Origin of the sequence: Corallococcus sp. Z5C101001 (assembly GCF_007352635.1) — a bacterium.
Lineage (GTDB): Bacteria > Myxococcota > Myxococcia > Myxococcales > Myxococcaceae > Corallococcus > Corallococcus silvisoli.
Window position 1 is genome coordinate 57,672 of the sequence record NZ_VKLU01000020.1, and the last position, 56,166, is coordinate 113,837.

The window sequence follows — 56,166 nt, forward strand, 5'->3', positions numbered from 1 at the left end:
TGGGCCACCACCGGCTTCGTCATCGCCACGGTGATGGTGATGCCGCTCACCGGCTTCCTGGGCCGCATGTTCGGCCAGAAGCGCGTGTACCTGGCGTGTCTGGTGCTCTTCGTCGCGGGGTCGTTCCTGTGCGGCCTCGCGTGGAACCTGCCCACGTTGGTGCTCTTCCGCTTCCTCCAGGGCCTGGGCGCGGGCGCGCTGCAACCCACCGAGCAGGCCATCCTCCGGCAGACGTTCCCGCCCAAGGAGCAGGGCACCGCGATGGCCATCTTCGGCATGGCCGTGATGGTGGGCCCGGCCATTGGCCCCACGCTGGGCGGCTACATCGTGGACAACTGGCACTGGTCCTGGATCTTCTTCATCAACGTGCCGGTGGGCATCCTGGGCTTCTTCATGGTGGCCCGCTTCGTCCAGGAGGACGAACAGCTTCGCGCCACCGCGCGCGTGGAGGCCGAGCGCCAGCGCAAGCACATGGACTGGGCCGGCATCACGCTGCTCTGCATGGGCCTCGCCGCGCTCCAGTACTTCCTGGAGGAGGGGCAGGCGGATGACTGGTTCCAGTCCCCCGTCATCGTCATCTGCGCGCTCTTCGCGGCCACGTGCCTCATCGCCTTCGTCATCCGCGAGCTGACGGCCGTGGCGCCCGCGGTGAACCTGCGCCTGTTCAAGGACCCGGTGTTCGCCTCCGGCACGATGCTGGGCGCGCTGGTGTTCGCGGTGCTCATGGCCAGCATGTTCCTCCTGCCGGTGTTCATGCAGGAGCTGCTGGGCTTCACCGCGACCCAGTCGGGGTTCGCGCTGATGCCCCGCACGCTGGTCATGATGCTGATGATGCCCATCGTCGGGCGGCTGTACGGCAAGGTGCCGGCGCGGGTCCTGGTGGGCATTGGCATCGTGTTCGCGGGCTTCGGCGCGTTCGAGATGAGCCACTTCTCGCTCGCCACCGGCTCCAGCAACATCATCAGCGCCATCGCGCTTCAGGGCGTGGGCTTCAGCCTGATGTTCGTGCCGCTCAGCGCGACGGCGCTCACCAACATCCCGCGCGAGCGGATGGCGGACGCCACGGGCCTCAACTCGCTGCTGCGCCAGATTGGCGGCTCCATGGGCCTGGCCATCTTCACCACGCTGCTGTCGCGCTACTCCGTGCAGGCCAAGGCCTCCATCGCGGCGCACCTGAACCCGGAGCGGTGGGAGGTGGCCAGCCGCATGGCCGCCACCCAGAAGGGGCTGATGCAGCACGGCCTGGATGCCGCCGGCGCCAACATGGCCAGCCTCCAGATGATGGTCGGCAACGTCACCCGGCAGGCCATGGTGCTCGCCTTCGACAAGCTGTTCGTGCTCGCGGCGCTGATGTTCGTGGTGGTGCTGCCGCTCGTCTACTTCCTCAAGGCCGCCCCTGGCGGCGGGGGCTCCCACGAGAAGCCCCACATCGACGTGGAGATCTGAACCATGGCAACGACAACGACCGCTCCCCAACTCGTCCCCGAAGCGGCGCCCGCGCCCGCCGCCGAGGCACAGGCGAAGCGCGGCAAGCGGGGCTTCCTCGTCCTGGGTGGCATCGTGGCCGGCATCCTGGTCGCCATCGGCGGCTTCAAGATCGTCACCGCCGGCCAGGAGACCACCGACGACGCGCAGGTGGAGGCGGACGTGGTGCCCCTGTCCGCGCGCGTCTCCGGCCCGGTGGTGAAGGTGGGCGTGCTGGACAACGCCACCGTGCACCAGGGCGACGTGCTCCTCCAGGTGGATCCGCGCCCCTATGAGGCGCGGGTGAAGCAGGCGGAGGCGGAGCTGGAGTCCGCGCGTGCCCAGGCTGCCGCGGCGGATGCGCAGGCCACGGTGGCGGCGGCCGGCGCCAAGGGCGGCTTGTCCAGCGCCAAGGCGCAGGTGTCCACCAGCACGTCGGCGGTGAGCGGCGCGCAGGCGCAGGTGGCGGCGGCCCGCGCGGCGCTGACCCGCGCGGAGTCCCAGGCCCGCAAGGCGACGCTGGACCTGGAGCGGGCGCAGAGCCTGCGCGCGCAGAACGTGGTGGCGCAGAGCGCGCTGGATGACGCGCAGACCGGCAACGAGACGGCGCAGGCCGCGCTGGAAGGCGCCCGCGCGCAGCTCGCCCTGGCGGAAGAGGGCCGGCGCACCGCGGAGAGCAAGGTGGCGGAGGCGAAGGGCCAGCTGGACGTGAGCGCCCCCATCGACGAGAAGATCGCCGCGGCCCAGGCCAACGCGTCGCTGGCGCACGCCCGGGTGAAGGGCGCGGAGGCCGCGCTCGACCAGGCGAAGCTCCAGCTGGAGGACACGCGCATCGTCGCCCCGGCGGACGGCCAGGTGTCCAAGCTGTCCGTGCACGCGGGCCAGCTGCTGTCCCCCGGTCAGGCCGTGGCGGAGCTGGTGCCGCTCACCACCTACGTGGTGGCCAACTTCAAGGAGACGCAGGTGGGCCACATGCGGCCCGGCCAGCGCGTGGAGGTGTCGCTGGACGCCTTCTCCGGTGAGAAGCTGGAGGGCGAGGTGGAGAGCCTCTCCGGAGGCACCGGCTCCCGCTTCTCCCTGCTGCCGCCCGACAACGCGTCCGGCAACTTCGTGAAGGTCGTGCAGCGCGTGCCCGTGCGCATCCGGTGGGTGCACCCGCCCGAGGGCCTGACCCTGCGCGCCGGCCTCTCCGCCGACGTCACGGTGCACACGAAGTAGTCCGCCGGAGGGCTCGACCCCCAGGCGCCGCGGCTCCCCAGGGGCCGCGGCGCTTTTTCATGCCCTCACAGCTCGAGGGCCATCTCCACGTCCGCGCGCGAATAGCCCGTCTCCCGGACCAGCTCCGGGCCGCTGCGCGTGGTGACGAAGCCGTGCTTGCGGTACAGGCCCAGGGCGGGCCCGAGCGCGCTGTTCGTCACCAGGTACAGCCGCTTCACGCCCCGCTGGCGGGCCCAGTCCAGCGCGGCCCGCATCAGCGCGTCCCCCAGGTTGCGGCCCCGCGCCTCGGGCGCCACCGCCATCTTGCACAGCTCGAAGGTGTCCGCGTCCTCGCGCCGCAGCGCGCACGTGCCCAGCACCGCTCCCTCCACGAGCGCGAAGAGGACCTCGCCGCCCGGGGCCACGAACACGCCGTGCGGATCCGCCAGCGAGGTCGCGTCCGAGCCCTCGATGTGGAAGTCCTGTTCAATCCACTGCCGGTTGAGCCGCTCGAAGTCCGCGCGGAGCTCCGGCCGGTAGGGGACGACTTGGACGGGGGAGGGGGCCATGGCGCTCACGCGGGGGAGGGGGCCGCCGCGGGCTTCTTGCGCAGGAAGAGCACGAAGATGAGCGCGACGATGGAGATGCCCATGACGGTGATGAGGCCGTCCGCCGCGATGGTGGCCCGCGTGCCGATGCCGCGGAACTCCGACGCGTGGCCGTCCAGCGCGGTGGTGTAGCTGATGGCGAAGTTGGAGGCCGCGACGAAGAGCGAGTACTTCGTCGTCACCGCCGCGCCCTCGCTCACCATCTCCAGCACCATGCCGGCGAAGGCCGCGAAGCCCGCGCCGTTCGCCAGGCTGTACGCGAGCGAGCCCCAGATGTACGTGGTGGTCGTCATCGGGCCCGCGGCCATCGCGAAGGCGCACAGCGCCGTGGCGCCGCCCATCAGCGCGTACGCGAGCTTGCGGTTCATCCGGTCCGACAGCCAGCCGCCCACCAGCGACCCCAGCGCTCCGGTGATGCCCATGCCCAGGCCGTTCACCAGCTCCACCGTGTGCTCCGGCACCTGGTACGCGCCCGCCATCGCGCTGAAGAGGTTGGTGAGCGCGCCGCAACTCACCGGCGCCAGGCACAGGATGAGCATGATGAGCCCGTCGCGGCTGAAGGCCGTCTTCGCCAGGTCCACCACGATGCTCTTCACCCGCTCCAGCGCCGCCCGGAACAGCGGCCCGGAGGGGATGGCGGACGGGTCGTTGCGCTCGGTGATCCAGAAGATGCCCGCGCCGCTCGCCAGCACCAGCGTGGCCAGCACGATGCCCGCGACCTGCCGGGAGAACTGGCTCGCCAGGAAGATGGCCAGCGCGCCCAGCAGGCTCGTGGAGCCCACGTTGCCCGCCATCTGCCAGCCGCCCGTGCGCCCCTTGTCGGACGGCTTGGACGTCGTGGCCATCAACCCGTTGAGCGCCGCGTGCGCCGTCGTCGCCGACGCCTGCAGCCCGGTGAGCATCAGCGTGAGGACGCCCAGGTGCTGCGCGGGCTCCGGCAACAGCGCGCACGCCAACAGGAGCAGCGCGGTGAGCAGCGTGCTCACGCCGTACCAGACCCGCCGCCACGGCCCCAGGTCGATGAGCGGCACCCACAGCAGCTTCCACGCGTGGGGCGAGAACGCGGTGCCCGACAGCACGCCAATCTCCGCCAGCGGCATGCCGTCCTTCGCCAGCCAGTACGGCACCGCCGTCTGCAGGTAGCCCACGGCGGCGCCGAACTGCACCTCCAGCAAGCCGAACAACGGGGGCCAGGACCAACGCTCTTCGGCGGCGGGGACCGGGGCCGGAAGGGCGGTCTCTTGTTCAATCAAGGTCGACACCTGCGGGGTGGGGGGATGGCGGAGGGGGATTCTAGACACCTCCCGCCTCCTGCACAGCGCGACGCGACGCGCCAAGAGGGCGGGCGCCCGCAGGGCCCGTGGCTCGAACGGGGAGTCCTGGTTCATAAGGGAAGCCAGGATTAGCTTGCCCGGGCTTCCTCCCCAACCCCGAGGTCCCGATGACGTTGAAGACCCGCCTGCTGGTCGCCTCCGCGGCCGGCCTGTTCGCCGCCACGCCCGCCATGGCCAAGCCGCTGGATGGCGCCAGCACCGATGTGATGATCCAGGGCTTCCACTGGAACTCCGCCAGCGCGGGCGGGTGGTGGAACACGGTGAAGAACAACGCGGCCACGCTGAAGGCCGCGGGCTTCACGATGGTGTGGCTGCCGCCGCCGTCCGACGCGGCGTCCATCCAGGGCTACCTGCCCCGGCAGCTCAACGTGCTCAACTCCAGCTATGGCACGGAGGCGGAGCTGACCGCCGCGCTGGCCGCGCTCAACGCGCAGGGCGTCAAGCCCATCGCGGACATCGTGGTGAACCACCGCGTGGGCACCGCCAACTGGGCGGACTTCACCAACCCCACCTGGCCGGGCTGCAACGCGGTGGTCCAGGGCGACGAGTGGACCAGCGCCTGCGGCAACGCCGACAGCGGCGAGGGCTACGCGGCGGCGCGCGACCTGGACCACTCGCAGGCGTTCGTGCGCGCGGACCTGAAGACGTGGATGAACAGCCGCCTGAAGGGCGTGGGCTTCGCGGGCTGGCGGTTCGACTTCGTGAAGGGCTTCGCGGGCGGGTACGTGAAGGAGTACGTGACGGACACCGCGCCGTGGTTCTGCGTCGGTGAGTACTGGCCCACCAACTCCTTCGACGCGAACAACCCCAACGACTGGAAGCAGCAGATCGTCAACTGGGTGGACGCCACCACCGGCACCTGCGCCGTGTTCGACTTCGCCACCAAGGGCCTGCTCAACGACGCGCTCACCAACAACAACTACGCGCGCCTGAAGGCCTCCGACGGCAAGCCCGCGGGCGTCATGGGCTGGTGGGCCAGCCGCTCCGTCACCTTCGTGGACAACCACGACACCGGCCCCAGCGAGTCCTGCGGCAACGGGCAGAACCACTGGCCGGTGCCGTGCGCCAAGGTGATGCAGGGCTACGCCTACATCCTGACCCACCCGGGCATCCCCACCGTCTACTGGCCGCACTACTTCAACTGGGGCCTGGGGGACGCCATCAAGACCCTCATCGGCATCCGCAAGAGCGCGGGCCTCACCTCCGAGTCCACCGTCAGCATCCAGCGCGCGGAGAGCGGCCTGTACGCGGCCATCATCGGCGGCAAGGTGGCGATGAAGATCGGCGCCACCGCCTGGAGCCCCGGCACCGGCTGGACCCTGGCCGCCTCCGGCACCGACTACGCCGTCTGGACCACCGGCACCACGCCGCCCCCCACCACCGCCAACGTGGAGTTCGTCTGCAACAACGGCACGACCGTGCTCGGCCAGAACGTCTACGTCACCGGCAGCATCGCGGAGCTCTCCAACTGGAGCCCCACCACCCCCAACATCCTCAGCCCCACCGCGTACCCCACCTGGCGCGGCACCTTCGCCCTGCCCGCGAACACCGCCGTCCAGTGGAAGTGCCTGAAGCGCGACGGCAGCGGCAACGTCGTCTGGCAGGGCGGCGCCAACAACACCGTCACCACGCCCGCCGCGGGCGGCAGCATCACCGCCACCGCCACCTTCTAAGACGGCGAGACAGGTGCCCCGGTTGCACGGCTTGCACGGGGCGCCTGTGTTTCACCTGTTACTTGAGTTTCAGTCTTCAAGCTGTCACAGGGGCCGTCTAACCCGGGGCGGCACCCCCGCCCTCCTGACCGAAGGCGGAAGCGATGAAGCGTGGAATGGCTGTGCGGAGCGCGGTGCTGTGGATGTCCGCGGTGGGCCTGCTGGGCGCGTGTGGCGAGGGCCTCGCGCCGGTGGGCGATGAGGCGATGGCGACGGCGAGGCAGTCGCTGGTGTCGCCCCCGCCCACGCCGCTGGGTGGCTTCACCAGCTACCTGCGCACCCTGACGGTGGGGGGCGCCGTGCAGTCGAACACGGGGACGCTGCCCGACTACGAGGGCTACAAGCTCACCGTCGCGGCGCACACGCAGGTTGCGCTGGAGGTGACGCACCTGGGCACCGGCATGGGCGTGGACACCGGCCTGTTCGTGTACGGGCCCAAGGACGCGAGCGGCAGCTACGGCACGCGCGTGCTCTTCCAGGACGACGACTCCGGCTACGGCGAGCTGAGCAAGATCGCGCTCGCCACGTTCGATGACGCGGGCGAGTACCTGGTGGTGGTGGGCTGGAGCAACGGGCTGGGCAAGCAGTACCGCCTCCAGGCGTCCTGCGCGGGCGGCGCGTGCGTGTCCAGCCCCCCGGCCGCCCCGGCGGGCGCCCCGGTGACGCTGGCGCAGTTCCCCACGGAGCCCAGCCTCCAGGCGCAGCTGGCCACGGCCAACGCGTACCGCGAGGACATGTGGTCCTACCTGGACCGGTACGACTTCGCGTGGTCGTACTCCACGCCCGCGACGCTGGACGCGGCCGCCGCGGCGGTGCTGGCCAAGAGCGAGTACAAGGGCTACCGCTCCGACGCCGCGCCCGTCACCGCCACCTACGCGGCCTTCCAGTCGCGGATGTACCTGCAGTACCAGTCGCTGCACCCGGCCATCCTGGCGGCCTACGGCGACAGCGGTGAGAACGTGCAGGTGAAGAGCTACTCGCGTCAGTTCAGCACCGGCCCCAACGGCGACAACTGGCGCACGCTCAACATCATCCTCTTCCCCAGCTCCTTCCACGTCATCGTGTACGAGCAGACCGCGCACGAAATCTGACGCGCGCCGCGGAGCCCGGAAACACCACCGCCCTCCTCTTCGCGGACCGGAAGGGGAGGGCGGTGTGTTTTTTCCAGGGGGCTCGCCTCAGCTCACGGTGAGTGGGCGGGGGCGGGCTCGTGGGGCGTGGGCGTCTCTTCGTCACCGCTGGCGCGCGTCGCGTTGCCGCGCACCTTCTGCATGAGGACGTAGAGGCCGGGGATGAAGATGAGGTTGACGACGGTGGACACCAGCATGCCGCCGAACACCGCGGTGCCCAGCGAGTTGCGCGCCGCCGCGCCGGCGCCGGACGCCGTCATCAGCGGCACGACGCCCAGGAGGAACGCGATGGACGTCATCAGGATGGGGCGCAGGCGCACTTCCGCCGCCGTCACCACCGCCTCCAGGGCGCTCTTGCCCTGCTCACGCAGCTGCTCCGCGAACTCCACGATGAGGATGGCGTTCTTGGAGGACAGGCCCACCAGCATCACCAGGCCCACCTGGCAGAACACGTCGTTGGCGTAGCCGCGCGCCACCTGCAAGCCGAGCGCGCCCATGATGGCCAGCGGCACGGACAGGATGATGACGAACGGGAGGCTGAAGCTCTCGTACTGCGCCGCCAGCACCAGGAACACGAAGAGGATGCCCAGGGCGAAGATGATCATCGTCTGCCCGCCGGACTCCTTCTGCTCCAGGCTGATGCCCGTCCATTCGGAGGCCATGCCCTGGGGCATCGCCTGCTGGGCCACCTGCTCCATGGCCTCCAGCGCCTGTCCGGACGACACGCCGGGGGCGCCCTGGCCGTTGATCTCCACGGAGCGGAACAGGTTGTAGTGCTTGATGACCTGCGCGGAGACGATGGGCGTCACCTTCACCAGCGACTCCAGCGGGATCATGTCCCCGGTGTCCGTGCGCGCGTAGAACGAGCCGATGTCCTGGGGGCTGTCGCGGAACTGCTGCTCGGCCTGGACGTACACGCGGTAGGTGCGGCTGGCGTAGTTGAAGTCGTTGACGTACTGGCTGCCCATGTAGAGCTGCATCACGCCGAAGATCTGCTCGATGGGCACGCCCAGCGCCTTGGCCTTCTGGCGGTCCACCTCCACGTCCAGGATGGGCGTGTTGGCGTTGAACGGGGTGAAGACGCCGCGCAGCCGCCCCTCCTCGTTGCCCTTCTGCACCATCTCCTGCGTGGCGTTGGCCAGGTCCTCCAGCGAGTGGGTGCCGGCGATGTCCTCCACGATGAACTGGAAGCCGCCCACGCTGCCCACGCCGCGGATGGCCGGGGGCTGGAAGGGGATGACGCGCGCGCTGCCAATCTTGCCCAGCGGGCCGCGAAGCCGCTCCACCAGCGCGGCCACGCTCTGGCCCTTGCCCTTGCGCTCCTCCCACGGCTTCAGCGCCGTGAAGACGGTGGCGTAGTTGGACCCGTTGCCGTTGGGAGAGAAGCCACCGATGGCGAACATCACGTTCACCTCCGGCTGGGCCTTGAGCACGGCCTCCGTCTCCTGGAGCACCTTCTCCGTCTGGGCCAGCGACATGCCCTCGGGCCCCTGCACGGAGATGATGACGTAGCCCTGGTCCTCGTCCGGGATGAAGCCCGTGGGCGCCGCGCGGAAGAGCATCACCGTGGCGCCGATGCAGGCGAGGAACGCCACCAGCACCACCACCGGGTGGTTGAGCAGCTTGCGCAGCCCCTTGCCGTAGACGTCGCGCGTCCAGTCCAGCGCCTGGTCCACCTTGCGGAAGAAGATCCACTTGGTGCCGTGGTGGTGCTTGAGCAGCCGGGCGGACAGGGCGGGCGTCAGCGTCAGCGCGCAGAAGGTGGACAGGGCCACCGACGCGGCGATGGTGAGCGCGAACTGCCGGTAGATGGAGCCCGTGGTGCCAGGGAAGAGCGCCACCGGGACGAACACCGCCACCAGCACCACGGAGATGGCCACCACCGCGCCGGCCACCTCCTTCATGCCTTCCCGCGCCGCCTGGAGCGGGGTGAGGCCCCGCTCCGCCATCAGGCGTTCGATGTTCTCGATGACCACGATGGCGTCGTCCACCACGAGGCCCGTGGCCAGGGTCAGGCCGAACAGGGTGAGCGTGTTGATGGAGAAGCCCATCAGGTAGACGAACGCGAACGTGCCCACCAGCGACACCGGCAGGGTGAGCGCGGTGATGAGGACGCTTCGCCACCCGTGCAGGAACAGGAAGATGACCAGGATGACGAGCGCGATGGCCTCGATGAGGGTGTGGATCACCTCGTTGACGGAGGCGCGCACCGCGAGCGTGGTGTCCGTGCCGGTGCGGTATTCCAGGCCCGGCGGGAACGCCAGCGACAGGCGGTCCAGCTCCTTGATGACGCCGTCGCGCACGTCCAGCGCGTTGGCGGTGGGCAGCTGGAAGATGGCCAGACCCACGCCGGTGCGGCCGTTGAAGCGCAGCAGGGTGCCGTAGTTCTCCGCGCCCAGCTCCACGCGGCCCACGTCCTTCACCGTGACGGCGCGGCCGTCGTTGTTGCGCATGAGGACGATGTCGCCGAACTCCTCCGGCTCCACCAGGCGGCCCCGGGCGCGCACGGCGATCTGATAGGGCTGCTCGTCGCTGGAGGGCGGCTGGCCCACCTGGCCCGCGGCCACCTGGAGGTTCTGCTCCTGGAGCGCGCGCACCACGTCCTGCGGCGTCATCCCGCGCCGGGCCAGCTGCGAGGGGTCCAACCACAGGCGCATGGAGAACTTGCGCTCACCGAAGATGCGCACCTCGCCCACGCCGCGCACGCGCTTGATGGCGTCCTTGAGGTTCACGTCCGCGTAGTTGGAGAGGAACTTCGCGTCGTAGCGGTTGTCCGAGCTGGAGAGGCCCACCGTCAGCAGCATCTGGCTGGAGGCCTTGTTGACCACGATGCCCGTCTGGTTCACCTGCGCGGGCAGGCGGGCGGCGGCGCGGCTGACGCGGTTCTGCACGTCCACCGCCGCCACCTCGATGTTGCGCGTGGGGGCGAAGGTGACGGTGATGGTGCTGGTGCCGTCGTTGCTGCTGGTGGAGGTGATGTAGCGCATGTCCTCCACGCCGTTGAGCTCCTGCTCCAACGGGATGGTGACGGCGGACTCCACCACCTCGGCGCTCGCGCCGACGTAGGTGCTGGTGACGGTCACCTGGGGCGGCGCCAGGTCCGGATACTGCGCGATGGGCAGCGTCGGAATGGCGATGACGCCCACCAGCGTCAGGATGATGGAGCAGACGATGGCGAAGACAGGCCTGCGGATGAAGAAGTCGACGAACACGGTGTGGCGCCTCTCTGGAATCGCCTGCTAGCGGCTGCCGCCGGTGACGCCGCCGGTCGCGCCCCGGGGCGCCTGGGCGCTGGGGGGCACGTCGTCGGCGCTGGCGGTACCCGGCGCCTGGGGGGCTTCGTTGTTCAGGGTGACCTGCTTGGGGATGACGGCCATGCCGTCGCGCAGCATGTGCAGCGACGACACCGCGACGAGGTCGCCCTGCTTCAGGCCGCCCTCCACCACGTAGGACATGTCGCCCAGCGCGCCCAGGGCCACCGGGCGGCGCTCCACCTGCGTCTTGCCCTCCTTCGTCTCCACCACCATCGCGAAGGGCTGCCCGCTCTGGCGCACCACCGCGAGCGCGGGAATCTGGAGCGCGTCGCGGGTGGAGTACACCAGCCGCGCCCGCAGCAGCTCGCTGGGGCGCAGGCCCACGGTGTTGCGGAAGGCGGCCTTCACCTCCACCAGCTGCGTGCGCGGATCCGTCTGCGGCGACACGTAGAAGACGGTGCTGGAGAGGATGACCCGGCCCTGTTGATCCAACAGCTCCAGCTGGGTGTCCGGCTTGAGCGACCGGGCCCGGAAGGCCGGCACCGACACGCTGACCTCCAGCGCGTCCGCCTGGGCCACCGACGTGAGCGTCGTGGTGGCGCCCACGAAGTCACCCACGCGCACCAGCACGTCGCCCATGGTGCCCGCGAACGGCGCGCGCACCACGTGGTACTGCAGCTGCACCTGCCGCTGGGCCACCGCCGCGCCCGCCGCGCGCGACGCCGCCTCCGCGGCCTTCACCGCCGCCTGGGCGCGCTCCAGCTCCTGCACGCTCGCCAGTCCCTCGCGGTTGAGGGACTCCGTGCGCGACAGCGTGCGCCGCGCCAGCTCCAGCTCCACCGTGGAGGAGCTCTGCTGGGCCTGGGCGCTGTCCAGCGCCGCCGTCTCCACGCGCGCGTCCACCTCCAGGAGCGGCGCGCCCGCCTCCACCTTCTGGCCCGGCTTCACCAGGATCTTCCGCACGTACCCGTTCACCTGCGGCAGCACCGACACGCTCTGCCGGGACAGGAGCGAGCCCAGGTACTCCCCGGTGTCCCGCACCTCGTGCGGCGCCAGCGCCACCACCTGCACCTCGCGCGGCGGCGGGGCGGCCTTCGCCTCCGGCTTCCCAGAGCACGCGGCCGCGCCGGCCACCAGGGCCGCGCCAAACAGCGTCTTCGTCATCAGCGCCTTCAGGGGGCGTACCCTCGTCACAAGTCGCACCGGGCCTCCGTCAGGAACGCGTCCAGGCGGGCCTGGACGAGCTCGAATTCCCTCAAAACCAACGCGAGCTGGGCCTGCCGGAGCGCGGCTCCGCTCTGCACCAGGTCCAAGCTGCCACCTCGTCCCACCTCGAACGCCCGCCGCGTCAACCGATCCGTCCGGTCCGCGAGCTCCAGGGACTCCGCCGCGGTCTTCAACAGCGCCTCGGCCACTTCCACTCCACGCCGGGCGCGGGAAATCTCCACGCTGACATTCCGGCGGGTGGCCTCCAGTGACTGGGCCGCCTGCTGCTCCACGCCCTCGCGCTCGCGCACGAGGCCGCCGCGGCTCCCACCCTCCCACAGGGGAACGGACAGCACCGCGGACACGTTCCAGGTGGCGAAGCGTCCGAAGCCGGGGTCGGTGGTGAACCCGAAGAGGGTGCTGCTCAGGCCCAGCGTGGGCAGGTAGCCCGCGGACGCCTGTCGCCGGCTCTCCCGGGCCGCGTCCACGTTGGCCCTCAAGGCGACCAGGTCCGAGCGCGCGCCCGGGTCCTGCAACGGGGTGCATTCCCGGTGGGTCTGGTCCACCAGGCCCCCCAGGTTGAACTCCGGGTTGACGCCCACGGCGTGGTCCTCGCCCAGCGACAGGCCCAGCGACTCGCGCGTGCGGCGCAGCTGCTCGTCCCCGGCCACCAGCGACTGCCGGGCCACCGCCACGTCCTGTCCCACCCGCACCACGTCCAGCTGCGTGCCGGCGCCCAGCTCGAACGAGCGCTGGGCCAGGGCGTAGCGCTCCAGGGCCTGGCGCAGGCCCACGCGGTTGATCTCCGCGGCGCGCTCGGCGGCCACCGTGGCCACCAGCACCTGCGCCAGCCCCTGGGTGAGGCGGCGCTGCACGTCCTGGAGGCCGGCCACCGACGCGGACTCCGACGCCTTCGCCGACGACAGGCCCCGCCAGGAGCTCACGTCCACCAGCGTCTGGGTGAGCGACGCGGACAGCGTGCCCAGGGGGGCGCTGGGCACCTTCGCGCCGGTGCCCGTGTTGGAGCCGCCCACGAAGCCGCCGCCCGCGGCGGAGGGCACGTCCGGGTGGAGCACATCCACGCCCAGGCCCGCGGTGGCCCGCGCGTTGGGCAGCAGCAGCCCCAGGGACTGCCGCCACCGTCCCTGGGCCCGCGTCACGCCGGCCTCCGCGGTCCGCAGGTCCGTGGACTGCTGGCGCACCCGGGTGAGCGCCTCATCCCACGTCTTCACCTGCTCCTGCGCGGGTGGGACGGGGGTGAGCATGGGGTCGTCCACCTTCGGCTGGAAGGGGACGGGGGGAAGAGGAGTGGCGGCCGCGGCGGACTCCGCTTGCTGCGGAGCCGCGGGCGTCGCGGGCTGGGACTGCGGCGCGGCGGCGAGGACAAGGACGAGGAGGGCGCTGGGGGAGGCCATACTCTGGAGCGGCAGGGCTTTCTGGCAGGAGCGTGTGGTAGACCCCACCCACCGGTCCCTGCTTGCGGTCAAGATGTAATTGACAACCGTTGTTGAATGCAATCATCTCTTACGCCCATGACCCTTGCTGAGCAAGTGGCATCAACGCGACGCGCAGTGGTCCGCCTCCTCACCCAGAAAGTTGGTGAGCAAACGGATCGTCCGCTCATGCAACTGCTCGTGCTGAAGTACATCGGCGTCCTGGGCATCCACAGCCAGGCGGTCATCGCGGAGCGGCTGCTCACCGACGCCCCCGCGGTGAGCCGGCTGGTGGATCGCCTGGAAGAGGATGGGCTGGTGGAGCGCCGCGCGGGGGAGAACCGCCGCTGCGTGCGGCTGGAGATCACCGAGGCGGGCCGCAAGGAGTACGAGGCCCTGCGGCACGCGGGCGAATGGGTGGACAGCGAGGCGCGCGAGCTGCTGGCGCCCTCCGAATTCGAGGAGCTGTCGCGCCTGCTGGAGAAGCTGCAGACGGGGCTCTTCCAGCGGCTCGCCGCGCCCGCGCGCAAGGACGAACCCGCGTGGCGCCCCGTCCCCCCCAACGACGACGGGTGACGACGGGAGGTGGAGGACGGGACCCTGTCCCGCCCACCACCACCCCGCCGCCACCCGTGGCCCGTGCCCGGGGGGATGGGACGAGGGCTAGCGCTGTCGGGGAATGGTGCGGGCCACGTGCAGGGCCCACGCCTCCGCCGAGTCCAGCTCCGCGCGGGCTTCCGCGAAGCGGTCCTTCGCGGCGTCGCTGCAGTCATTGGCAAAGATGGCGTCGTGCAGCTCCTTCTGCGCTCGCGTCAGCCGCAGGCTGGTCTGCAACCACAGCCGGGCCGCCATGCGCGGCGTGATCACCACCTGGGTGGGATCCCAGACCTCCAACGTGGCGTAGTCAGCGGAAGACAGCTCTTCGGCGTGGGGCGCCTGCTCGGTTCGTGCGTTCATGCCCGGATGTTCGCCATGGATTCCGGGCAGGGCATCCCGGCCCTCCGGGCAGGAAGACAGCCACTGGTGAGCAGTCGAGGACAGTTCCATCATCCCCTTGGGTACGTAGATTCCATGGTTTGCGGGAAGATTTAATACAGTGAGGATGGGGAAATGCTTCCCACACTGCAATCATGGAGGGATTTCGCGTCCTTCTCCTAGAATCCTCCGCTCCATTCGTGACGTGAGAGGGATTCCCTGGACCTGAACACCCTGAACAAGCTGCTGACCGTCGGCGTCCAGAACGGGGCTTCGGACATCCATTTCCGGCCGGGTGACCCGCCCATCTACCGGGTGAACGGGGTGCTGCGGCCGTTGAAGATGGAAAAGCTGCAGGCGGATCACACCAAGCAGGTGGCCCTGCACGTGATGAATGATCCGCTGATGAAGGCGCAGGTGGACAGCGTGCAGGAGTGCGACTCGTCCTACAGCCTGCCGGGCGTGGCGCGTTTCCGGGTGAACATCTACCGGCAGCGCGGCTCGCTGGCGTGCATCCTGCGCATCATCCCGGATGAGATTCCCAGCATCGATGGGCTGGGATTGCCGCAGGTGCTCAAGACCATCGCGGGCAACGAGCGGGGGTTGGTGTTGGTGACGGGCGCGACGGGCTCCGGCAAGAGCTCCACGCTGGCGTCGATGATCAACCACATCAACCACACGGAGAGCCTGCACATCCTCACCATCGAGGACCCCATCGAGTTCATCTACAAGAACGTGAAGTCCTCCATCTCCCAGCGGGAGATTGGCCCGGACACGCAGAACTTCGCCATCGCGCTGCGCGCGGCGCTGCGCCAGGACCCGGACGTCATCCTGGTGGGAGAGATGCGCGACACGGAGACCATCGACATCGCGCTGAAGGCGTCGGAGACGGGGCACCTGGTGCTGTCCACGGTGCACACCACGGACGCGTCGCGCACCATCAACCGCCTGGTGTCGGTGTTCCCCGCGGAGGAGCAGACCATGGTGCGCATGCGCCTGGCGGACTGCCTCAAGGCGACCGTGTCCCAGCGCCTGCTGCCGCGCGCGACGGGCAAGGGGCGCACCGTGGCGCTGGAGATCATGGTGCAGACGAAGACGGTGGAGCAGTACATCCGGGATGACCGCGCCGCGGAGCTGAAGGACGTCATCGAGAAGGGCCGCGACATGTTCGGCATGCAGTCCTTCGATCAGCACCTGACGCAGCTGTACCGCAACGGCGACATCACGCTGGAGACGGCGCAGAGCGCGGCCTCCAACCCGGCGGACTTCCAGCGCGCGCTCGAGTTCGACTGAGCGGCGCGCCGGAAGCGGGCCGGTGGGGCGCTACTTCTTCGCGGACGGCTTGTTGATGTTCGCGAAGAAGTCGTTGCCCTTGTCGTCCACGACGATGAAGGCGGGGAAGTCCACCACGTCGATCTTCCAGACGGCCTCCATGCCCAGCTCGGCGTACTCCAGGACCTCCACCTTCTTGATGCAGTCCTGGGCGAGCCGCGCCGCGGGGCCGCCGATGGAGCCCAGGTAGAAGCCGCCGTGCTTCTTGCACGCCTCCGTGACGGCGGGGGAGCGGTTGCCCTTGGCGAGCATCACGAAGCTGCCGCCCTCCGCCTGGAATTGATCCACGTACGCGTCCATGCGGCCCGCGGTGGTGGGGCCGAAGGAGCCGGACGCGTAGCCCTCCGGCGTCTTCGCCGGGCCCGCGTAGTAGACCATGTGGTCCTTGAGGTACTGGGGCATGCCCTCGCCCTTGTCCAGGCGCTCCTTGATCTTCGCGTGCGCGATGTCGCGCGCCACCACCAGCGACCCCGACAGCGACAGGCGCGTCTTGATGGGGTAGCGGGACAGCTCCGCGCGCAGGTCGCTCATGGGGCGGTTGAGGTCCAGCTTCACCACGTCGCCGGACAGGTCCGTGTCCGTCGTCTCCGGCAGGTACTTCGCGGGGTCCGTCTCCAGCGCCTCCAGGAAGACGCCGTCGCGGGTGATCTTCCCCAGCGCCTGGCGGTCCGCGGAGCAGGAGACGGCGATGGCCACCGGGCACGAGGCGCCGTGGCGCGGCAGGCGGATGACACGCACGTCGTGGCAGAAGTACTTGCCGCCGAACTGCGCGCCAATGCCGGTGCGCTGGGTGAGCTTGAGCACCTCCTGCTCCAACTCCACGTCGCGGAAGCCCCGGCCCAGCGCGTTGCCAGAGGTGGGCAGCGTGTCCAGGTAGCGCGCGGAGGCGTACTTCGCCGTCTTCAACGCGAACTCCGCGGACGTGCCGCCCACCACGATGGCCAGGTGGTACGGCGGGCACGCGGCGGTGCCCAGCGCGCGGATCTTCGTCTCCAGGAACGCCAGCAGGCTCTGCGGGTTGAGGACCGCCTTGGTCTCCTGGAAGAGGTAGCTCTTGTTCGCGGAGCCGCCGCCCTTGGCCATGAAGAGGAACTTGTAGGCGTCGCCGTCGGTCGCGTAGAGCTCGATCTGCGCGGGCAGGTTGTTGCCCGTGTTGACCTCCTTGTACATGTCCAGCGGCGCCATCTGCGAGTAGCGCAGGTTGGAGGTCAGGTACGTGTCGAACACGCCCCGGGAGATGGCCGCCTCGTCGCCGCCCTGCGTGAGGACGTACTGGCCCTTCTTGCCCATCACGATGGCGGTGCCGGTGTCCTGGCAGGAGGGCAGCACGCCGCCCGCGGCGATGTTGGCGTTCTTGAGCAGCTCCAGCGCCACGAACCGGTCGTTGGCGGACGCCTCCGGGTCCTGGAGGATGAGGGACAGCTGCTTCAGGTGCCCGGGCCGCAAGAGGTGGGAGATGTCCCGCATGGCCTCGCGGGTGAGCAGCGTGAGCGCCTCCGGTTCCACCTGGAGGAAGGACCGGCCGCCGGCCTCGAACGTGGAGACGTGCTCCTTCGTGAGCAGCCGGTAGGGCGTCTCGTCCTTGCCAAGCGGCAGCATGTCCTGGAACTGGAAGTCACTCATCGCGGGCGGATCTCTTGAAGAAGGGGGGGACGGCGGGGAACTCTAACCAGGAGGCGCGCGGGGCGGCACTTCGTAGAGGTAGACGGGCGTGCGGTACAGGTCCGTCAGCCGCACGCTGCGCGCGGGTGGCCACCCCCGGAGTCCGAAGGTGTGGCTCAGGATGCGTGCCCCGGGGGGCAGCTCGGCCGAAAAGCGGGGCGCCAGGCGGGCCATGATGCCCGGCGACAGGTAGCAGACGACGCAGCTTGCGTCCTGGAAGGACGCGCCGAAGAAGTCCCCGCGGCGCAGCGTCAGGTTGGCGCGAGGGAACAGGCGCTGGCGCAGCCGGCTGAAGAGCCAGGGCAGCCAGGACAGCTCGTAGGCGACGACGCGAGCCTGGGGGCAGTGGTCCGCCAGGGCGAAGGCCACGTCCCCCCAGCCCGAGCCCAGGTCCAGCACCGTGCCCTGGGTGTCGCCGGGCAGCATGGCGAGCAGCGCCCGCCGCACCCGGGGCGAGCTGGGCATGGGCGGCGCGCCGGTGCGCAGCGTGGAGACGACGATGGACAGCACCCCCGCGAGGAGCACCGCCCAGAGCAGCAGGAGGAGGAGGGGGCCTGTCGCGCTCGCCACGGCGCGCATCATCGCGCGGGGGCGCCCGGCGGGGGGACCTACTTTCGCGGGTGGTGCCCCGCGTCCATGCGCACCACCCGGGGCGGCGCGGGCTCAGCGGTCGTGGCGGCGCGGACGGGCTCGGGCTCGGTGTCCTCGAAGAGGGCGCGGCCCAACACGAAGCAGAGCGCCACCCCCACGCACAGTGCCACCACGTTCCAGTAGTACCCCATGGGCATCCGGCTGAAGCACGGACCGTACCAACCAGGTCGCCTGCTCTGGGGGTTGGGGTGCGTGGACCCCATTGTGTCCCCAGGCGCTACAACGCGAGGCAACGGCGTGGCCCCCCAGGCAACAGGGCTTCACTGGGAGTTGACCCGGTGGCGGGCCAGGACTTCACGCCGGGCGCGGCGCCCCGGTCAGAGCGAGGGCGCGGATTCGGTGGGGTCCTCCTCGGGCACGGGCGGGCGGTGCGCGGCGGACTCCAGCCGGTCCACGTTTCGCAGCTCGGGGAAGAGCCAGGCCCAGAGCCCCACGACGACGAGCGTTCCCACGGCGCCAATCACCACCGCGTGCACGGCGCCCAGGGCCTGGGCGAGCGAGCCCGCGCGGAACTCGCCCAGCTCGTTGGAGGCGCCGATGCACATCATGTTCACCGCGCCCACGCGGCCGCGCATGTCGTCCGGCGTGGAGACCAGCTCCAGCGTGTGGCGCACCACCACGCTCACCATGTCCGCCGCCCCACCGATGGCGAGCGCCGCGAGCGACAGGGGCAGGGACGTGCTCAGGCCGAACACCAGCGTGGCCGCGCCGAACACGGCCACCGCGCCGAACATCTTCCACCCGGCGTGGCCACCCAGGGGACGGAAGGCGAGCAGCACCGCCACCACCGCGGCGCCCGCGGCCGGAGCGCTGCGCAGCAGGCCCAGGCCCCAGGGGCCGGTGTGCAGCACATCGCGCGCGTAGATGGGGAGCAGCGCCACCGCGCCGCCCAGCAGCACCGCGAAGAGGTCCAGGGTGAGGCTGCCCAGCAGCAGGCGCTTCTGGCGCACGAAGCGCAGGCCCGCGACGAGCGTGGCCAGGGAGATGGGCTCGCGCGACGCGCTGCCGGTGCGCACCTTGAGCGAGAGGATCCACACCACCGTGAGCGCGCACAGCGACGCGGACGCGATGTAGACGCCCTTGCCGCCCAGCCACCCGTAGAGCAGGCCGCCCACGGCGGGGCCCGCGATGGTGGCCACCTGCCACGTGGTGGAGTTCACCGCCACCGCGCGCGTCAGCTCGTCCGCGGGCACCAGGTACGGCGTGAGCGCGGAGCCGGCGGGCGCGTAGAAGGCCCTCGCGGTGCCGAACAGCACCAGCACGCCATAGACGAACCGCACGTCGGTGATGTGGCCCAGCGTGAAGGTCAACAGCAGCAGGCTGCACACCAGCATCACGCCCTGGCAGATCGCCAGGATGCGGCGGCGGTCGAAGCGGTCCGCCACCTGTCCGCCCAGCAGGCTGAAGGCGAGGAACGGGACGAACTGGGCCAGGCCGGTGTAGCCCAGCGCGAGCGCGCTCCCGGTGAGCTCGTAGACCTGCCAGCCGATGGCGACGGATTCGATCTGCGCCGCGAGCACCGCGCACAGGCGGGCGATCTGGTACAGCCGGAAGTCGCGGTGGCGGAAGACGGAGGCGCCGAGGACGGAGGGTGTGGCCATGGAAGTGGCTGCGCTGTAACGCAGCCCGCCCCCCTCCGCCAGCGACAAGGGGCGCGCGGCCCCGGGCCCGTCTTATGACGTCGCGCGCATCCGGTTGAGCCGGTCGTAGTGGCGGTAGCCCAGCTTGTCGAGCGCGGCGGGCGGCGCGAGGCCGATGTCCACCAGCGTCTTGATGTCGTAGGTGCCCGCGAGCACCGGCGGCGCGTAGTTGGCCACCGCCTCCGGCGTGCGGAAGCCCGGCAGCGGGAAGAGCACCTGGCTGGTGTGCACGTGCATGAAGTGCGCGGCGGACTGGCGCTGCCACCCGGGCACGCCCGGCGCGGTGATGACGTGCGGGGTGGCCAGGAACGTGCCGCCCGTGAGGATCTCCAGCTGCTGGCCCACCTGCGCCACGATGCAGCCGGCGGGCGCGGTGCCGCGCACCATCAGGCCATTGGGCGCGTCCGGCGTCGCGCGCGTGCGCAGGTACAGGCCGCTCTGGTCATCCGGCTTGGGCGCCGGGCGGCCCTCGGGGTCGAGGAAGCGGCCCCCGGGCAGGAGCGTGAGCAGGTTGAAGTCGGTGTGCTCCTCGCCCCAGAGGATGCCGGTGTTCACCTGGGACGGACCCAGGGGCAGGTACTGGAGCGCGCGCGTGACGTGGGGCGCCTTCTCGCACGCGTCGGTGAAGGTGGACTCGGGGAGCTTCAGCGCCAGCGCGGCGCCGCGCAGCAGCTTGAGGCCGGCCTCGTGCAGCGCGCGGCCCATGGTGAGCAGGCCCTCCTGGAAGAAGGGCGGCGCGTCGTCCGGCCAGATGTTCTCCGGGTACAGCTCCGGGAACTCCATCGCGGATTGCGCGTCCGTGGGCGTGGGCGCCGCGAAGTAGCACTCCTTGAAGTCCGGCTGGCCGTTGCCGGCGACGGCGACCTCCGTGTTGGGAGGCGTCCAGCCGCGCTGGTACCAGAAGTCCGCGCGGCCCAGGGGGCGCTTCTGCGCGTCCGGCCGGGCGACGAAGCTGGAGAACGCGTCGTAGAAGCGCTCCAGCGCCGGCGCGTCCACGCCGTGGTTCTTCACGAAGACGAGCCCGAAGACGCCAAAGGCCTCGCGAAGGGCCGCCGCGGCGCGCTCGAGACGGGCCGGTTCACCCGACGCGAGGTCCGTGAGGTCGACCGTCGGGATGTGGATCGAGGAGGTGTCCGCCATGATGGGCCCAGGTGTATCGCGCCTGGGCCCGGCTGAGGAGGGGGAGCGTGCCTGTCCGCCCTCCTGTTCCGGGAAAGTCCGGGAGAAGGCCCCTTTCCCGGCGCGGCCCTCAGCGGGCGGCGAGCGTCACGTCCACCGGGGCGCACGTCACCGGGGTGGACTTGAAGTCCCCGCCGGGCGCGGGCACGTCCTCCTTGCGAGTGGCCACGTCCATCAGCTCGTCGCGGAAGGCGATGCGGTAGGTGCCGGGCTTCTGGAAGTCATAGGCCTGCGTCACCTCCACGCGGTTCTCCACCGTGGCCCCCGGAGCGATGGCCACGTAGCTGTCCGCGTTCGGCGCGGCGCGCTTCGCCATGGGGCCCTGGTAGGAGACCTCCTCGCCGTCGCGGGTGACCTGGAACACGGTGCCCAGGAAGCCCTCCAGGGGGGTGTGCCACTTGAGGACCCACACCGGCTGGTCGGAGCGGTTGGTGAGCTTGAAGAGGACCTCCACGGGCTCGCCGACGCGGGCCTTCGCGGGCGCGCTCAGGGCGCACTCCAGGTTCACGGGGTTCTTCACGGCGGTGGGCTCCGGGGCGGCAGGGGGCGGCGTGGACGGCGGGGGCGGGGTGGGCGTCGTCGGCGCCGCGGCCACGGGGGCCTGCTGCTGCGCGGGCGGCTCCGCGGGCTTCGTACAGGCGGTGACACCGGCGGCGGACAGCACCGCGAGCCATGCGAGGTTCCTTCGTCCCAGCCCCATCACGTGTCGCTCCTTGTGTTCGTGCGGCGAAAAGAAAAGGGGACGCGAGGCCCGTGGCCCGCGTCCCCCGGTCAACGACCCGCCGTCACCTTACGGCAGCGAGGGGTTGTTCTCCGCGAAGTATTCGTGGCTGTCCGCGTTGTCACGCGCGTTGGTGGGGTTGGACTTCGCCAGGCTCTTGGCGGCGCTCTGGCCGTAGGCCCAGTCGTCCGTGCCGGCCACGACGGTGAAGTGGCTCATCTCGTGGACCAGCGTGCCGGCCTTGGAGTCCGTGCCCGTGGTGGGGGCGCTCCAGAAGGCGCCGCACACGTAGATCTTGTACGGGGAGCCCGGGTACACGTACGCGTAGGTGCCGCTGTCGGTGCAGCTGCAGTCCACGGTCACGGCCGCGGAGGCGAACGCGTTCTTGATGCTGTTGAAGTGCGTCTTGATGACGTTCCAGTTGGAGCTGGAGTAGGTGCCGAACCAGGTGGTGTAGCGGCTGGTCGCGGACGGCGTGCCGCTCAGGTAGGTGTACGCGTTGTTGGAGTACGTCTGCGCGCCGCTGAACGCGGAGGAGATGGAGCTCTTCTGCGACGTGGTGCAGGCGCCGGAGTACGCCAGGCTCTCGCCCGTCACCTCGCGCATCGCCTCGGCCTCCTCGCGGCTGTTGCGGCGGCCCTCGATGAAGACGGTGACCTCATTGGAGGCCAGCGCCTGCACGCTGGAGCGCGACTCCAGCTCGTAGCGGATGCTGTACGTGCCCGTGCGGGACAGGTCGTACGCGTCCGAGACGACGACCGGGCCGGAGATGCTCTGGCCGGGAGCGAGCGTGATGAGGTCCTCGGCGCGGCCCAGCACGCGCTTGAAGTGCGCGCCCGTGTAGGCCACGGGCGTGCCGTCGCGCAGGACGGACAGACGGCCCTCGGTGAGGCCCGTGCCCGGCGCTTCCCACTTGTAGAGGCTCACCGGCGCGGACGAGGTGTTGGTCAGCGTCACCTCCACCGTCACCGTGTCGCGAGCGGCCATGGAGGCCTTCGCCACGGACACCTGCGCCGTCAGGGCGCCCTGGGCCTGCTCGGAGGCCTCCGTGGGGGACTGCTCACCATCCGCCGGGGCGCCACAGGCACCCAGCAGGGAAACGCCGACCACCGTGCCCACCAGCCACTTGAAACCGCGAAGGCTCTTGCTCACGAGGAACTTCCTTTCGGAAACGACGCGACGAACACCCAAGGGGGGAATACCCTGGTCCACCTGTTTATAGGGGAATTCGGGCCCAAGGATGATAACATAAAATACTTTGAAATGTGCGCTGACTGACAATTCACGTTCGTGCCGCATCTCGGCGGAGTGCGGCTGGGAGCGTTAGTCTGAGTGCGGCACTTAGTACGGGGCTGAACGAAAGGGGTTGCGGGCGATGCGCGCGGTGGTGTTCGAGCATGAGGAGCACGAGGGCCCCGGGCTGCTGGGCCCTGCGCTGGAGACGGCGGGGTTCACGCTGGTGCGGCGCTTCCGCACGGTGAAGCGCGAGGACGTGGATGCTCCGCTGGTGGTGGTGATGGGGGGCGGCATGGGGGTGTACGAGGCGGACGCCCATCCGTTCCTCAATGAAGAGCTGGCTTTGCTGGGCGAGCGACTGGCCAATGACCGCGCGTGCGTGGGCGTGTGCCTGGGCGCGCAGCTGCTGGCGGCGGCGGCGGGGGCGACGGTGTCTCCGGGCAAGAACGGCTTCGAGGTGGGGGTGGGGCCGGTGCGCTGGACGCAGGACGCGCTGAAGGATCCGGTGGTCGGGGGCGCGAAGGCGCGCACGGCGGTGGCGCACTGGCACGGCGACACCTACACGCCGGTGCCCGGCGCGACGCTGCTGGCGTCCACGGACCGCTACACCCAGCAGGCGTTCCGGTTGGGGCGCTCCTATGGCTTCCAGTTCCACCTGGAGCTGACGGCCCTGGAGCTGGGGCGCTGGCTGGAGCTGGGCGCGGAGGACCTGCTCACGCGGGGCAAGGACCTGGCGGCGCTGGAGGCGCAGCTGCCCAAGCTGAAGGCCTCGGAGGTGGAGAACACGGAGCTGCTCCACCGGCTCGCGCACCAACTGGCGAAGGGCCTACGCTGAGGGCTGCTTCCTCCGGAGGTCCGGACGCCGCCATGAAGCTGACCCGCCTGCACGTGCACCACTACCGCGGGCTCGCGCCGGACACGGTGCTGACGTTCGGTCCCGCGCTCAACGTGGTGGTGGGCGCGACGGGCAGCGGCCGCACGACGCTGCTGGAGCTGGTGTCGGCGGTGGTGTGCTCGGACTTTTCCGGGCTGCTGCGCGAGCCGTTCGCGCTGGACTACGCGCTGCGCTTCGACGCGTTGACGGTGGACGTGGCCGTGCGCAACGAGCCCCCCGCGGCGCTGCCGGCGACGGCGGGCGAGGGCGGGCCCGGAGACGCGCTGGCGCTGCCTCCCGGGGCGCTGGCGCATGGGCTGATGCCCTCCATCGTGGCGACGGTGCGGTGGGACGCGGCGGAGGACGCGCGGCTCGTCATGCGCGCCAGCGCCACGGGCTTCGCGTGCGAGGTGGCGGGCGCGGCGGGCTTCTCCAAGCGCATGCACTGGTCGGTGCTGGACCGGTCCGTGTGGACGCTGCTCTTCATGGCCGCGCAGTACCTGGAGCCGGGCGTGAAGGCGCGGCTGAAGGACCTGCTGCGGGAGACGTTCCTGCTGGCACCGCCGCGCTTCGACGAGGCGCTGGGCATGTTCGAGCGCATCGGCGCCATCCGCTACGCGATGGAGCAGCGAGGAGAGGAGCTGTTCCCGCTGGGCCTGATGGCGCTGCCCACGTGGATGCCCGGCTGGCTGAGAGATCAGGTGGAGCGCGAGCCCGTGCCTCCGGCGCTGTTGCTGCGGCACGATGCGCGGCCCCAGGGCTTCCTCGCGCGCTTCGTGGCGCTGGCGGGCTTCGCGTCCGGCACGCTCAGCGTGGACGTGACGGAGGGAGGGGCGCCGCTGTCGCAGGGGGGCCGGTTGGGCTTCAGCGGCTTCCGGTTCGCGTTCGTGCGCGCGGACGGCGGCCCGGTGACGCAGGAGCAGCTGGGCTACGGCCAGAAGCGGCTGTTGTCCTTCCTCTACTACCTGGATGTGCACGCGGCGTTCGTCATCGCGGACGAGCTGGCGGACGGGCTGCACGCGGACCTGGTGGGCGCGTGCGTGGGGGACCTGGGCGGACGGCAGGCCTTCGTCACCAGCCAGAGCCCGCTGCTGTTCGAGCACCTGGTGTTCCCCAGCGCGGAGGCGCTGCGCACGTCGTTGATCCGCTGCGAGGTCCGCGCGGGCCCGGGCGGCTGGCGTTGGACCCAGCCGACCCCGGAGGAGGCCGCGCGGTGCTTCGATGCCTACCGTTCGGGCTCCCTGCCGCTGGGCGCGGCGCTGCGCGCCCAGGGCTTCGGGTGAGCCTCAGGGGCCCGTCCGCGCCTTGAAGAGGAAGACGTCCTCGAGGCCTCGCGAGGTGTAGTCGGCGTCGAAGTGGACGGTGCCCGTGAAGGAGCCCAGCGCCACGAACTCCCCCTGCTTGTTCACCGCCAGGTCCGTGAAGGACGGGCGCTGGGTCGCGTCGTAGCGGCGCAGCCAGTGCTGCTGCCCCTGGAGGCGCTCGAGCCTCGCGACGAAGAGCTTGTGGCCAGAGGGGCCCGGCGAGGTGGAGTGGCCTCCCACGACCACGCTGTCATCCTCGCCCATGGCGACCGCGCTGACGACCTGTTCGAAGCTCTGGCCCCAACGCTCCTCGCCAGCGCGGGTCCAGGCGACGAGGAAGCCCCCGTTGCCCGAGGAGGGGTTCGGGACGGTCCGCCCCGCGAACGTGAAGGGGTTGTTGAACTGTCCCCCGGCCACCACGCGGTTGCCGTGCACCGCCACGTCGAGCACGCCGCCGGACGCGCCGTTCAAGGTCCGCTGCCACGCCACGGTCCCCGAGGAGGTCACCTTCCAGAGCTCCGGGTCGGGGTACCAGTGGCCCGCGAGGTAGAGCGCGTCCTCCTCGTCCACCGCGACGCTGGTGCCGCTGCTCAGGTCCCACATCTCCATGACGCTCCATTGGGGCGCGCCCGCCGCGTTGAACTTCGCGAGGAAGGCGACCTGCGCGTCCACGGAGGGCGTGATGGGCCCCTGGCCGAAGTCCACCGTGCGGTAGGCATTGCCCACCATCGCGATGGCGTCCTGCGAGTCGGTCACGAGGCTCCGAGGCCCCAGGTTGCCCGTGAAGTGCCGGGCCCACTGGAACTGCCCCGTCTTGCGCAGCTTCAGGAGGAAGGCGCCCGGCGGACGCACCCCCGCGCCCAGGTTGATGGGCTGGCTCGCGACCCCTCCGACGAGGACGTTCCGTTCCCGGTCCACGGTGAGCGCCGGCGCGCTGACCCGTGAAATCGGGTCACCGGGCTGGGGCGTGGCCTCGAAGGCGCGGGTCCACAGCAGCGCGCCCGCCGACGTGTACTTCGCCACCGCGAAGCCGTACCGGTTGGGGTCTCCGGAGCCGATGAGACCCCCGCCCAGGTCCACGCTGCCCTGGTATTCAAACAGCATGAGGATGTTGCCATCCCGGTCGAACGCCACCGAGGAGGCGCCATCCTGTCTGGCATTGCCCAGGTGCTTGAGCCAGGTGATGTCACCCCCCGCGAGCCCGGCCTGGAGCGCCGCGCCCTCTCGCGTGACGGATGGCGGCTCGGGGGTTTCCGGCGGGGCGCACCGGCTGAGCGTCACCACCGCCACGACAGCCCAGAGGAACCGCCAACCCGTCGCCATTCGTGTCCAACCCATGTGCACCCCCGCTGTCCACGAAGGCAGACAGCCAGGGCGAGTTAGGGACGACGCGGGGCCGGGGCCACTGCCCCGGAGGGCAGTCTGGGTTTGAGGATTGGACAGTCTTCCGGGGGCGCTCAGCCGCCGGAGAGCAGCTCCGTGCTGAACGAGAACCCGCCCAGCAGGTAGGGCATGGCGCTCGTGCGGTTCTCATGGTTGAGGTACCAGCCCGCGATGAGCAGCACGGTCGGCCTGGTCATCACGCCGCCCGGGTGGGTGTCAAAGGCATACGCGACGAGCGGGCCCACGCGCATGTGCTTGTTGGTGGGCAGGCGCTGGCCGGGCAGCGGCTCCACCGCGTTGGCGTTGTCGTTGTAGCGTGGCCACACCGCGGAGAACCTGGCGCCCAGCGTCCACTTCCCGGCCAGCCACAGCAGATCCGTGTCATTGGCGAGCACCCAGCCCTTGCCGGGCACCAGCGTGTCCAGCGTCGGCTCATAGAAGGTGCTGCGCGGGCCGCCGTCGTGCAGGTCCACGTTCCAGTACTCGATGGCCAGCTTGGTGCGCAGCGCCACCGACTTCACCTTCGCCTGGAGCATGGGCTCCAGGAAGAAGTGGTGTCCGGAGGTGCCGTAGGCCGCGTCCTTGGTCACATCGCGCACGTCATCGGCGTAGTTCTGGAAGGAGTCCGGGTAGGACTGGACGCTGCCGAAGGTGCCGAAGTACTGGACGTATTCGTAGCCGGCGCGGAGGTTGAACACCGCCAGGGGCTGGAGCTCCACCACGGGGCCCAGCTTGAAGAAGGCCGGGCTCACCTTCAGGCTCGCGGCGGCGCTGGCGTACGTGTCGCGCAAGAGCAGCGAGGGGCTGTCGAACAGCCGCTTCTGGTACACGAGCCGGTTCTGCGACTCGAGCCCCAGCGGGTTGTAGCGAATCACGTTGAGCGTGGTGAAGAAGACGCGGCGCTCCGGCATCGGTGGCAGCACCGGGGGCGGCACGTTCTGCTGCACGTTCTCTTGAGGGGGCGCTTCGGGTTGTTGCGCGGCCGCGGGCGTGCCCAGCCCCAGCAGCGCGAGCATCGCGGCGCGAGGAAGCCACTTCGACGAGGCAGGGGGGCGGACAGACGTCGGGCGCTGCGGGAACACGTTCGCGGGCATGCGTCCTCTTCTGCGGGAGTCCGCGACAGGCGGCCCTTGGGAAGGGCGACCCGTCGCGGGCAGCGGGAGCGTCGTGCACCGGGTGTCCCCGCTTCAAGACGCACCAGGACGAAGCCGGGTGACGTGGAGCGTCAAGCAGCCTGTGTTTCAGGTGGCGTGTTTCAGAACGTGAGCTGGAAGCGGGACAACACGACGTTCTCGGGCTTGCGGTCGCCTCCGTTGGGGGCACCGCCCTGGTAGTTCGTGCGGTGGTAGTTCACCGCGAAGCGCACGCGCCGGTTGAAGGCGAAGGTGGTGGCGACGCCGAAGCCCTTCGCCGTGCGCACCGAGCGCGCGGGGTTCGCGAAGCGGGGGAAGGCGGCCTCGTCCAGGTCCAGCGCGTGGTAGCGCGCCGCCACCTCCAGCGCGCCGCCCTGGCCCGTCTTCGGATCAAAGGGCTTCGTTGGCTTCGCGCCCTCGAAGGAGGCCCTCCCCCCGAAGACCCACGACGCGGACGCCTGCCACGCGTGGTTCCGCAGCCGGGCGCGCGCGTCCGCCACCTGCACGTCCTGTGTCGAGCGCACGTACTCCGCGAGAACACCCAGCGAGCCCCAGTAGAAGTAGCCCTGGGGCGACACCCGCAGGTGCTGGCCGTGCGCGACCACGGTCTCGCCCGTGTCCGCGTTGCTCAGGTAGCTGAAGATGACCTCCTGGCCCGTGCTGCGCTGGGGCACGAGGCCGGTGTTGGTGGCCGAGCCGAATTGCAGCCCGCGCGTCACCGCGAAGCCCAGGCCCAGCCCTTGGAGGAAGGAGGGCTCGATGCCCTTGAAGGGCAGGGCGAAGACGCGGGCGACCAGATCGAAGCTGTCGTCCCCGTTGAAGTCGGTGCTGGTGCCATCTGGATCGCCGTTGACCACCGCCAGCGAGTACTGCCACCGGCCCCCCTGGCCCTCGCCGTGGAGCTCCAGGCCCTCGTCGCGGTTGGGGACCAGGTCCACCGTGAGCGAGCGTTCGATGAAGGGGTTGTCCATGTCCGACTGGAGCAGCTCCAGTCCGAACGGCGTCTTGAAGCGCCCGGCCCGCAGGCGGATCCACTCGCCCGGCCGGAAGTCGATCCACGCATCCTGGATGAGCGGCTGTCCGTTGCCGAAGTCGGGCATGAAGCGGAAGTCGATGAAGCCGAAGAGCGTCCCGTCCAGGATGGGGCGCACGCGCCTCATGACGAACGTGTTGGTGCCGGTGCGGTCCGTGTCGTCGAAGTAGAAGCGCCCGTCGCCCTGGAGCTGTCCGCGCGTCTTGAGCACGAAGGCCTTGTCCGCCGACGACAGCGAGAAGCCGTCCTCCGAGGTCTGGACGACCGGGGGATCCACGGCCCTGGGGGGCTCGGCGGCCTGGGACTGGGCGTGCGCCAGGGGCGCGCCGAACAGCAGCCCCGTGGCGGCGAGGAGGACTGGACCGTGGAGGACGGACACGCGGGACCTCGGAGAAGCGGGGCGCCAGGGGGGGAGCCCCCCGTTCCAGGCGGACCGGGACTGGGCGCGGACCGGCACGTTCCGCGCGTGAATGTCGTGCTGTCAAGGAGCCCGGGGAAGACCTGTTGTCGCCTTCACTTGCGGGAGCCGGGAAGGTCTGGTTCATGCTTGGTGGCATGTCCGTGACCAAGCCCCGCGCCGCCTCCATGTACGTCGACCTCGATCGCGACGCGTGGCGCGAGCTTCGGGCCTCCACGCCGTTGACGTTGACGGCGGAGGAGGTGGAGAAGCTGCGCGGCCTGGGCGAGCGGCTGGACATCGACGAGGTGGTGGACGTCTACCTGCCGCTGTCGCGTCTCTTGCACCTGCAGGTGGCGTCGGCGCAGTCGCTGTGGGCGGCGCAGCAGGCGTTCCTGGGGTATTCGGTGCGCAAGGTGCCGTTCATCATCGCCATCGCGGGCAGCGTGGCGGTGGGCAAGAGCACGACGGCGCGCATCCTCCAGGCGCTGCTGGCGCGTTGGCCGGATCATCCGCGCGTGGCGCTGGTGACGACGGACGGGTTCCTGTTCCCCAACCGGGTGCTCGCCGAGCGCGGCATCATGAACCGCAAGGGCTTCCCGGAGAGCTATGACCGGCGCGGGCTGGTGCGCTTCCTGGCGGAGCTGAAGGCGGGGCGCGAGGTGGTGACGGCGCCGGTGTACTCGCACCTCGTCTACGACATCGTGGAGGGGGAGCCGCAGTCCATCCGGCAGCCGGACATCCTCATCCTGGAGGGGTTGAACGTCCTTCAGACGGGGCCGGTGGAGGGCGGGCGGCTGCCGCAGACGTTCCTGTCGGACTTCTTCGACTTCTCCATCTACGTGGACGCGAACGAGACGGACATCCGCCACTGGTACGTGGAGCGCTTCCTGCATTTGTGGGAGACGGCGTTCCGCGACGAGCGGTCCTTCTTCCGGCGCTTCTCCGAGCTGACGCGGGAGCAGGCGGTAGCGCGGGCCGCGTCGGTGTGGGCGGAGATCAACGGGCCCAACCTGGCGGAGAACATCGCGCCCACGCGTTCGCGCGCGCGGCTCATCCTGGTGAAGGGCAGCGACCACAAGGTTCGCCGCGTGCGGATGCGCAAGCTGTAGGCGGCTTCAGGGAGGGATGGACATGGCGCCACGATTGGGTTCGCTCTGGGATGCGGTGGGGAACACGCCGCTGTTGCGCATTGGGTCGCTCAGCCGGCGGACGGGCTGCGACATCGTCGCCAAGGCGGAGTTCATGAACCCGGGCGGCAGCATCAAGGACCGCGCCGCGAAGGGGATGATCCTCCGCGCGGAGGCCACGGGGCAGCTGAAGCCCGGTGGGACGATTGTCGAAGGCACGGCGGGCAACACCGGCATCGGCCTGGGGCTGCTGGGGCGTGAGCGGGGCTACCGCGTGGTGGTGACGATGCCGGACAACCAGGCGCGCGAGAAGTACGAGTACCTGGAGGCGATGGGCGTGGAGGTGCGGCGCGTGCCGGCGGTGCCCTTCTCCAATCCAATGCACTTCTTCCATCAGGCGCGGGTGCTGGCGGAGGAGCACGGCTGGGCGTGGATGAACCAGTTCGAGAACACGGCCAACGGTGACTACCACTACGAGACGACGGGGCCGGAGATCTGGGAGCAGGCGGAGGGCAGGGTGGACGTGCTGGTGGCGTCGGTGGGCAGCGGCGGCACGCTGTCCGGGACGAGCCGCTACCTGAAGGAGAAGAACCCGGCGCTGCGCGTGGTGTTGGTGGATCCGCCGGGGTCGGGGCTCTACAGCCAGGTGCGCACGGGGAAGATGGAGACGACGGGCAGCTCCATCACGGAGGGCATCGGCATCATGCGGCTGACGGAGAACTTCCGGCAGGCGCGCGTGGACGAGGCGATGCGCCTGGAGGACCAGGACATGCTGGAGATGCTCTACCACCTGGCGCGCGAGGACGCGCTGGTCGTGGGCACCTCCGCGGCCATCAACGTGCGCGCGGCCTGGGAGATCGCTCGCGGGCACCAGGGACAGGGGCTTCGCATCGTCACGTTCCTGTGCGACCACGGCAGCCGCTATGCCTCCAAGGTGTTCAACCCGGAGTTCCTCGCGTCCAAGCAGCTCACGGTGAAGCCGCTGCCGTGAGTTAGGATGCGCGGCTCCTTCTTTCTTCGTGGAGCTTCGATGGTGCGCACCCGGCTCGTAGGTCTCCTGTCGTTGCTGCTCGTCGCGGTGCCCACGGTGGCGGGAGCCCAGGACGCTCCCGCCGCGGCGGCTTCGGGCGACGAGGTGACGCATCAGGCGCTGCGCGCCATCAAGCAGGACATGGAGGATGCGCTCAACAGGCAGGACCTGGACCAGCTCCTGTCCCACCTGCATCCGGACGTCGTGTTCACCACCATGAACAACGACGTGCGCGTGGGGAAGGCCGCCATCCGCGCGTACTACGAGGAGATGCTGGGCGCTCCGCACAGCGTCGTGAAGAAGGTGACGGCGAAGTTCGACGTGGATGCGCTCACGCGCCTGTATGGCAATACGGGCGTCGCCTATGGCTCGTCGCGGGACCACTACCAGTTGAGTGACGGCACCGACCTCGTCGTCCACGGGCGGTGGACCTGCACGCTGGTGAAGGAGGGCGACCAGTGGCTCATCGCCGCGTTCCACTACTCCACCAACGTGTTCGACAACGCCCTGCTCACGAAGGTGAAGACCGCCGCCCTGAGCTTTGGGGCCCTGGCCGCCGTCATCGCCCTCGTGGTCGGTTTCTTCATCGGGCGCCGGGGACGCCGGCCGGCGACGGCTTGAGCGCGTGGCGCATGGGCTGGCGCTGGCCGTAGGTGAGCGAGCGCCACAGCCACTCCGCCGGACCGAAGCGGAAGCGCGACAGCCACGCGTGGCTCAAGGGAACCTGGAGCGCGAACACCGCCAGCGCGAGCGCCATGCAACTGGAGGGCGGCAGCTTGCCAATGAGGCCCAGCCCCCAGCCGTCGTAGATGCACAGGCTCACCACCGTCTGCATCAGGTAGTTCGTCAACGCCATGCGGCCCACGGGCGCCAGCACCTGCATCCGCTTGCGCCAGGGCTCCCTTTGGAAGAGCAGGGCGAAGACGGCGACGTAGGCCGCGGCCAGCCCCAGGAACCCCAGCTCGTGGATGGCGGACAGGATGACCATCCAGCCGTCCTTCGCCGGGTCCACCAGCCCCAGGATGCGCAGGCGCTGGACCCCCACCATGGCGCCATTGCCCAGCACGCCCAGCACCAATCCCCAGCCGAGCAGCTTCCTGTGCAAGGACCTGTGCCGCTCCAGGTCCTGGAGCAGCAGGTGCCGTCCCGCGAGCAGGCCCAGCAGGAAGCGGCCCAGGATGGTGGCCATCCAGAACAGCCGCTTGAACTGCGGCAGCATGAACGTGAGGAAGTGCGCGTTCGCCGCCTGGGTCGTCCAGAGCGAATCGCTGGAGAGCCCCACGAAGAGCTGCTCCCGGAGCCGGGCCTCCAGGTCGTCGGTGGCCTTCGCGGCCTCGGCGGCTGCCTGCGCGCCGTGCAGCAGGATGGGGCCGTAGTGCTGGAGCACGGGGACCCCGAGCGGGACGGCCACCAACAGGACGCCCACCCACGTCAACAGCGTCCGGTCCGACCGTTGGCGGAAGAGCAGCAGCGCGAAGCCCAGCAGCGCATAGGTGGAGAGGACGTCCCCCACCCAGAGCGCGGTGAGGTGCGTCGCGCCAATGCCCAGCAGGACGAGCAGCCGCCGCGAATACACCGGAACGACGGAGGCCCCTCTTCGCTCCGCGCGCTGGAGCTGGATGGAGAAGCCCAGCCCGAAGAGGAAGGCGAAGAGCGTGACGAACTTCTGGTTCACGAAGAAGTGGTAGAGGGCGCTGACGACGGCCTCGAAGGGCGTCGCGGCCAGCGCCTGGGCCTGCTCGCGCGGCATGAGCACCCTGCCGCTGAACCAGGCGAAGCTGTTCGAGACGAAGACGCCGCACAGCGCGAAGCCGCGCAACACGTCCAGCAGGGGCAGCCGCTCGGACACGTCCACCGGGCTGGCGCTGGAGGAAGGAGTGGGGTCGGACATCGGGCCAGCAGATGCCTCCGTCCTGCTCGCGTCAATGCGTGTCCCAGGCCGTGCGTCCGGGCCACGCTCCAGGCGACTCCGCTTGACGCGCGGGGCCGCTTCAGGAGGGCCGGAGCGCGGAGGCTTCACGCAGGAACGGCATCCGCCGGGGCAGCTTGCGTGCCCAGAACGCCTCCACCGACCGGTGGAAGAGGCGCAGCAGGGCGGTCCCAGGCCTTCCGTCCAGCGAGTCCAGCTCCGCCGCGGAGTGGTCCAGCAGGAGCCGGGCCCGCTGGTATTCGCTGGCCACCCAGGCGCGTCCGGCTTCGGAGGCCAGCAAGGCGTCGAGGTCCGCCGGGTCGTGACCGGTGGCGCGCACTTCGGCGGCGACGTCCGCGGGCACGTTGAAGAGGCCCTGTGCCAGGTCCTCGCGCAGGTCGCGCATCACGGAGCACCAGCCCAGCGCCGCGAGCAGGGACGGGGCCTCCTCCGCGCGCACCTGGGCGTCCGCGACGTGCAGCATCAGGCCCACCGACAGGCGGAACGTGTTCGAGAGCTGGGTCTGGATCCTGCCCGCGTCCCACCAGTGCCTGGCGCGCACTCGCTCGCGGTCCTCGCGCATCGTGCGCACCAGCTCCAACACCTGCTCCCGGGCACCCGGGTTCGTCAGCTCCGCGAGCAGCACCCGGCCCAACGTGGACGCGGTGTCGTGGAAAGCGCTGGAGGGACCGGGGGCGCCGGTCTCCAGGGTGCGAAGCAGCGCGTCGATGTACTCCAGCGGTTCGCCCTCCACGGGGCGGTCTCCATCCAGCACGTCGTCCACGAGCTGGAGGAAGCAGAAGCCCACCCGCGCCCTGCGCGCCTCGCGCCAGCGGCCCAGGGACTGTTGATACAGCACGAGCGCGATGAGCCCGTAGCGTGGGTGTCTGCGCGCGAAGCGGTACAGCTCCCGCGCGCAGATCGACTCGACCCGCACGGCTTCGAGGAACGCCGCCTCCCGGACGCGGGGCGCGACGACGCGCCAGACTCCCCACGCCAGGAGCGCTCCGGCGAGGACATCCACCGCGTGATGTTCGTGGATGAGCAGCGTGGAGGCCGCGATGGCGAGCGCCCACAGCGTGAACCCCATGCGCGCCACCGGTCCTGCGCGTTCGCGGTAGGCCAGCGCCGCGGTGCAGGCGAAGGCGACGTGGAGCGATGGCAGGTAGTTGCGCTCCAGGTTCATCGTGTCCGCGAACTGGAAGACCTGGGTCCACGCTCCGGTGACCACCCGTCGCGGCCACGCCACTTCGACGGGCAACACGAGGAAGCAGAGCGCCCCCAGCACCGTCTCCGCGCACAGGGCCAGCGCGAAGGGGAGCATCCGCCTCCACGTCCGGAAGATGAACAGGGACAGCAGCAGCAGCAGGTCCATGCTGATGTAGACGGCGGCCCAGCTGGGGACGAACGGGATGTGCCGTTCGAAGGGCAGGTCCACGCGCAGGCCACCGGGATAGAAGCCGGTCACCCAGCTCGCGCCGCCGTACACCACGAGGAAGAACACCGCGAAGCCGGACGCGAGCGCCGCCGTGCGCTTCAACTCCCCAGCCGTGGGCCAACCGAAGAGCGCGCTCAGGGTGCCTTCTCCGGGAACGGTCGGGGCCCACGCCACATCGAAAGCCAGATGCGCAGGAAGGACGGACGGGGGACGCTCTCGTCCACGTAGCGGCCCAGGTGAAGCCACGGCACCTGCGGGTGGCGGTGGTGCGCCCGGTGGTAGTGGTAGTTGAGGAACACCCAGCGCACCGGCGCCGCGACCCGCAGGTCCCATGCACCCTCGCGCACATCCAGCGGCGACCACGCGTGGTCCGCGTACTGGAGCGAACTCCAGTTCACCGCGAACGCCGCGTAGCAGAGGGCCCAGCCCGCGGGTGTCAGCTCCAGCGCGTACGACAGCCCTGCCTGCACGGCCACCATCGCCAGCACCTCCCAGCGGATGGCTGCTCCCGGCGCGTCCTCCAGGCGGCCCAGGTACGCGTCCGCGCCTGTCTGCTCTCCATAGCGAGTGCCCGGACCTCGCAGCCTCCGCAGCAACCCCGGCGCGAGCGCGAACACGAACGCCCCCAGCGGCACGAAGAGCCAATAGACGCCCGTGAGGATGACGTACCACTGCGCGTACTTCAGGAACCGGTGGTCTCCCGGGTGCAGGTAGTCGAACTGCTCGCGCGCCGTGCGGTTGTGCCGGTGATGCGTCAGGTGGAAGGCACGCTGCAACGTGAACGACGTCGGGAAGAAGGTCGCCGCCAGCCGCCCCAAGCCGTCGTTGAGTCTCCGCGACGGGTGCAGCACGCCATGCGTCGCTTCATGCAGCAGCGAGAAGACCGTGTTGTTCACGTAGGAGAACGCTCCCGCCGCCACCAGCCGGGCCCACAGCGCCTCCGCGTGCGACGCGGTCCAGAGGCACAGGGCCGCCGCGCCCAGCGCCACGGTGAGCAGCGCCACGTTGAGCGTGGCCGGAATGGGCGGGGTGTCACCGGCGCGCATCGTCCGGGTCCTCGGGCAGGCCGACGGCGAAGTCGAGCAGCTGGCGCATCACGGGATCCGCTGTCGCGGTCGCGACGTTGAAGCGCATGCCGTCCAGCACGGACAGGTCGCGGCGCAGGAACGCCGTGTAGAGCCACCTCGACACCCCGAGCGCCAGCGCCGCCGCACCCGGAAGCCACCCCCGCCGCGCCGCGACGGCGAGCCGCACCGACGTCCCCTCCGGCACGGGCGTCATGCTGGCGAGCAGCAACCCTTGCACTCGGCCCAGGTCGCTCCGCACGGACATCAACGTGCCGCCGTGCAGCGTGAGCGCCACCTGGATGTGGTTGCCCGACAGCGCCTTCATCAGCCGGTCGCTCACCCCGGTGCCGGTGACGCGCGACGTGTAGCGCAGGCGCAGCGTGTACGGATCCGGCGCCTCCACCGTGGGCGTGTCCCACAGCTCGCGGTGGTGCACCGTGCGCAGGTGCTCCAGGTCGAACGAGTTCGCCGCGAGCGGCAACCAGGGACAGCGCACCGTCACCGGAGGTCCCACGTTCCACACATGCTCCCCACCTCCCAGGTCGGGAGGAGGGAAGAGGGCCTCGGGCCCGTTGAAGACGAGCACCCCGCCGAAGCGCTCCTCCACCGGCCAGGCGCGAGGCCCCGGAAGGGAGGACACGTCGCCGCGTCCCGGCACCGCGCGGCAGCGGCCCCCGCCATCGAAGCCCCAGTGGTGGAGCGGACAGCGCAGCAGCTCGCCCTGGACGGTGCCGTGCTTCAGATGGGCGCCCAGGTGGGGACAGTGGGCCGACAGCGCGTGGACGCGGCCCGTCTCACTCCGGAACACCACCACCTCGCGCCCGGCCACCTGCACGCCCAGCGCCTGTCCGGTCCGCAGGGCGGCCGACGGGGCCACGAGGTACCAGGAGCGGGGCCGCGAGGGCCCGGGGAGGTGGTCCGGAGCCACCCCGGCTGGTACGGAAACAACCATGGCCCGGACCCTACCGGACCCGGTGTCCCCAGGGCCACGGGGGGGACGGACGGAGGCTGGCTTTACGCCCGGGTTCCTGGTTAGTCAGGTGCGGGTGGAACCGGACGCGCGGCCCCGACGGGGCGGGTCTGGGAAGGGATGTGTGACGGACATGGCAGGCGACACGACGGGCAACAGTCGGGGTGGGTCGTTGCGAGGCGGCACGCTCCAGGCGGTGCAGTCCCTGGCGGCGCAGGGCGAGCCGGAGCGCGCGGCGCAGCTCTACGAGGAGCTGGGCGCGGCGCAGCGTGAGCGCCTGCGCAAGGAGGCCGCCCAGGGGTCGGCGAAGGAACGCCACTGGTTGGTGGACGTGCTGCGCCGGGCGCGCGACTTCACCGGGGCGGCGCGGCTGCTGGATGGCAGCGGTGACGACGTGAAGGTGGCGGACCTGTACGCGCAGGGCGGCCAGCACGTGGCGGCGGCGGAGGCCTACCTGCGCGCGGGCGAGGTGGAGCGCGCCGCGGCCGCCTTCGAGCGAGGTGGGGCGCTGGAGCGCGCGCTGGAGGTGTACCGGGGCCTGGGCGCTCGCGAGTCGATGGCGCATTGCCTGGTCCGCCTGGGGCGCCCCTTCGAGGCCGCGGACCTCTACCACGCGCTGGGGCAGTCGCACGCGGAGGCCGAGGCCCTGGGCGGCGTGCTCGTGGAGGACCCCCGCTACGTCGAAGCGGTGCTGCGCACCTGCAAGGTGCTGGACGCGGGCGGCTTCACGCACCGGGCGCTCGCGGTGCTGGCGGACGCGTTGAGCAGCGCCGACCACCTGCGAGTGGATCCGGTGCTGGTGACGGAGAAGGCGCGGCTGCTGCGGCGCATGGGCCTGGACATGGAGGCGGAGGCGCTGCTCGCGCGGCTGGCCGCGGGCGCGTCCGTGCCGGAGGCCAGCGGCTACCGCTTCCTCAAGGCCATTCCCATCTTCGGGGAGCTGCCGCTGGAGGACATGAAGGACCTGTACCGGCTGGCGCGGCCCGTGACGGCGGCGCCGGGCACGGTGCTCTTGGAGAAGGGCGCCCCCGGCACCGGGCTGCTGGTGCTGCTGGAGGGCACGGTGGACGTGTTCGCAGGCAACGAGCCCGCCGCGCGGCACCTCAACACGCTGGGGCCGGGCTCGTTCCTGGGGGAGATCTCCCTGGTGCAGGACGGCCCGGTGTCCGCGAACGTGCGGGCGAAGACCGCGGTGCGCGCGCTGCGCATCACCCGAGAGAGCTTCCAGCACTTCCTCGCCACGCACGACGCGGCCTCGCTGCACATCTACCGGCTCTTCACGCAGAGCCTCGCGGCGCGCGTGCGGGCGCTGAGCGGCTGAACGCCGAGGCAGGGGCGAACTCCTCCAGGCCCACGCGGATGAGCGGCTCCGCGTGGCCCGCGATGTGCTCGCACTCCACAAGGAGCGGCTGGGGAATGCGGAGCGCGCGACGACCCGGCGCTCCGGGCATGCGTGGCAGGTGAAGGCCGCGGCGGAGAACGTGATGGCGAAGCTGCGCGAGGATGGCTTCATCCGGCGCCGAGCAGAATCGCCTGAAGCCGTTCGCCTGGACACTCCCCGAGGCTGTTCGCTTCCCTGGCCTGGGGCCCGCTGACGGAGCGGTCGAGGGGGAAGCACAGGGTCGGGTTCCTGGCTCGGCGACTCCAGCTCCACCCGGAACGAAGCAGGCGAGCGTGATGCGGGGGCCTTTCATGACCTCCCAGCGGCCCCCATCCTCCTGAACAACCCGCGCGTTCGGAAGGACACCCCCATGGCTTCAAACGAGGCACTGACGAAGCAGGCTCACGCGAACTGGCGCACGTGGCTGCCGTGGGTGGCCGCCCCCATCGCCGCGCTTCCGCTCCTGGGCGTGGGCGGTTCGCGACGGATGGGCTTCTTCAATGAAGTGGCCGCGGGCGTCGTCAGCCTGGGTCTGGTGTCGCTGAGCTTCATCGGGTTGAGCCAGCTTCCCCGGGCGCCCGTCCGCCCGGGGGGCGGGAAGGCGTGGAAGCGTTCTCCGAAGCACTTCCCCATCTCCGGCTCGATGGTGCCGGAGGAGTTCGCCGCGTCGACGGCGTCGGGCCACTGAGGGAGGGCGTCAGGGGCGGCGCTCGATGCCAATGGCGATGGAGGGGCCGGTAAGGGCCTCGCCGCTGCCGTCGGAGAGCGAGACGATGCCCAGGCTGGCGGAGAACACCGTGGTGCCGGAGCCTCCGGTGCCCTTGATGAAGCTGCGTACGCCCAGCTCGCCGAAGTTCCATCCGCTGACGGAGCCTCCTCCCGCGCCGAAGAGGGACAGGCTGGGCGTGAGGGGCACCTGGATCTCTCCGCGCCCGGAGCCGAAGCGGAACTGGTTGTCGCGCGAGAGGATGGAGGAGTTCCACGCGACGTGGAACCCATCGATGGCGCCCAGCCGCAGGACCTGTTGGACGGAGGGGCCGGCGTGGGACTGGCACAGGTTCTCGCCGTCGATGGGCTCGTAGGTGATGGGGTCGTAGGCGAACGTGGGGGCGCAGGACTTCTGGCCGAACAGCGCGCCCGCGCCAATGCCTACCTCGAGGAAGTCGGTGGCGTAGGACACAGCGACATAGGCGGAGCCTGGGGTGTGTCGCAGTCCGGTGCCGAGCCCGAAGCCCACCGGATCGAGCTGGGCGCTCAGGACCAGGGGCAGAGCACCCGGCCGCCACGCGACGAACGCATCCAGCAACAGGCCGCCCGCGCGGGCGGAGTGGCCCAGGCGGGTGGTGGCATCCAGCGCGAGGAAGGGGCGCGCATGGAAGCCATAGCGCAGGCGTGGCACGCCGGGCTCGGGGAAGAAGAGGCGCGCGGTGGTGGGCGCGTCGGTGAGGACGGCGGTGTCGCCCGCGCGCACGCTCTCGCCGCGGCCCAGGCGGGCGCGGGCGCTGTCCTCGCGGGACTCGGCGATTTCCAGCACGACCTCCCGGTCGTCATGCGTGCGGACGCGGACATGGGCGCCTTCGCGAAGTCCCGACGCCGCGCCTCCGGAGAGCGTCACATCGCCGTTCTTCACGGCGGTGACGGTGAGGTGGGCGGTGGCCGCCGGAGGAGGCGCGTGAGGGGAGGGCGGTGCTTCGGTGACGACGGTGAGCGCTGGTGTCGCGCTCAACGCGGAGGCCAGTGAGTCGGGCTGGGGCTGTTCGGGCGTGGCGAGGGAGAAGGCATGGGCCTCCTCGCGTTGCTCGATGGCGAGGAGCGACTGGCCCACGACGACGAGCCGCACGAAGCGCCGGCCCTCCTCGATGCGCCGCACGAGCTGGGGCGTGTCCCCGTCGAGCTTGAGCACGGCGATGCCGCCCCGGACGAGCGCGGCATAGGTCACGCCCTGGTGTGTGACGGAGTCGAGGACGGGGCCCAGGCCCAGGGTCTCCGCGGCGCGGGACGCAGGGGAGATGGGGGCCTGGGCGATGATGGCGGACGTGATGAGGGCGGGGAGGAGCATCGAGGCCGTTCTATATCGCTCCACCCCCTGCCATTCCTGGACTTTGGGTGACGCTCAATCGACGAGCAGGCGCTTCACGGGCGCCGGATCCACGGCGACCATCAGGGGCCGGGTGAAGTTGCTGAAGGACACCAGCGCCTGACCCGGAGCGAGCCGGGAGACGCGGTTCCACAAGCTCTCGTCGATGCTGCCCACGGTCTTTTGCATCCGGCTGATGACCGCTCCGTCGGTGATCTTGTGGATGATGAAGTTGTTGAGCAGGGCCAGGACCTCATTGGGCAGATGCTGGGGGAGCTGCGTGACGAAGACGAGCCCCAGCCACCGCTTGCGGCCCCGCTTCGCGATGCGCGACACCTGTTCGAACAGCACTGGCATCTGCTTGATGCGGTTGGCGGACAGGAACTCATGGGCCTCTTCGATGATGATGAGGACCGGGGTGACTTCGCCGCCGTCACGGTCGGCCTTCTCGTAGGCGTCCTCCTGTCGCTCCTGGAGCCCGCGCAGGATGTCCGCGATGACCAGGTTGTTGAGCTGAGGCGAGTCCGTGTCTGACAGGTCGATGACGGACACCCGGCCGGGACTGAGCATCGCGTCGTACTTCACGCCCGCGGTGGTGCCTCGGTCGAAGATGTTGAGCCGCTTCAAGCGGTGGAGCTTGCTGGACAGGGCCTTCCAGCTGATCTCCGTGCGACTGCTCGCCGCGTATACGCGTTGCATCACCATTCCAGGATTGCTCTTGAACTCGCTCTGGAGCAGCGGCCCCCTGGGGAGCGGGGGCTGCGCGGCTTCAGGTTCCGCGTCCAGCGGCAGATCGTCCTGGGTGGGCCCACGCCGACGGGAGCGCGTCCTCGTGCCCGTGCTTCGGTCCTCGTTCTTGCCCTCGTCGCTGAGGCTGTAGAGATAGGCGTTCACCACGTCCAGCACGTGCTGGATGGTCATCCGAGGGAAGCCGGTGGACAGCTCGTCCACATCCATCACCAGCCGTTGCTGTTCCGGATCGTTCTTGTCGGTCGGGAAGATCTTGAAGTCCTGAAGCAGCAGCTTGGTGACGTCGTAGGCCTTGATGAAGCGCTCGTGCTGCGCGTCCGATAGCTCCAGGATCTCCGCGATGGCATACGGCGACAGGCTGGAGAAGTTCAGGGAGAAGCGATGCAGCGGACGGTGGCGCGGGTTGCGTGTCTTGCGCCCGTCCAGATGGTGGACGTGCAGGTCCTTCACCCCTTCTTCCTTGTGTCCTCGACGCTTGAGCGCCTCCAGCATCGCGGTGTGGTCGGTGGGCTGGTTGATGTGCGTGTATTCGCCCTCCACGTCGAACACGATGGTGGCGATGCCCGCGAGCTGCGCGCGGTGGATGAGCGTGGCGACGGTGGTGGACTTGCCGCCGCCGGTCGTCCCGATGATCCCCGTGTGCCGGGGCAGGACGGCCTTGTCGCGCGCGTTCAGCCGGGCCTCCATTCCTTCGTAACCCACCACCATCCCCAGGCTCAGGTCTCCGCCCACGCCCAGCACGCGCGCGCTCTCCTCCTCATCCAGGAGGAAGACGGGGCTCTGCGGCCGGGGTCGGAAGCGGGGTGGGTGCAGCGTTCCCTGGATCTCCTCGCCCAGCAGCTCCACTTCGGCGCGGCCATGGTAGTCGAACGTGTAGGTCAGCTTCTTTCCTTGGGTGACCACCCCAATGGCCATGGAGGAACTCGCGGGCACGGCGTTGGGCTCCGCGAAGGGACCGCCGACCACCAGCCCCAGATAGGAGCGGCGGTCCTCGCGTGACTTCACGCGCACCAGCGTCTGTGACGCCAGCCGGGGCAGGTCCTCCTTCGTCGACAGGACGGTGATGTGATTGTCCTGGCTGGTGGGCGTGTCGAAGTGGGTGAAGCCCACCGCGAAGGCCAGTTCGGGGTCGGCCTTCACCGCCGCCTGGGCCTCCTTCTGCGCCGCCGCCAAGGCGTGGATGACCTCAGGGGGCGTCTCCTGGATGACGGCGTTGACGCCCGAAGGACGGGAGGGAGGTCGGTTGCCGGCGGGTGGCGCTGGCGGCGCCTGGACCCGGTTCGGGAGCATGGGCAAGGGCGACGAACGTCCCTGCGTGCCATCCACCCCTCTTGGGCCTGGCTGTTGCGCGGAGACAGGGCGCATTCCGGGCCCGGCCGGAGGAGGCAGTCCAGGACCGGCCGGACGGCTGTGGCCGTTCATCGGATGCGGTGCCTGTCCGTTGAGGCTGGGGCTGCCATTTCGCGGCGGGTACTGCCCCGGGTTCCCAGGGCCTCGGCCATTGTCAGACATGGATGTGTTCCCCTCGGAGGGACTAGCGACGCATCTTGCGTACGTTCAGGTACTGGAGACTGAGATCGGCCTGGGCATAGGCGTCCTGGACGAGGCCCTGGAAGCCGTCCTCGCCGAAGACGCTGTGGCAGGTCATCGCGGCGACATCCAAGAGCATGGGGAAGCCCTGCTCCGGGCGCAGGATGCTGTCCGCCATGGCGATGCGCACCGCGAAGTGGACGTGCTCCTGGTGCGCGTAGAAGAGGCGGGGCGGTGAGTTGTTCGACGCGCGGTACAGCCCCATGACGACCTGGGGGCAGTACTTGCGGACGAAGGCGGTCGCCATCCTCAATCCCTCTTCGTCGTACCGCCAGCCATCCAGGATCTCCTGACCGTACGCCTCCAGCGTCTCGAGGATGGCGTACTCGCCCGTGTCGAGCGAATGCCCCAGCGTGAGGAAGCCCCGGTGCTCGAGTCTCTCGGTGACGAAGACGAACTTCTGCTGCCGGTCCACGAGGTTCGTGAGCATCTGGATCGATGCCTCCAGCAGCCCCCGGTAGCCAGACCCGGTGACGAGCTCGTAGGGGAGCGGGTTTCCCAGCCCGATGCGCCACTCCGCCTGGAGCCGTTCGACCAGGATGGCCCGCTCCGCGTAGGTGCGGATGCCTCGGGTGGCCAGCCTCGACAGGCTGTCCTTGTTCCGAGGCGCCTTGCGCGAGCGTGTCTCCCGCTGCTCGATGTAGTCCCGGGCCTGCTTGAAGGGGTCGTCCATCTGGAACGTGACCTCCTTGCGGAACAGCCGCTGGGAGAACGTCCCGGAGGAGCCGCCATAGCCGACCGCGGCGATGCCCAGCTGCGTGATGCCCAGGGCCAGCGTGTCGTGGGATACCGCGCGTCCGTTCACCGCCTCCACGTTGCCCCGGAACAGGTATCCGTCGAGAACCGCCCGCAGCTGGGCCTCGGTCGCGTGGTAGACGCCCGCGCCCTTGGGGGCATGGGGGCCCGTCTTCAGGAGCGGCAGCAGCTTCTCGCGCACGGTGGCGCGGAGCACGTCCTCCTTGCGCATGGCGCCGCCAATGTGCTCCCGGAAGGCACGCAGGATGGCTTCCACGTCAAAGCCATCCGCCCACCGTTCCAGGTCGAGCGTCTGGGCCAGCGTCTCTCCGAAGGACTCGAGGTAGTCCCTGTCGCCCGCGAAATCATTGTCGTCGAGGGGATCCGACATGGCTAACTCGGGCTCCTTTCGCCCAGCACGGATGCCAGGGAGAAGCGGGGGGCACCTGCTCGCTGGCGCAGCACCCGCGCATAGGCTTCGGCCTTCCGGAGTGGCAGGCCGAACGACCGCTGGAGTCGTGCGGCCTGCTCCTCGTGGGTGCCTTGCTTCATGAGTGGGGATGCGACGGATTCGGGCGCGAGCCATTCAAAGGCGAGGCGGTCCGCGCGTTGCTCGGCGCGAAAGACATCCCCGGTATCGATGGCGCCGGTGTCGTCCCGCTCCATCAGGTGGACCTGGGGCTTCAGTGGGACACCGTCCAGTGCCGATGTAAGCAGTTGCTCCTGGGTCGGAAGCTCTTGATTGTCGAGCACGGGGAGGATGCTCTCGCCAAAGAAGCGGAGCGCCTTTCGTCGTGGAGCCAGATGGTCGAGGACGAAGTGCGCGAGCTCGTGCGCGGACGTGAACCGCTGCTCTTCGAGGGAGTCCTTCCGAGAGTAGAAGAGGAAGGCCGTCCCTCGCAGGGCGACGATGCAGCCATGCATGTCCCGGTCGTCGGTCCCCTCGACGGACATGGACCTCAAGCCGCGCCGGGAGAGGTAGGCGCGGATGGAGTGGGGGCGCACCTCGTCCAGGCAGACGAAGCTGACCGGTAGGACCCTCTGCGCGTCCGCGACGATTGCGCGAGGAAACGTGCCTGGCTGGGGGAGCCCCGCCAACTCGAGCGCGTCCCTCAACCAGCGCTCCCTCATGATTTCTTCTCGCGGTCGCGCGCGGCCAGGAGCACGGTCTGCTCTCCGGACGCAATGGCGCTGTTCTCCGCGGCGATGAGCGCTGCCGTGGCCTCCATGTCGCGCAGGATTCTGGAGAGTTCGAAGGCGTCGATGCCGAAGTGCTCCGCGATCTGGTTCACGTGCTCCGAGAACGACTCGCCATCGGGCTTCCGGCACAGGGAGACCCAGTGGAGCGTTTCCACCGTGCACCCAAGCTTCCGGGCGAAGTCCAGGACCGAGAGGTCTTCCAGGTCCCGGTACCAGGCGAAAACGGAGCCCAGCATCTCCGGAACACGCGCACCACGTTCGGCCGCTGCTTCCAGCCAGTCAGGATTCGTCATGGGAGTCCTCCTCCTTTCCGAGCCGCCTCAGCTGCTTGAAGAGGCGATCGCGGTTCTGCTTCACCACCCGCTTCCGTTCGGTCTCGGGCAGAGCTTCCTTGCCGAGCGGGCGGGCCAATTCCAGGGTTGAGCTCTCGCCCTGAAGGACCAGCCTGAGCATTCCCCAGTCGCTGGGCTTCAGGTTTCGGCGCTCGAGTCTCTTCAGGGCCAGGGCGGTTTCCACGGCTGCCTCCATCACTTCTTTCGGAGGCCTCGCCCGGAGTTCGACGACGTCCGCGTATTTCTGTTCGCGCAGGAGCCGCCGCTGGTTGGAACGCCGTGAGTCCAACACATTCATCTTGGCCGCATGCGTCAGGTAACTGCGCAGGAGCGATTGCTGCCGGTCATAGCGCTCGGGGTCGGTCAGGTAGTCGAACACTGCCCGGAGCGCGCAATCCCGAGCTTCTTCCGCGTCGCAGTGCATCTCCGTCGTCAGCGTCCTCAGCATGAATGACATGAAGAGCTTGAAGACCTCGGTGTTCGCGACGGGCATCCGCTTCACGACCCGTTCGTGGAGCGCCCACTCCTCTTCTCTTGTTGGGAAGCTCATCCCCCACACCTCGTTGCCATGCACATGCCCGCTTTCAGGTTTGGCGACGGTTCGTCTGGACTTTCGTTACAGCCCTGGGGAGTTCGACGACGAAGCGTCTCCGTCCGAGCCGGGAGGTTGGCGGCATCAAGGACCGGTGTCTGTACCTCTGAGGGGGTACTGCCTTTAAGGACATGGGTCCTTCGCGATCCCCCCGGATCGAAAAGGACCCCGTGATACGTCATTGCGCGTGGCTCAGTGCAGGTCTGGAGGCAGCGCGCCCCCGGCCTCCAGCCACTCATCAATGGCCCGGCGCACGACGTCCTGGAGGTCGCTGCCAATCCGCGGATAGGCGGTCTCATCCAGGTTCGCCAGCGAGACACGGGCGGACCAGGGAGGTCCTTCGAAGCCACTGCCGTTGAGCAGCACCACGCCGTGGCGGCGGGCCAGCGTGAAGACGATGTCCAGCGGGTCGTGGTGCGCCTCCACGAAACGGACGAAATCCTCGCCAATGTGCTCGCGGCACCAGGCCTCCAGATCCAGCGTCTGATAGTAGGCCGTGCGCAGCGGGTCTTTCTTCAAGTGAAGGCCCATGCCTTCGAACAGCGCCTCGAGCCGTTCGTGGCAGATGCGCTGGCAGCGCTTCTTGTAGACGTCGTGCTTGTCCAGCAGTGAGAACAGCGAGAACAGCGTCATCTGCAGTTGCTGCGGCAGCGACAGGCCCGCGGTGTGGTTCAGCGCCACGGCCCGGCTGTCCGCCACCATCCGGTCGATGAACTTCATCCGGTCCGGGTCCAACGTGATGGAGCCGTAGCGCTTCTCCAGACGAGCGCGCTCCGGCGCGGGCTGCCGCGCGAGGGCTTCATCCAGGATGTTGTCCTCATGCAGGGCCACCACGCCCAGCCGCCAGCCCGTGCAGCCGAAGTGCTTGGAGTACGAGTAGACCAGCAGCGTGTTGCGCGGCAGATCCGCGGCGAGCGACCGGAAGCCGTTGACGAACGTGCCGTAGACATCATCCGTGATGATCAACAGGTCCGGCCGGCGCGTGCGCACCAGCTCCACCAGACGGTCGATGGACTCCTTCCGGATGGCCACCGCGCCTGGGTTGGAGGGATTGACGACGAAGAAGGCCTTGATGCGCGGATCCTCCAGCTTGCGCAGCTCCGCGTCCGGGTACTGCCACGTGTGCATCCCATCCTTCGTATGGGTGCGCTGCTGGATGTCCACCGTGCGCAGGTCGAACTCCTCCAGGCGGGGAATCTCCAGGTACGGCGTGAAGATGGGGGCCCCCAGGGCGATGGTGTCTCCCTTGCGGAGCAGGCCGTTCACCATCAGCGACCGGAAGAGATAGGTCATCGCCGCGGTGCCCCCCTCGACCGCGAAGAGGTCGAAGCGGCCATGGGGCGGCTTGCCGCCGCACAGCTCCCGCATCAGGTACTCGTGCACGATGCGCTCGGCATGGACGAGCATCCGGTCCGGCACCGGGTAGTTGTCTCCGATGACGGCGTCGGTGAGCTCCCAGACGAACCGGTCGGGGTTGAAGCCGAGCTCCGTCTCTCCGTACGCCAGCGCACCGCGCAGCAACTGCACGGCCTCCGCGTCGTCGCTCGCATCCAGGAAGTCGTGCAGGCGCCGGGCGATGCCCGGCGACCTCGGCATGCCCGCGAGCCCCACGTCTGGCTCATCCCAGGCGCGCCGGCTCTCCGCGAGCGCGAACTGGCCCAGCAGGAAGAAGGCCTCGCGGGGCGTGGTCGCGATCCAGTTGGGGTTGCCTCGGCCCGCGTTGAGCATCACCGCCGCCCGGGTCTTCACGGCCTCGTCGGCGACATGGATGAGCTCGTCCTTCAGCTCGAAGGGGCTGAGCTTGCGCAGCTCACTTTCAGAGGGAGTCTCCTCATCGGAGGGAGACAGCGAGTCCTCGGGCGTCTGCTCGGTCATGGCGGCCACCTCCAGCGTCCGCTCAACAGTGCGTCACCCTCCAGGCGCGGACCATGGGCCACGGGGAAGGGGGAGCGGCACCAGCGAGCGGCGCGACGGTGGAGCGCCGGGGGCGCCGGGGGCGGACCCCTCCCACCGCGCGTGCCTCCCTGGGTCGGCCCTGGTGCCAGCGGGTGTGCGGGGAGCAGTCCCCCAGGAACGCCAGGCGCGCAGGCGAACACACGATTCGTCAGGGGCGGAGCGTGCGCTTCAGTGCTAGGCCATGGTGCCATGTCCGGCGACTCACCCGTTCCCACCTCCGGCGGCTTGCCCACCCTGCACTTCCCCCCCGAGCTCCCCATCTCGAGCCGGGTGGAGGACATCACCGCGGCCATCACCTCCCATCAGGTGGTCATTGTCGCGGGCGCCACCGGCTCCGGGAAGACGACGCAGCTTCCGAAAATCCTGCTCGCCATGGGGCGCGGCCGCCCGCGCCAGATTGGCGTCACCCAGCCCCGGCGCATCGCCGCGACGAGCGTGGCGGCGCGTGTGGCACGCGAGCTCGGCACGGAGCTGGGCACGGACGTCGGCTACCAGATTCGCTTCGAGGACCGCTCGTCACGGCGGACGGCCGTGAAGTTCATGACCGACGGGGTCCTGCTCGCGCAGATTCACAGCGACCCGCTCCTGAGCCGCTACGACACGATCGTGCTCGACGAGGCCCACGAGCGCAGCCTCACCATCGACTTCCTGCTCGGGTGGCTCAAGCGCATCCTCCCCAGGCGCCCCGACCTCAAGGTCGTGGTGAGCTCGGCCACCATCGAGACCGAGCGCTTCTCGCAGTTCTTCGGAGGGGCTCCGGTCATCCAGGTGGAGGGCCGTACCTTCCCGGTGGACGTGCTCTACGAGCCGCCTCCCGAGGACGCGGAGCTCGCCGACGCCGTCGCCGATTCGGTGGCGAACGTGCTCTCGCTCGACCCGGACGGGGACGTCCTCGTGTTCCTCCCCGGGGAGCGCGAGATCCGCGAGGCCGAGAACGCGCTGAACGCGCGCGAGCTGCGCGGCACGGTGGTGCAACCCCTGTATTCGCGCCTGTCGGCCTCCGAGCAGTCGCGCGTCTTCGCCACCATCCCTCAGCGCCGGGTCATCCTCTCCACCAACGTCGCGGAGACGTCCGTCACCATCCCGGGGATCGTGTACGTCGTGGACACGGGGGTGGCGCGCCTGTCTCGCTACGAGCCACGCTCGGGCACCACGCGCCTGCACATCGAGCCGGTCTCCCAGGCCAGCGCCGACCAGCGCAAGGGGCGCTGTGGCCGCGTGCGCGAGGGGATCTGCGTGCGCCTCTACGACGAGGTGAGCTTCACCACGCGGCCCGCCTTCACCGACCCGGAGATCAAGCGCACCGGGCTCGCGGGGGTCATCCTGCGGATGAAGTCCCTCGGCCTCGGTGACGTCGAGGACTTCCCCTTCCTCGACCCGCCCCAGCCGAAGGCCATCGCCGAGGGCTGGCGGGTGCTCGAGGAGCTCGGGGCCATCCAGGGCAAGGAGCGCGCCTTGACGCCGCTCGGCCACCAGCTCGCGCGCTTCCCGGTGGACCCGCGCATCGCGCGGATGATCCTCGCCGGCGCCGAGTACGGGTGCCTGGACGAGGTGCTCATCATCGCCGCGGCGCTCAACCTTCAGGACCCGCGCGAGCGGCCTAGGGAGCTCGCGCAGAAGGCGGACGCGCTGCACGCGCGCTTCCGTGACGAGCACTCGGACTTCACGGGGCTCCTCAAGCTGTGGGCGTTCGTGCGCGAGGCCGAGGGCCGGGGGACGTCCCATCTGCGGCGCGTGTGCCGGGACAACTTCCTGTCCTTCCTGCGGGTGCGCGAGTGGCGGGACGTCCAGCGCCAGCTCGAGGAGACCGTCCGCGAGCTGCGCCTGTCGCGCAAGGGCCGGGGCGCCCCGGCGCGCGGGGACGTCCTGCACCAGGCGCTTCTCACCGGGCTGCTGTCCCGCATCGGCCAGTGGAATCCGGAGCAGCGCCACTACACGGGCGCGAAGCAGACGCGCTTCATGGTTCACCCCTCGTCGGCGCTCGCGAAAAAGCCCCCCGCCTGGGGGATGGCGTTCGAGCTCGTGGAGACGTCCCAGTTGTTCGCGCGCACCGTGGCGAAGCTCGACCCGGAGTGGCTCGCGGCGGCGGCCCCCCACCTGCTCAAGCGCAGCTTCTCCGAACCTCACTGGTCGGAGAAGTCCGCGCGCGCCGTCGTGAAGGAGAACGCGACCCTCTTCGGGCTCCAGGTCTTCAAGGAGCGCCCCGTGGCCCTGGCCAGCATGGACCCCGCCCGGGCGCGGCTGATGTTCCTCGAGCACGCCCTGGTGCGCGGCGAGTACCGCACCCGGGGGGCGTTCCAGGAGGAGAACCGCGAGGTGCTCGAGCGCGTGGCGCGCCTGCGGGACAAGGCCCGGCGCAGCGAGCTGCTCGACAGCGAGGCGCTGCTGACGTTCTTCGACCAGCGCCTCCCGGCGGACGTGACGGACGGAGCGAGCTTCGAGGCCTGGCGCCGCAAGGCCGAGGCGGCCGACCCCGACGTGCTCGTCCTCTCGATGGAGGATGCCCTCTCGCACGACCCGGGCCTGTCCCCGGCGCACTACCCGGATGCCATCACCCTGCACGGCGCGTCCGTGCCGGTGACGTACACCTTCGACCCCTCGGCCGAGGACGACGGCATCACCCTGAGCGTGCCGCTGCTGCTGCTCGCCCAGCTGGCCCCGGGGGAGCTCGACTGGACCATCCCCGGGTGGCAGCGGGAGAAGCTCACCGCCCTGCTCGAGCAGATCCCCCGCGCCCAGCGCAAGCAGCTGGGGCCGGTGCCGGCCCTGGTCGACCGTCTCGAGAAGGAGCTGGTGCCCTTCCGCGGGCCGATGATTCCAGCGCTCGCGCGCGCGGTGTCCCGGCTGTGCGGCGTGGACGTGCCCGAGGAGTCCTTCCGGACGGATGTCGTGGCGCCGTACCTGCGCATCACGCTCCGGGTGCTCGACGAGCGGGGAAAGGAGCTCGCGCGGAGCCGTGACGCCGACGCGCTGCTCGAGCAGCACGGGGGACGTGCACGGGCGGTGCTGCGCAGCGTGGCACCGGCTTCGGACTGGGAGCGAAAGGGGCTGACCGCCTGGACCTTCGGCGAGCTGCCCCCCGTGGTCGCCCGGCGGGTCGGCGGGCTCGAGCTCCGCAGCCACCCCGCGCTCGTCGATCGGGGCGCCGCCGTGGACCTGGTGCTGCTCGAGACCTCGGCCGCCGCCGACGCGGCCACGCGCACGGGGGTCCGTCGGTTGCTGATGATCGCCGCGCGCGGGCATGTGGCCGTCAGCGCCGCGCGCATGCCGCCGCCCTTCCCATCCCTGGACGGCGCGCCGCCCGCACGAGGTCAGGCCGACAGCTTCCGGGCGCTCGTCCTCGCACGCAGCGTCGATGATGCGTTCAAGCTCGCACCGGGCGCGCCGCTGCCCCGCACGAAGGCGGCCTTCGAGGCGCTGGTCCAAGAGGGCTCGCCGCGCATCGAGCAGGTGGCCCGGGACTGGGCGAACGCCGTCGTCGCCACCTCCATGGAGCTCTCCGAGACGCTCGCCGCGCTCAAGGCCGCATCCAAGGGGCCGAGCGGCGCGGCGGCCGTGCGGGACATCCGCTCACAGCTCGGGCAGCTGTTCCCCGAGAAGCTCATCGAGTGGATCCCCCTCGTGCGCCTGCTGAGCTACTCGCGCTACCTCCGCGCGGCCCGAGCACGGCTGTCGCGTGCGGTGGCGAACCCCAGCAAGGACGCGGGGAAGGCCGCGCCCTTCACCCCCCTATGGGAGGCCTTCCTCGCCAGGTGCGCCACCGCCCGTGACCAGGAGGCGGCGCAGGAGCTGCGGTGGGCCTTCGAGGAGCTCCGCGTGGCCATCTTCGCTCCGGAGGTGACGACGCCCGTGTCGGTGACGGTGGCGAAGGTCGGCGCGGCCCTCGCGGCCCTGCGCTAGACGCGCGGGGTTGTGCGTCCTCGGAGCACGGGAAGCGGGGGATGCGCTCGGGCCAAGTCTACCGGCGCGGAAAAAAGACAACCCGGGAGCGCACTTGGCCGAGCAGCGGCGAATGAATGGGGGAGTCGGGCACACAGCCCGGCTCGCGCACTGGAAGCGAGCCCCCCATGTCCTCACTGAGTTGCCGTGTCGCAACAGCCCAACGCGACCTGGATGACGCGCTCCGCGTTCGTTATCAGGTCTTCGGAGAAGAGCTGCGGATGCTGGGGCCCAAGCGCCCCCGCGCGCCGCGCGAGGCCGACTGCTTCGACACCCTGCGGACCACCGCGCACGTCGTCGTCTACGCGGACGCCGAGCCCGTGGCCACCACCCGCCTGCTGACGCCCAATGCGGAGGTGGCCACCTTCGCGGACACGCTCGTGGGGTTGGACATCGAGAAGAAGCTGGACCTCACGGAGCTCGCCGCGCCGGGCCGCGTGTTCGCGGAGACGACGCGCTACTGCGTCACCCGGCGCTACCGCAACTCCGCGGTGCTGCGCCTCCAGGCGGGCCTCTACCGCGAGAGCCGCCGCCGCGGCGTCACGCATTGGATCGCCGCCGCCAACATGGAGACGGACTGTCAGGAGGAGGCGGCCCTCTACTTTCAAGCCGCCGAGCGTCGGGGCTGGGTGAGCGACCGCTTCCGGGCGCGCACCCGCGAGTTTCCGGCGCCTCCGCGGGAACCCCTCGCGGCCCGCCTCACCGCGGAGCAGTGGGCCCACGCCCGCCGGGGGCAGCTGGACACGCTGCGCATGCCCCCCGTGCTGTCGCTGTTCGCGGACAAGATGGGCGCGCGCTTCATTGGCCCGCCGCACTTCGATCCCACCTTCAACCGCTTCACGGTGCCGCTCGTCGCGGCGCTGGATGAGATTCCCCAGAAGACGCTGAACCTCTTCGACGCGATGGGCGCCGACGCCGCCTGAACCCAGGCCGGCGCGCTCCTTCCTCCCCCTTCACCCTCAACGCCACACCCACCGGGCCTCCAAGGGCCCCTGACAGGAGACGTGTATGTGCAAGCAGCCCCGGAATGAGCAGACGACGAAGACGGACTGGATGGACTCCCTGCGGCACGAGGCGCGGATGCTCGTGCGGGAGCTGGACACGGCGCCTGGCGCCCGGCGCCTCTTCGAGGGCCGCATCCACCACGACGACTACGTGTACTACCTGGTGCAGACGTACCAGTACGTGCGCTGGAGCACGGAGTTCCTCACGGAGTCCGGCGAGCGCATGAAGCGCGAGGGCCAGAACACCGCGCTCGCGGACCTGCTGCTCCAGAAGTCCGCCGAGGAGGATGGCCACGAGCGCTGGCTCCTGGCGGACCTGAGGAACCTGGGCTGGACGCAGGAGCGCGTGGAGCGGGCGCCCATCTGCCACGCGGTCAGCGCCTACGTGGAATGGAACCGCTTCACCACGCGGTCGGGCACGCCCACCGCGTTCCTCGGGACGGCCTACGTGCTGGAGTACCTCTCCGTGAACCGCGCCCCGGACTCCGTGGACCGCCTGATCGCGGACAGCGGCATCGCCAACATCCACAAGGCCGTCACCTTCCTGCGCGGCCACGGCAACGCGGACGGCGACCACGTGGCCGAGCTGGAGTCGGTGCTGCGCACGCTCACGTCCCCGGAGGAGCAGGCCGCGCTGCTGATGTCCGCCCGCATGACGCGCGCCGTGTTCCCGCACTTCTTCCGGGACCGCTGAGCCGCCTTCCGGACCCGGGCTACCCCGGCTTCTGCCTCCAGGCCGCGTGGTAGAGCAGGTCCGTGCGGCTCTCCATCCCCAGCTTGGGGAAGATGTTCCGCAGGTGCGTCTTCACCGTGTTGAGCGTCAGGCCCAGGTCCTCGGCGATGGTCTCGTTCGTCCAATTGCTGAGGACCCCCTGGACCACCTCAGCCTCCCGCTTGGAGAGCTTCAAGCGCCAGAGGTCCGGCATCGGGATGGCGCGCGAGCACTCCTGCAACACCACCACCCAGGGGCGGCTGCCGTGCTGCTCGGGCAACTCCACGAACGTCACCTTCAGGTCGTGCTTCTCCCCCGAGCGCATCCACGTGTCCATGCCCAGCGTCTTGCGCGTCGTGGGATCGCCGCGCAGCCGCCGCAGGTGCTCGCGCAGCTCCACGGGCAGCTCCGCGTCGTTCGCCTCCAGGGCGGGATACCAGCGCTTGAGCAGCTCCGTCGCGCCCGGTGTCCGCAGCTTCTCCCGCTCCGGGGGATCCATCACGACGCACTCGGCCCCCTGGTGACGGAAGAGCGCGTCCAGCAGGTCGCCGCGCCGCGCTTCGTTCCCGAACAGCCGGCAGTTGCGCACCGTGTTCACCAGGTAGGGCGTCAGGTCATCCAGGAGGGCCTGCTCCCGCGCGGAGAAGGGCAGGGCGTGCTGCCGGTACACCGTGAAGCCCGCGTGCCAGTCCTGCCGCAGGTCCAGGAGCACCGCCATCACGTGCTCCAACGGCAGCCCCAGCTCCCGGCACCGCAGGTACAACAGGCTGCGCTTCAACTCCTTGCGCGACAGCATGTCCGAGTCCCGGAGCGGCACGTTCGGCTGCTTCATCACCGACTCCCGCACGAAGTCCACGGCGGCCAGCTCCGGGTAGTGCGCGAAGAGGATTCCGGGGGCGCCCAGGCCCATCCATTCGTATTCACCCGGGCGCTCCGGCCTCGACACGCACAGGGCCGCGTAGTCGCAGGGCAACAGCTGCGCGATGGCGCCCTGCGCGTGCGCCAGGACCTCCGTCAGGTCCAGCGAACTGGAGAGGGCCTGGGTCAGCTCGAGCAGGAGCGCTTGTTCGCGCGCGGTCAGGTTCAACGGGGCCTCCCTTCATCCGGTGCACGCACGGACATAGCGGCCGGGAGGCGGAGGGGTCTGTACCCCGGAAGAGGGATGGACGGGCCCCGCCGCGGGCCGGCTTCAGCCCGTCAGCGCCCGAGGGGGGACGCTGCCCACGGCCCACGCGGTCAGCTTGCGCAGCAGCTCCGCGCGGTCCTCCGGCACGGAGAAGAGGTGGTCCGCGCGCGGATAGAAGGCGTAGGTGACGCGGCCCTCCAGCTTCAGCGGCGAGAGCATCTCGAAGAACTGGCGCTCGTAGTTGTAGGAGAGCCCCATGCCTCCGGAGAACACGAAGCACAGGCTGACGCCGCGGTCCAACAGGCGCTGGTAGTCGTCCGTCAGCCGCGCGCGCTCGGGGTACTCGCGCGTGTAGACCTCGTCCGCCTCACCGGCCTCGCGCAGCCTGGAGGGCAGCTTCCGCTTGCGCAGGAAGCGGGTCCAGCGGCGGGGGCTCAGGTAGCGCAGGTGGAAGCGCAGGTGGTAGCCCAGCGTGCGGTATGTGTACCCGTCGATGAAGGCCGCGCCCATCACGCGCGGATCCTCCACCGTCACCGCGTGCGCGCTGTCCACGCCAGAGCACAGGCCGATGAGCGCGAAGCGCCGGTGGCCCTTTTTCTGCTCCAGGTAGTCGAGCGCCGCGCGCGTCTCCTCCCGCGCCCGCTGGAATTCGTCCGCGCCGCCCTCGCGGCGGGGGGGGCTGTCGCCCAGGCCGGACAGGTCGAAGCGCAGCGTGGTGACGCCGCGTCCCGCCAGCTGTCGCGCCAGCTCCACCCACAGCCGGTACGGCCCCACGTGGTGGTTGAGGCCCACGTTGGAGAGCACCACCACGGGCGCCCCCGGCAGCACCTTCGTGGGCTCCGGCTCCGTGAGGATGCCCACGAGGCTCTGCTCGGGGCCGAAGGAACAGACGCGCTCGCGCATCACGCGACCTCCTTCAGGAGCGAGGTGATGGTCTGGAGGATGCGGTTGGACAGGAGCGCGGACTCCTGGCCTCCCGTGCCTTCCTCCGGCACCAGGTGGTGCTGGAAGGGCAGGCCCGTCGCCTCCAGGCGCTCCTGGAGGCGCTGATATTCAGGCTTGGGCGCGGCGGCCACCAGGTGCGTGCGCGTCGTGGGCCACGCGGACAGCGCGGCCAGGTCCACCGCGAGGACGTCGTCGCGCAGGGGGCGGGGAAAGGCGAAGCCCAGCAACTCCTCGCGCATCTCCAGCGGGCTGTCGGGCTGCGGGAAGAGGGTGCGGGCGGCGCGGCGCGCCTGGAGCAGCTCCAGCTCCCGCAGGTACGCATCCCCCTTCACCACCGGCTCCCAGAGGACGAGCGCGGCGGTGGACAGTCCCTCCAGTGCGGCACGCACCGCGAGCGTCGCGCCCATCCGCAGGCCCACGAGCGCCACGCGCTGCACGCCCGTCACGTCCTGCAACTCCGTGGCGGCCTGGCGGATGTCCTGCGCCCAGGTGGCCAGTCGGCCCTCTTGCATCTCTCCGGCGGAGTCTCCCGTGCCGTAGTAGTCGAAGCGGAAGACGTGGAACCCCTCGCGCGTGAGCATGCCCGCCAGCTTCCGGAAGGCCCAGTGCGTCAGCATGTACTCCTGGGCGGCCGGATAGCAGAGGACCACCCCGGTGGAGCGCTCGGAGCCCTGCGCGGGGTGGTGGACTCCGAAGAGCTGTCTTTCGGAGGTGCCGAAGAAGCAAGGCGTCACGGTCTGACCCATCTCCTCGAAGGGTCGCTCAGTCTGAGCGTCCCGGCAGGTTCCGCTTCAGCTTATTGAACAAGCGTTGCGCCAGGGGAACAGAAGTCTCCTGGGTGGCGGCCTTTGTCGACGCGACTGGTTGCGTCGTGGTCGGGGCCGCCACGGGCACCGGGGGCGCGATCTGCGAGGCCACCTGCTCCAGCGTGTTGAGCAGGAGCGTGCGCGGGTGCAGCTCCTGGTTCAGCTCCTTCCGGACGCGCATCACGACCTGGAAGGACAGGAGCGAGTGCCCGCCGATGTTGAAGAAGTTGTCGTGCACGCCCACCTGCGCGATGCCGAGCACTTCCCTCCAGATGCGCGCCAGGTGCTTCTCCGTCTCCGTGCGCGGCGCGACGAACGCGTCCTCGACGGGCCGCGCGGTGCCCGCCGGAGGCGGCAGGGCCTTGCGGTCCACCTTGCCGTTGGGCGTGAGCGGCAGGGACTCCAGCTCCACGAAGTGCTGCGGCACCATGTACTGCGGCAGCTGCGAGCGCAGGTGCTTGCGCAGCTCCGTGTCCGTGTAGGCCTCTCCCGGCTTCGTCACCAGGTACGCGACGAGGCGGCGGTCGCCAGGGCGGTCCTCGCGGACGAGGGAGACGGCCTGGGCGAGGGAGGGGTGGGAGGCGAGGGCGGCCTCGACTTCGCCGAGCTCGATGCGGAA

47 protein-coding genes (1 of these 47 cut by a window edge) are annotated in these 56,166 nt (G+C 70.1%); 16 read left to right on the forward strand and 31 right to left on the reverse strand.

The annotated features are described in order from the left end of the window. Both FOF48_RS33530 and FOF48_RS33535 read left to right on the forward strand, forming a co-directional pair. Positions 1-1,446 carry the 3' portion of a DHA2 family efflux MFS transporter permease subunit gene (locus tag FOF48_RS33530; RefSeq protein WP_143908585.1) on the forward strand. The gene continues 186 nt to the left of window position 1, outside the view, so 1,446 of the gene's 1,632 nt are visible here — the last part of the coding sequence; its start codon lies beyond the left edge, outside the window; its stop codon occupies positions 1,444-1,446. A 3-nt stretch (positions 1,447-1,449) separates the two neighbouring features. Next, positions 1,450-2,682, forward strand: coding sequence for an HlyD family secretion protein (locus FOF48_RS33535; RefSeq protein ID WP_143908587.1), 1,233 nt, complete (start codon positions 1,450-1,452; stop codon positions 2,680-2,682). Positions 2,683-2,747: 65 nt separating this feature from the next. Here the strand turns inward: FOF48_RS33535 and FOF48_RS33540 are convergent, their stop codons facing one another. Together FOF48_RS33540 and FOF48_RS33545 are read right to left on the reverse strand one after the other, a co-directional pair. Further along, positions 2,748-3,230 (reverse strand): GNAT family N-acetyltransferase, encoded by a 483-nt coding sequence (locus FOF48_RS33540; RefSeq protein WP_143908589.1) that lies wholly within the window; start codon positions 3,228-3,230, stop codon positions 2,748-2,750. A 5-nt stretch (positions 3,231-3,235) separates the two neighbouring features. Further along, positions 3,236-4,522, reverse strand: a complete 1,287-nt coding sequence (locus FOF48_RS33545; RefSeq protein ID WP_143908591.1) for an MFS transporter — start codon at positions 4,520-4,522, stop codon at positions 3,236-3,238. 188 nt (positions 4,523-4,710) lie between these two features. Between FOF48_RS33545 and FOF48_RS33550 the strand changes: the two genes are divergently transcribed. Next, a complete protein-coding gene (locus tag FOF48_RS33550; RefSeq protein WP_143908593.1) occupies positions 4,711-6,276 on the forward strand; it encodes a glucan 1,4-alpha-maltotetraohydrolase domain-containing protein in 1,566 nt (521 codons plus the stop codon). Positions 6,277-6,431: 155 nt separating this feature from the next. After that, on the forward strand, positions 6,432-7,406 hold the full coding sequence (locus FOF48_RS33555; RefSeq protein ID WP_255442955.1) for a hypothetical protein: 975 nt from the start codon (positions 6,432-6,434) through the stop codon (positions 7,404-7,406). A gap of 92 nt (positions 7,407-7,498) precedes the next feature. On the opposite strand, the gene FOF48_RS33560 is transcribed toward FOF48_RS33555, so the two are convergent. The 3 genes from FOF48_RS33560 to FOF48_RS33570 are packed head-to-tail and all read right to left on the reverse strand — an operon-like array spanning position 7,499 to position 13,320. Then, positions 7,499-10,657: an efflux RND transporter permease subunit gene (locus tag FOF48_RS33560; protein WP_143908597.1), complete on the reverse strand. Its 3,159-nt coding sequence runs from the start codon at positions 10,655-10,657 to the stop codon at positions 7,499-7,501. A gap of 27 nt (positions 10,658-10,684) precedes the next feature. Next, positions 10,685-11,863, reverse strand: a complete 1,179-nt coding sequence (locus FOF48_RS33565; protein ID WP_235686077.1) for an efflux RND transporter periplasmic adaptor subunit — start codon at positions 11,861-11,863, stop codon at positions 10,685-10,687. 26 nt (positions 11,864-11,889) lie between these two features. Next, positions 11,890-13,320: a TolC family protein gene (locus FOF48_RS33570; RefSeq protein WP_143908599.1), complete on the reverse strand. Its 1,431-nt coding sequence runs from the start codon at positions 13,318-13,320 to the stop codon at positions 11,890-11,892. A gap of 207 nt (positions 13,321-13,527) precedes the next feature. Here FOF48_RS33570 and FOF48_RS33575 point away from each other — a divergent pair, with 207 nt between their 5' ends. Then, a complete protein-coding gene (locus tag FOF48_RS33575) occupies positions 13,528-13,914 on the forward strand; it encodes a MarR family winged helix-turn-helix transcriptional regulator (protein WP_235686079.1) in 387 nt (128 codons plus the stop codon). Between the two features lie 87 nt (positions 13,915-14,001). Here the strand turns inward: FOF48_RS33575 and FOF48_RS33580 are convergent, their stop codons facing one another. Then, positions 14,002-14,295, reverse strand: a complete 294-nt coding sequence (locus tag FOF48_RS33580) for a FruA-associating protein, FapA (protein ID WP_143908603.1) — start codon at positions 14,293-14,295, stop codon at positions 14,002-14,004. Positions 14,296-14,532: 237 nt separating this feature from the next. On the opposite strand from FOF48_RS33580, the gene FOF48_RS33585 reads away from it, so the two are divergent. Continuing rightward, positions 14,533-15,606: a type IV pilus twitching motility protein PilT gene (locus tag FOF48_RS33585; protein ID WP_143908605.1), complete on the forward strand. Its 1,074-nt coding sequence runs from the start codon at positions 14,533-14,535 to the stop codon at positions 15,604-15,606. Positions 15,607-15,636: 30 nt separating this feature from the next. Here the strand turns inward: FOF48_RS33585 and FOF48_RS33590 are convergent, their stop codons facing one another. The 7 genes from FOF48_RS33590 to FOF48_RS33620 all read right to left on the reverse strand — a co-directional run bounded on the left by FOF48_RS33590 (position 15,637) and on the right by FOF48_RS33620 (position 22,650). Continuing rightward, entirely contained in the window at positions 15,637-17,268 is a 1,632-nt protein-coding gene (locus FOF48_RS33590) for a fumarate hydratase (RefSeq protein ID WP_143908607.1), read from the reverse strand. Between the two features lie 42 nt (positions 17,269-17,310). Next, complete coding sequence (locus FOF48_RS33595) at positions 17,311-17,877, reverse strand: class I SAM-dependent methyltransferase (RefSeq protein ID WP_255442958.1); 567 nt, start codon at positions 17,875-17,877, stop codon at positions 17,311-17,313. A gap of 38 nt (positions 17,878-17,915) precedes the next feature. After that, a complete protein-coding gene (locus FOF48_RS36665; RefSeq protein ID WP_161666966.1) occupies positions 17,916-18,089 on the reverse strand; it encodes a hypothetical protein in 174 nt (57 codons plus the stop codon). Positions 18,090-18,275: 186 nt separating this feature from the next. Further along, the gene (locus FOF48_RS33600; protein WP_143908609.1) at positions 18,276-19,559 is read right to left on the reverse strand and encodes an MFS transporter; all 1,284 of its coding nucleotides are present in this window, start codon (positions 19,557-19,559) and stop codon (positions 18,276-18,278) included. A gap of 72 nt (positions 19,560-19,631) precedes the next feature. After that, entirely contained in the window at positions 19,632-20,738 is a 1,107-nt protein-coding gene (locus FOF48_RS33605) for an isopenicillin N synthase family oxygenase (RefSeq protein ID WP_143908611.1), read from the reverse strand. Positions 20,739-20,847: 109 nt separating this feature from the next. Next, on the reverse strand, positions 20,848-21,477 hold the full coding sequence (locus FOF48_RS33610) for a protease (RefSeq protein WP_161666968.1): 630 nt from the start codon (positions 21,475-21,477) through the stop codon (positions 20,848-20,850). Positions 21,478-21,567: 90 nt separating this feature from the next. Beyond that, complete coding sequence (locus tag FOF48_RS33620) at positions 21,568-22,650, reverse strand: M35 family metallo-endopeptidase (protein ID WP_143908615.1); 1,083 nt, start codon at positions 22,648-22,650, stop codon at positions 21,568-21,570. A 223-nt stretch (positions 22,651-22,873) separates the two neighbouring features. Between FOF48_RS33620 and FOF48_RS33625 the strand changes: the two genes are divergently transcribed. Both FOF48_RS33625 and FOF48_RS33630 read left to right on the forward strand, forming a co-directional pair. Continuing rightward, positions 22,874-23,569, forward strand: a complete 696-nt coding sequence (locus FOF48_RS33625) for a glutamine amidotransferase (RefSeq protein ID WP_143908617.1) — start codon at positions 22,874-22,876, stop codon at positions 23,567-23,569. 32 nt (positions 23,570-23,601) lie between these two features. Further along, entirely contained in the window at positions 23,602-24,891 is a 1,290-nt protein-coding gene (locus tag FOF48_RS33630; protein WP_143908619.1) for an ATP-binding protein, read from the forward strand. Between the two features lie 3 nt (positions 24,892-24,894). Here the strand turns inward: FOF48_RS33630 and FOF48_RS33635 are convergent, their stop codons facing one another. The 3 genes from FOF48_RS33635 to FOF48_RS33645 all read right to left on the reverse strand — a co-directional run bounded on the left by FOF48_RS33635 (position 24,895) and on the right by FOF48_RS33645 (position 28,840). Beyond that, positions 24,895-26,235: a hypothetical protein gene (locus FOF48_RS33635; protein WP_143908621.1), complete on the reverse strand. Its 1,341-nt coding sequence runs from the start codon at positions 26,233-26,235 to the stop codon at positions 24,895-24,897. Between the two features lie 134 nt (positions 26,236-26,369). Continuing rightward, positions 26,370-27,389, reverse strand: coding sequence for a hypothetical protein (locus FOF48_RS33640; RefSeq protein WP_143908623.1), 1,020 nt, complete (start codon positions 27,387-27,389; stop codon positions 26,370-26,372). Between the two features lie 161 nt (positions 27,390-27,550). Then, positions 27,551-28,840, reverse strand: coding sequence for an OprO/OprP family phosphate-selective porin (locus FOF48_RS33645; protein ID WP_143908625.1), 1,290 nt, complete (start codon positions 28,838-28,840; stop codon positions 27,551-27,553). A gap of 176 nt (positions 28,841-29,016) precedes the next feature. On the opposite strand from FOF48_RS33645, the gene coaA reads away from it, so the two are divergent. From coaA to FOF48_RS33660, 3 genes are read left to right on the forward strand one after another with little or no spacing between them, the layout of a single operon-like run. Then, entirely contained in the window at positions 29,017-29,970 is a 954-nt protein-coding gene (gene coaA, locus FOF48_RS33650) for a type I pantothenate kinase (RefSeq protein WP_143908627.1), read from the forward strand. A gap of 22 nt (positions 29,971-29,992) precedes the next feature. Next, positions 29,993-30,979, forward strand: a complete 987-nt coding sequence (locus FOF48_RS33655) for a cysteine synthase A (protein WP_143908629.1) — start codon at positions 29,993-29,995, stop codon at positions 30,977-30,979. A 39-nt stretch (positions 30,980-31,018) separates the two neighbouring features. Continuing rightward, positions 31,019-31,639 carry a nuclear transport factor 2 family protein gene (locus tag FOF48_RS33660; protein WP_143908631.1) on the forward strand — a complete coding sequence of 207 codons (621 nt, stop codon included), beginning with the start codon at positions 31,019-31,021 and terminating at the stop codon, positions 31,637-31,639. Here FOF48_RS33660 and FOF48_RS33665 read toward each other — a convergent pair. From FOF48_RS33665 to FOF48_RS33680, 4 genes are all read right to left on the reverse strand, one after another. Further along, positions 31,602-32,909 carry a DUF418 domain-containing protein gene (locus FOF48_RS33665; protein ID WP_143908633.1) on the reverse strand — a complete coding sequence of 436 codons (1,308 nt, stop codon included), beginning with the start codon at positions 32,907-32,909 and terminating at the stop codon, positions 31,602-31,604. The genes FOF48_RS33660 and FOF48_RS33665 overlap by 38 nt on opposite strands. Before the next feature lie 100 nt (positions 32,910-33,009). Continuing rightward, positions 33,010-34,467 (reverse strand): phosphatase PAP2 family protein, encoded by a 1,458-nt coding sequence (locus FOF48_RS33670; protein WP_255442962.1) that lies wholly within the window; start codon positions 34,465-34,467, stop codon positions 33,010-33,012. 32 nt (positions 34,468-34,499) lie between these two features. Beyond that, positions 34,500-35,411, reverse strand: a complete 912-nt coding sequence (locus FOF48_RS33675; RefSeq protein ID WP_143908635.1) for a fatty acid desaturase — start codon at positions 35,409-35,411, stop codon at positions 34,500-34,502. After that, complete coding sequence (locus tag FOF48_RS33680) at positions 35,398-36,384, reverse strand: Rieske (2Fe-2S) protein (RefSeq protein WP_143908637.1); 987 nt, start codon at positions 36,382-36,384, stop codon at positions 35,398-35,400. The genes FOF48_RS33675 and FOF48_RS33680 overlap by 14 nt, the downstream gene beginning before the upstream one ends. 151 nt (positions 36,385-36,535) lie before the next feature. Here FOF48_RS33680 and FOF48_RS33685 point away from each other — a divergent pair, with 151 nt between their 5' ends. Further along, positions 36,536-37,723: a cyclic nucleotide-binding domain-containing protein gene (locus FOF48_RS33685; protein WP_143908676.1), complete on the forward strand. Its 1,188-nt coding sequence runs from the start codon at positions 36,536-36,538 to the stop codon at positions 37,721-37,723. Between the two features lie 430 nt (positions 37,724-38,153). Next, positions 38,154-38,471 carry a hypothetical protein gene (locus FOF48_RS33690; protein WP_143908639.1) on the forward strand — a complete coding sequence of 106 codons (318 nt, stop codon included), beginning with the start codon at positions 38,154-38,156 and terminating at the stop codon, positions 38,469-38,471. Between the two features lie 9 nt (positions 38,472-38,480). Here FOF48_RS33690 and FOF48_RS33695 read toward each other — a convergent pair whose 3' ends face one another. The 7 genes from FOF48_RS33695 to aspD form a co-directional block, all read right to left on the reverse strand. Further along, positions 38,481-39,842 carry a hypothetical protein gene (locus tag FOF48_RS33695; RefSeq protein WP_143908641.1) on the reverse strand — a complete coding sequence of 454 codons (1,362 nt, stop codon included), beginning with the start codon at positions 39,840-39,842 and terminating at the stop codon, positions 38,481-38,483. Between the two features lie 54 nt (positions 39,843-39,896). Continuing rightward, the gene (locus FOF48_RS33700; protein ID WP_370456619.1) at positions 39,897-41,900 is read right to left on the reverse strand and encodes an ATP-binding protein; all 2,004 of its coding nucleotides are present in this window, start codon (positions 41,898-41,900) and stop codon (positions 39,897-39,899) included. A gap of 244 nt (positions 41,901-42,144) precedes the next feature. Then, a complete protein-coding gene (locus FOF48_RS33705; RefSeq protein ID WP_143908645.1) occupies positions 42,145-43,326 on the reverse strand; it encodes a hypothetical protein in 1,182 nt (393 codons plus the stop codon). A 2-nt stretch (positions 43,327-43,328) separates the two neighbouring features. Then, the gene (locus tag FOF48_RS33710) at positions 43,329-43,889 is read right to left on the reverse strand and encodes an ImmA/IrrE family metallo-endopeptidase (RefSeq protein WP_186002180.1); all 561 of its coding nucleotides are present in this window, start codon (positions 43,887-43,889) and stop codon (positions 43,329-43,331) included. 173 nt (positions 43,890-44,062) lie between these two features. Then, positions 44,063-44,428: a hypothetical protein gene (locus tag FOF48_RS33715; protein ID WP_143908649.1), complete on the reverse strand. Its 366-nt coding sequence runs from the start codon at positions 44,426-44,428 to the stop codon at positions 44,063-44,065. Further along, positions 44,415-45,017 carry a sigma-70 family RNA polymerase sigma factor gene (locus tag FOF48_RS33720; RefSeq protein WP_143908651.1) on the reverse strand — a complete coding sequence of 201 codons (603 nt, stop codon included), beginning with the start codon at positions 45,015-45,017 and terminating at the stop codon, positions 44,415-44,417. Before FOF48_RS33720 ends, FOF48_RS33715 begins: the two co-directional genes overlap by 14 nt. 234 nt (positions 45,018-45,251) lie before the next feature. Then, entirely contained in the window at positions 45,252-46,934 is a 1,683-nt protein-coding gene (gene aspD / locus FOF48_RS33725; protein WP_143908653.1) for an aspartate 4-decarboxylase, read from the reverse strand. Between the two features lie 270 nt (positions 46,935-47,204). Between aspD and hrpA the strand changes: the two genes are divergently transcribed. The 3 genes from hrpA to FOF48_RS33740 all read left to right on the forward strand — a co-directional run bounded on the left by hrpA (position 47,205) and on the right by FOF48_RS33740 (position 52,652). Continuing rightward, the gene (hrpA, locus tag FOF48_RS33730; RefSeq protein ID WP_143908655.1) at positions 47,205-50,915 is read left to right on the forward strand and encodes an ATP-dependent RNA helicase HrpA; all 3,711 of its coding nucleotides are present in this window, start codon (positions 47,205-47,207) and stop codon (positions 50,913-50,915) included. A gap of 167 nt (positions 50,916-51,082) precedes the next feature. Then, positions 51,083-51,877: a GNAT family N-acetyltransferase gene (locus tag FOF48_RS33735; RefSeq protein ID WP_143908657.1), complete on the forward strand. Its 795-nt coding sequence runs from the start codon at positions 51,083-51,085 to the stop codon at positions 51,875-51,877. Positions 51,878-51,962: 85 nt separating this feature from the next. Then, the gene (locus FOF48_RS33740; RefSeq protein ID WP_143908659.1) at positions 51,963-52,652 is read left to right on the forward strand and encodes an iron-containing redox enzyme family protein; all 690 of its coding nucleotides are present in this window, start codon (positions 51,963-51,965) and stop codon (positions 52,650-52,652) included. A gap of 19 nt (positions 52,653-52,671) precedes the next feature. Here FOF48_RS33740 and FOF48_RS33745 read toward each other — a convergent pair whose 3' ends face one another. The 4 genes from FOF48_RS33745 to FOF48_RS33760 all read right to left on the reverse strand — a co-directional run. After that, positions 52,672-53,757: a helix-turn-helix transcriptional regulator gene (locus FOF48_RS33745; RefSeq protein WP_143908662.1), complete on the reverse strand. Its 1,086-nt coding sequence runs from the start codon at positions 53,755-53,757 to the stop codon at positions 52,672-52,674. Between the two features lie 102 nt (positions 53,758-53,859). After that, positions 53,860-54,699: an alpha/beta fold hydrolase gene (locus FOF48_RS33750; protein ID WP_143908664.1), complete on the reverse strand. Its 840-nt coding sequence runs from the start codon at positions 54,697-54,699 to the stop codon at positions 53,860-53,862. Beyond that, positions 54,699-55,475 carry an alpha/beta fold hydrolase gene (locus FOF48_RS33755; RefSeq protein ID WP_186002181.1) on the reverse strand — a complete coding sequence of 259 codons (777 nt, stop codon included), beginning with the start codon at positions 55,473-55,475 and terminating at the stop codon, positions 54,699-54,701. The genes FOF48_RS33750 and FOF48_RS33755 overlap by 1 nt, the downstream gene beginning before the upstream one ends. 28 nt (positions 55,476-55,503) lie before the next feature. After that, a partial coding sequence (locus FOF48_RS33760; protein WP_255442963.1) for a phosphopantetheine-binding protein occupies positions 55,504-56,166 on the reverse strand: 663 nt, incomplete at its 5' end.

Bases quoted from the DNA above. Each gene is read 5' to 3' on its own strand.
- FOF48_RS33535 (WP_143908587.1), top strand. From the start codon at position 1,450: ATGGCAACGACAACGACCGCTCCCCAACTCGTCCCCGAAGCGGCGCCC.
- FOF48_RS33540 (WP_143908589.1), bottom strand. From the start codon at position 3,230: ATGGCCCCCTCCCCCGTCCAAGTCGTCCCCTACCGGCCGGAGCTCCGC.
- FOF48_RS33550 (WP_143908593.1), top strand. From the start codon at position 4,711: ATGACGTTGAAGACCCGCCTGCTGGTCGCCTCCGCGGCCGGCCTGTTC.
- FOF48_RS33555 (WP_255442955.1), top strand. From the start codon at position 6,432: ATGGCTGTGCGGAGCGCGGTGCTGTGGATGTCCGCGGTGGGCCTGCTG.
- FOF48_RS33565 (WP_235686077.1), bottom strand. From the start codon at position 11,863: ATGACGAAGACGCTGTTTGGCGCGGCCCTGGTGGCCGGCGCGGCCGCG.
- FOF48_RS33570 (WP_143908599.1), bottom strand. From the start codon at position 13,320: ATGGCCTCCCCCAGCGCCCTCCTCGTCCTTGTCCTCGCCGCCGCGCCG.
- FOF48_RS33575 (WP_235686079.1), top strand. From the start codon at position 13,528: ATGCAACTGCTCGTGCTGAAGTACATCGGCGTCCTGGGCATCCACAGC.
- FOF48_RS33580 (WP_143908603.1), bottom strand. From the start codon at position 14,295: ATGAACGCACGAACCGAGCAGGCGCCCCACGCCGAAGAGCTGTCTTCC.
- FOF48_RS33590 (WP_143908607.1), bottom strand. From the start codon at position 17,268: ATGAGTGACTTCCAGTTCCAGGACATGCTGCCGCTTGGCAAGGACGAG.
- FOF48_RS36665 (WP_161666966.1), bottom strand. From the start codon at position 18,089: ATGGGGTACTACTGGAACGTGGTGGCACTGTGCGTGGGGGTGGCGCTC.
- FOF48_RS33600 (WP_143908609.1), bottom strand. From the start codon at position 19,559: ATGGCCACACCCTCCGTCCTCGGCGCCTCCGTCTTCCGCCACCGCGAC.
- FOF48_RS33605 (WP_143908611.1), bottom strand. From the start codon at position 20,738: ATGGCGGACACCTCCTCGATCCACATCCCGACGGTCGACCTCACGGAC.
- FOF48_RS33610 (WP_161666968.1), bottom strand. From the start codon at position 21,477: ATGGGGCTGGGACGAAGGAACCTCGCATGGCTCGCGGTGCTGTCCGCC.
- FOF48_RS33625 (WP_143908617.1), top strand. From the start codon at position 22,874: ATGCGCGCGGTGGTGTTCGAGCATGAGGAGCACGAGGGCCCCGGGCTG.
- FOF48_RS33630 (WP_143908619.1), top strand. From the start codon at position 23,602: ATGAAGCTGACCCGCCTGCACGTGCACCACTACCGCGGGCTCGCGCCG.
- FOF48_RS33635 (WP_143908621.1), bottom strand. From the start codon at position 26,235: ATGGCGACGGGTTGGCGGTTCCTCTGGGCTGTCGTGGCGGTGGTGACG.
- FOF48_RS33640 (WP_143908623.1), bottom strand. From the start codon at position 27,389: ATGCCCGCGAACGTGTTCCCGCAGCGCCCGACGTCTGTCCGCCCCCCT.
- coaA (WP_143908627.1), top strand. From the start codon at position 29,017: ATGTCCGTGACCAAGCCCCGCGCCGCCTCCATGTACGTCGACCTCGAT.
- FOF48_RS33655 (WP_143908629.1), top strand. From the start codon at position 29,993: ATGGCGCCACGATTGGGTTCGCTCTGGGATGCGGTGGGGAACACGCCG.
- FOF48_RS33660 (WP_143908631.1), top strand. From the start codon at position 31,019: ATGGTGCGCACCCGGCTCGTAGGTCTCCTGTCGTTGCTGCTCGTCGCG.
- FOF48_RS33665 (WP_143908633.1), bottom strand. From the start codon at position 32,909: ATGTCCGACCCCACTCCTTCCTCCAGCGCCAGCCCGGTGGACGTGTCC.
- FOF48_RS33675 (WP_143908635.1), bottom strand. From the start codon at position 35,411: ATGCGCGCCGGTGACACCCCGCCCATTCCGGCCACGCTCAACGTGGCG.
- FOF48_RS33680 (WP_143908637.1), bottom strand. From the start codon at position 36,384: ATGGTTGTTTCCGTACCAGCCGGGGTGGCTCCGGACCACCTCCCCGGG.
- FOF48_RS33685 (WP_143908676.1), top strand. From the start codon at position 36,536: ATGGCAGGCGACACGACGGGCAACAGTCGGGGTGGGTCGTTGCGAGGC.
- FOF48_RS33690 (WP_143908639.1), top strand. From the start codon at position 38,154: ATGGCTTCAAACGAGGCACTGACGAAGCAGGCTCACGCGAACTGGCGC.
- FOF48_RS33695 (WP_143908641.1), bottom strand. From the start codon at position 39,842: ATGCTCCTCCCCGCCCTCATCACGTCCGCCATCATCGCCCAGGCCCCC.
- FOF48_RS33700 (WP_370456619.1), bottom strand. From the start codon at position 41,900: ATGCTCCCGAACCGGGTCCAGGCGCCGCCAGCGCCACCCGCCGGCAAC.
- FOF48_RS33705 (WP_143908645.1), bottom strand. From the start codon at position 43,326: ATGTCGGATCCCCTCGACGACAATGATTTCGCGGGCGACAGGGACTAC.
- FOF48_RS33710 (WP_186002180.1), bottom strand. From the start codon at position 43,889: ATGTCCGTCGAGGGGACCGACGACCGGGACATGCATGGCTGCATCGTC.
- FOF48_RS33715 (WP_143908649.1), bottom strand. From the start codon at position 44,428: ATGACGAATCCTGACTGGCTGGAAGCAGCGGCCGAACGTGGTGCGCGT.
- FOF48_RS33720 (WP_143908651.1), bottom strand. From the start codon at position 45,017: ATGAGCTTCCCAACAAGAGAAGAGGAGTGGGCGCTCCACGAACGGGTC.
- aspD (WP_143908653.1), bottom strand. From the start codon at position 46,934: ATGACCGAGCAGACGCCCGAGGACTCGCTGTCTCCCTCCGATGAGGAG.
- hrpA (WP_143908655.1), top strand. From the start codon at position 47,205: ATGTCCGGCGACTCACCCGTTCCCACCTCCGGCGGCTTGCCCACCCTG.
- FOF48_RS33735 (WP_143908657.1), top strand. From the start codon at position 51,083: ATGTCCTCACTGAGTTGCCGTGTCGCAACAGCCCAACGCGACCTGGAT.
- FOF48_RS33740 (WP_143908659.1), top strand. From the start codon at position 51,963: ATGTGCAAGCAGCCCCGGAATGAGCAGACGACGAAGACGGACTGGATG.
- FOF48_RS33750 (WP_143908664.1), bottom strand. From the start codon at position 54,699: ATGCGCGAGCGCGTCTGTTCCTTCGGCCCCGAGCAGAGCCTCGTGGGC.